We start from the raw sequence: 56592 nt of genomic DNA, 5'->3' as shown, positions 1-56592 counted from the left end.
GAAAACAACAGCCTTTGGTAAATGCTTATGAATCGTAAATCCGTCACAATCATAGGCTACTAAGTCCTCTTTCTTGTAAAGAATAGAGTTAGGTTTACTTACAAGTTTTGCTAGATTAATAATATGTTTATCATTGGTTTTAAGCTTTACGGCCATTATTTCCCCTCCTTTTGCTCATCTTCTTTTTTATAAGCCCAATCTAGTAACTGAACCGTATGGACGATACGTTGATTCTTACCATACTTTTTAACACCCATTGCCATTTGAAGCATGCAACCTGGGTTCCCCATTGAAATCATCTCTACATCTTCTGGAACATTCTCCATTTTGCTTTCAAGGACTGCGTTTGCCATTTCTGGATTTGTAATATTGTAAATCCCTGCGCTACCACAGCAACGATCAGCATTTGGCATATGTACCATTTCGACTCCAGGAATGGAGATTAATAGATCACGAGGTTCTTGACGCACACCTTGCCCGTGTGCCAAGTGGCAAGCATCATGATACGTAATACGTGTATTTAACTCTGCTTTCGGCTTCTCATAACCTGTCTCATATAAGTGTTTGGAAATGTCTTCAACCTTTTTGGAAAATTCCTCTGCTTTTTCATGCATTTCCGGATCATCTGGGAAAAGTTCTGCGTATTCTTTCATCATACAACCGCAACCAGCTGCGTTAACAATCACCTTTTCATAATCCTCAAACGCTTCCATGTTTTGCTTAGCTAGCTTTCTTCCCATCTCTCGATCACCAGCATGAACATGAAGGGCTCCACAACATGTTTGTTTTTGTGGAATGACAACATCATTTCCATTTCGTGTTAACACGTTAATTGTCGCTTCATTAATTTCACTGAACATGACGTCCATGATACAGCCTGTTAACATCGCAACTTCCTGTTTTGTTTCCCCTTTAGCCTTAATGACTTTTTCATTTTTATATTTTTTACGAACTGGCTCTTTTACCTCAGGCATAATCGCTTCCATATCAACAAGGTGCTGAGGCATGATATTGATTAATCCAGTTTTTCTTACTACCTTCTGCATTCCGCTCTTTTGATAAAATTTTAGTAGGCTACCAAGTGAGTTCAATCGATTCTGGTGTGGGAATAGTCCCTCCAAAAACACTTTGCTTACAGCGCCCTTTACCCCTGTTAATGGCATTACTTGACGAATTTGTCCCCGTGCTTCTTCAATTAATCCACCTACATCCACATCCGCTGGACATGCAGTTGTACAAGCTCGGCAATCCAAGCACGCAAACACAGGATCCATAAAATGCTCATTTACAGTGAGTTTTCCTTCGGCTACTGACTTTATTAGGTGTACTCTTCCACGAGGGGAATGCTGCTCCTGCCCTGTTTGTTCATAGGTTGGACAAGACTCTAAACACATTCCACAGTGAACACAGTCGGCCCACTTATTTTCATCAGGATGATCTTTTAATAAATAATTACTTAGGCCGGTCGAACAAGCTGGGTCTGAATTTAAATCTACTTCTCTAATACTCAACTTTATATCCCTCCCACAAACCGTTTAGGATTAAGAATACCTTTTGGATCTATTTTTGATTTTATGCCCTCTAGCAAGATGAAATAAGAAGGGGTTTGCCCCCAAACATCTATCTTCTGACGTAAAACAAAAGGTAAGTGCTTAATAATCACATAACCTCCGAGTTGCGAAACAGACTCTCTAAGTTGATGGATAGCAGAGAGGATATCCTCACTTGCCCCTCTCAAATGCAGGGTACATAGGCCGTGACCTAAACCACCATGAGCATCAATATGAAGATTATATGAATCCTGAAGAAGTTCACTCTCTTTAATCACTTTTAAAACATCAAGGTTTTTAACCCCAATTTTTAAAGACGCTTCGGTTTCTTCCTTCAACTCATACACAGCACCATTCGGTCCAATCTTATAAAAGCTCTCCCAGAAGTTTCGGGCTTCACTTTGTGCATACACCATAAGTTCCGTCCCAGTAGGTTGCATCTTCTTAACAAATTCCTCCTGGTAATGAACAGAGCTCTCAACATCTTGGAAACTTATCGCAAGGCTGTATAATTCTTTATCAATCAACTTTGAGGATAATGGTGGACTAAGCAATTCGAGAGTTACTGGTTCCATCATGGAATCTAAAAGCTTTACAACAAATTCTCTTATTTGTTCATGACTACCGTCTGGAAAAGATAGAAGAATGAGACTTTCATATTTCGGAAGTGGTCGAAGCTTTACGGTTACTTCAGACACAACACCTAGAGTTCCCATAGATCCAATGAAAAGTTTGTTCATATCATAACCAGCAACATTTTTAACAACCTTTCCACCAGAGCGAATAACAGTACCATCTGGGTAGACAGTTCTTAGACCAATCACAACGTCTCTAGCTGATCCATATCCTAAACGCTTGGGACCGCTTTCATTCGCTGCAATAATTCCACCAATTGTAGCGTGCTCCGGCCATGAAGGATCTAATGAAATTGTTTGGTTATACTGAGCTAGGTAATCCTGGACCTCTTTAAAACTAGTACCAGCCTTAACGGTTAAAGTCATATCCCCGACTGTATGCTCTACAATACCTTTGTATTCAGATAATGAAAGCTCAATATCAGCAGATTCAGTTAGACCACCGAAGCCTCTTTTTGTTCCACCTCCTGTAATCGAAAGTCTTTTCTCATGATCATTTCCGTACTTTAGTACACGGGAAATTTCCTCTTCTGTTCTAGGAAATACGGTTACCTCCCCCGTGTTCCCTAAGGGTCTGCTCTCCCCTGGCTTAATCTGGTCCTCAGATACAAGCTCCTTTAATTCTGTAACTAAGTTCGTTACGATCATTCCTTGCACCTCCGCTGTTTCGTAATAACAAACACCATTCCGGTTATGTCTCAAAAAATTTTACACCTTCTGTAAGATGCTACTTTGCAAAAGCTGTTCCACTAAATCTAAATGTTCAATCATTGATTCTTTTGCTCTCTGTGAATCTCCCAAAGTAATCGAATCAAAGATTTTCCGATGTTGCTTCTCAATACTAGCTACCGTAATTTCATCCTCTTGAATAAATTGATGAAAGTCCATCATTGCTTTTTTCAATGTATTAGAGATGAACTGAACCATTTGAACCATGATTTCATTACCCGTTGACTTAGCGATGGTTAAATGAAAATTATAATCTGACTCCCACCCGTTAAAAGACTTATCTGAAAGAATATGACTTAAATTTTCTAAATCTAATTGAGACCTGTTTAAAGCGGCTAACTCCGCAATTCCTGGTTCTAACACTTTCCTTACTTGAAAAAGTTCCCTTATATCCCCTGAGCTAGGAAGTAATAAATGATTGTTAAATATCTTCTTTGAGTCAAACTCACATATGTAGGTGCCTTCCCCTTGTTTTACTTCAACAGCCCCTCTGCCTTTTAATGTCGTAATGGCATCACGTACCGCTGACCGTCCTACTCCAAATAAGTCACAAAGTTCTCTAACAGATGGAAGCTTTTCACCAGGTAAAAAGGATCCTGATTCAATCATTTTTTCAATTTGTTCCACTACTGAATCTGAAACTTTTTTTGTTGAGATTTTTTCTACGTTCACAAATTCACCACCTTATCAAAGAATAATCTTTAGAAATCAATTCCGTTCAGACATCACATATCTGATATGTTATATGTTTACAATTATTAAACCACTCTCATGCATGATTTTCAATAATTTTTTGAATTTAACAAACAGTCAAAATGTTATAACTTAAATTGGTTTCTTCAAAATCACTGGGAGATTTTTTTGAAATAAAAAAATGTTTGACAATATGCTTGGAAACCACATATAATTTATCTTAAATTAAGTTATCTCGAATTAAAGATAATTTAGTTCAAGATAAAACAACTAAAAACATTTTTGGGAGGAATATATAATGACAAAAACAAATTGGGTAGTTGACGCAGCACATAGTAGTATTGATTTTTCTGTAAAACATATGATGATTTCAAATGTAAAAGGAACTTTTCATGATTTTAGTGCAACAGTTGAAGCAGATCCTTCAGATTTAACTACAGCATCCATCGAATTCAGTGTAGATATTGCAAGCATTGATACTCGTAACAAAGATCGTGATGGACACCTTGTTTCAGCTGATTTCTTTGATGCGGAAAATCATCCTAAAATGACATTTAAGTCTACTTCTATTACTGCAAAAGGTGATGGAGAATACGATGTGACTGGTGACCTTACAGTACGAGGAACAACTAAATCAGAAACATTCTCTGTTGTGTTCGAAGGTCAAGGCAAAGACCCTTGGGGCAATGAAAAAGTTGGTTTTAGCGCTGACGGTGTGATTAACCGTGGGGACTATGGTTTAACATGGAACTCTGCACTAGAAACAGGTGGCGTATTAGTTGGTGACAAAGTAAAAATTTCTCTTCAAATCCAAGCTCAAAAGGCTTAATTATATGAGGTTAAAAATACAGGTGAACGTATCACCTGTATTTTTTATGCTTACATATATTTTACTCCGGTTTAGAATAAATACTCACAAATCCAAAGGTAATTTTATCTTGGGATTTTTTGAGTGTCTTAATAACAATATAAGAATAAATAAAGTAAATTGGAAAAACACTTATTTCCTTTAATGTTACCTTCTAAATTGTTGATACTAATTAAGAAGGACTGATATAAAAAGCTTACAGGACATAAATTTAATTTTGTCTTTATGTGTAATAGAAAGGACTGGTTACTCATGCTAACCGATAAGCAAATTACTCAATTTCAACAACAGCTTCAAAGCCAAAAGAGTGATCTTGAAGAGCGCTTTGAATCCAATGAACATTTTGACTTAGTCTATGGTCATGCCCATGAATCAGTTGGTGAGTTATCTAGCTATGATAACCATCCTGCTGACGAGGCTACAGAGTTGTATGAAAGAGAAAAGGATATAGCATTAAATGAACACTATCGTAATGAGTTAGGAAATATAACTCACGCTCTTCAAGCGATTGAAAAAGGAACATACGGAAAATGTGAGGTCTGCGGGAAAGAGATACCTTTTGAACGATTAGAGGCTTTACCGACTACAACTTACTGTATTGATCACACACCTGATAAAGTCACTTCTCACGAACGGCCACTAGAAGAAGGGGTATTAATGCCGCCGTTTGGGAAGTTTGATAATGATGAAAAGGATGAATCGGTTTCCTTTGATGCTGAAGACAGTTGGCAAGAGGTTTCAAGCTGGGGTACATCGGAAACTCCATCGGACCTTGCTTATCCTAACATGGATCACTATAACGATGTTTATATCGAAAGTGGAGAAAATGTAGGATATGTCGAAGATTTCGAAAATTTTGTTGGAGTAGATATTGAAGGGAAAAACATTACTGTTTATCCGAATAAGCAACACGAAAAGTATGAAGATGCCTTAGATGAAGAAGGAATCATGACAACTTTCGGAGATTTACCTGCTTTTGAACATGATCCTTATGTTGAAGTCGAAGAAGAAGACCCAGGAAGAAGAAGTAGCCCACTTAGCGGCCGATCTCCTGACCAATAATAATCAAGCCATGAAAAAGGACAATGTTCAGTCATTGTCCTTTTTTATGGCTGTTTTCGCATAGATTGTTGTTATTTTGAGTTAGTTCTTCATCAATACTTAGATGAGAAGAAACATCAAAAAGCCCTACTGCCGGCTTTTTCAAAAGGCAGTTTCTTCTTACTTCATGGCATCTTTTCTTCCCAAAATAAAGAAAACAGTATCATAATCCGTTTAAAAGCATTTTAAAGTACTTAAATAGCAACAAAGTTTACTACAGAAGCCTTTTTGTTTATATAAGCAACTCATATACTTCGTTTAGCTCATGTGACCTCTTCTCATCCTGTTCTTCGTTTGCATGTTCAATTTCTTCTTTTAAGATGTCGTTTAAAAAACTAACCTCTTTTTCAGATAACGTTCGAACAAATGAAATTTCTGTATCGTAATCATATTTTTCAATTCTTTTATAGATTCCTTCTGCTGTGTCAGAGCGGTCTGTGTAATTTGATAAAATCTCTCTTAAGTATCCTAAAGGTTTATTCATTTTAAATCCCCTTTTAAAGAATTTTATTCCACATCCATAGAATGCTCTTAATCAGTAATAAATTATGTATGGTCTAAGACTTCTATCAACTCCACTCCGAAAATTACTGCATATCATTCCCATTATGATTTATTTATTTCAGCACACCATAATACATATACGAACATACTGAGGTGTAGAAAATGGGAAGATTTCTTTTAATCGTTGGAGCTGTTTTTATAGTAGCTTTCGGAGCATACATGCTTTTTCAAGGTTCTACTACTAAAGATGAAGCTAGACAATTTAATGTAACAAGCATTGAGCAATATCGCCCAAATGAGTTGGATACAACCTTATTGAATATTAACAGTGTGCGTGATACTTCCCTCTTAAATGAATTTCACTCAAATGAAGATATTCGCACCATCGTACACAATAAAGAGAAAAATGAAAGTCATTTCCATGAACATCAGGCAGTTGTAAAATTCAAGCAAAAACCTTCGAAACGTGAATTAGACAAGATGAAAAAGGATATAGATGGCGACTACAAAGCGAAGCTAAACTTAATGTATGAATTCAAAAGTAATCGTCTAAAGACCGTTGAACTAGTTCAGTATTTTCGAGAGAACCCAATTGTTGAATTTGCAGAGCCGAACTATATATTTTTACAAAACCAAATCACGGCACCCAATGATATTTTTTATACAGAAAGATATCAGTGGAATTTACCTGCAATTGAAATAGAAAAGGGTTGGAACATAACAAGAGGAAAGAAGGATGTTATTATCGCGGTGGTGGATACAGGCGTTGACCTTAATCATCCTGATTTAAAAAGAAGGCTCACAAAAGGGTATAACGCAATCGATGATAATCATAACCCTGATGATGATAATGGACATGGCACACATGTTGCAGGCATCATTGCTTCTGAAACAAATAATCGTGAGGGAATGGCTGGTGTTACGTGGTTTAATAAAATCATGCCAATAAAAGCATTAGGCAAGGACGGGTATGGAAGTTCCTACGATATTGCAAACGGGATTATTTGGGCCACTGACCACGGAGCCGATGTCATTAATTTAAGTTTAGGAAATTATCAACCAGCTACCATGATGCATGAGGCTATATCCTATGCATTTAAAAACGGAGTTGTCCTTGTGGCAGCATCAGGTAATGACAACACGGACCAACCTAGTTATCCAGCTGCTTTTGATGAAGTGATTAGTGTTGGCGCTATAAGTTACACAGGCCATAAAGCAAATTTTTCAAACTACGGCTATTATATCGATGTAACAGCACCGGGTGTTGAAATTCCAAGTACGTATTTCCAAAATCGATATGCTGCATTATCTGGTACTTCCATGGCTTCTCCCCACGTAGCTGGACTAGCTGGCTTGTTACTCTCTGTAAACCCTGAGTTAACCAATAAACAAATACATCGAGTCCTTCAAAAATCCGCTTATGATATGGGGCCACGGGGGCATGATGAGTATTTTGGCTATGGCTTAATAGATGTGAATGAAGCTTTAAGGATTGCTGAGGATTTATAATATAAGGCTCTTTTCGTAAACTTTGTTGCTATTTAAGTACTTTAAACTGCTTTTAAACGGGTTATGGTACTGTTTCTTTATTTGGGAAGAAAAGATGCCACAAAGCAAGAAGAAACCGCTTTTGAAAAAGCCGACAGTAGGGCTTTTTCATGTTTCTTCTCATCTAAGTAATGATGAAGAACTAATTCAAAATAGCAACAATCTATGCGAAAACACCCTAATATAAAAGTGTACGAGTCGGAAGTTTCGTACACTTTTTTTCGTTTATGAGTTTGATTATCAATCTCTTGCCTCACTAGAAGCATACTAAAAAATGGATACTCTTTTAAGAATGGGGATACAAAAGATTAGTTTATAGTTTTTTGTTTTAGTCAATAATGTTGACATTTAGAACCTTGAGGTGAAAGGTTTGTCAAACGATTTATACTCTAGCTTTTTAAGACTCCCACTTATCATTCGAACGTTAATTATTGCTTTGTTGATTATTTTCTCGTTTGGAACCATCGTCTATCTTATTGAACCAAGTACTTTTCCAACTTTATTCGAGGGAATATGGTGGGCAATTATCACCGCATCCACCGTTGGATATGGAGATTTTGTTCCACAAACAGTTCTAGGAAAGATTATTGGAATTACTCTCATTCTAGTAGGAGCTGGGTTTGTTTCAACCTACTTCATCACTCTTGCTACTTCAGCTGTAACTAAACAGAATGAGTACTTAGAGGGGAAACTAATGTTTAAAGGAAAGAATCATTTTATTGTAGTAGGTTGGAATGAGCGGTCACGGGAAGTTATTAGTTCTCTATTACATAGCGATCGGACCCATACAATTGTTTTAATTGATCAAACACTTGAAAGTAACCCGTTTTCAGACCACCATGTGCACTTTATTAAAGGAAGGTCTAATCAAGATGAAGTTCTGATAAAGGCTAATATTCCTCACGCTGAGAAAGTATTGATTACCGCAGATCAAAATAAAGATGAACTACATGCCGATATGCATTCAATATTAACGTTGCTAGCCATAAAAGGAATCAATAGCCAGGTATATTGTATAGTTGAAATTTTAACCGCTGAACAAGTGGCAAACGCAAAACGTGCCGGAGCGGATGAAATTCTCCAATCTAATATCATGTCGAGCTACATCATGGTGAACAGCTTTAAAACTGAAGGGATTGTGAATTCGTTTATTCATCTGCTAGATGAAATAAATGGTAGTAGATTGAAATTCACAGCAACTGGAGAATATGCAGGAAGGACGTTTCAAGAGATTTGTACCGATCTTTTAAATGAACACAAGCTTTTAATTGGCATTAAAAGAGGAGAAAACACAATTGTGAATCCTCCTCAACACACTGTTATTGAAGACAGTGATGAATTGTTTATTATCTCAGACTAAATGAATTAGGTACAAGGAACCCAAAACTCTAAAAGCCTTATTCGTTAAGCAAAGTTGCCTCTAATTCGGAAACAAGTGACTTCCCTAAATCTACATATTTCTCGGGGAAGCTCGCATCTTTATCCACTGGCTCTGAGAACTGATTAAAAGATGCTGAACGATTCCATGTAAATGCATGGTCATCTAAGCCTCTTTGGTATTTATGGGATAATAAAAAGGGTCTATCCATAGCTACAGTACACCCGTTAGAATCTAACTGCCCATCAATAGCATGGAACGGTACACGAAGAAATTGATACCCTACTTCATCATCTATTTTATAATCAAACGATCCGTGATCGTATTCCCAGTTTCCCCCTATGGTATATCCTAACGGTTTCAATAGCTGCTCTAGCTTATATAAATCAAAATGTTTTCCTTCAACTTTAGAAGGTATCTCAATCATATCAATACCCCTTTCAAGATTTACTAGTAAAACGGCTAGCTTCTATTACTTGTTAAAGCTTTTTCAAAATCTATTCCATAGCCGATTTCACTTGTCTTTGTTTTAGTTTCTCCGAAAAAAAAAGTGTTAGTCACAAGTTGACTAACACTCTTTTTTTGCTAATTTTATGAGTTTAAGCGTTTCTCCAGTTCTGCTTTTTTCTCTTCGAAGCCTGGTTTTCCTAGAAGGGCAAACATATTTACTTTATATGCCTCAACTCCAGGTTGATCAAATGGATTCACTCCTAGTAAATAGCCGCTCATTGCACATGCTTTCTCAAAGAAATAGACTAAATATCCAAATGTATATTCATCGAGTGCAGGAACCGTTACGATTAAATTTGGCACCCCACCATCCGTGTGAGCAAGCATGGTTCCTTCAAACGCTTTATTATTGACAAAATCTACAGATTTTCCAGCTAGATAATTTAATCCATCTAAATCATTATCTGCTTCTTCAATCGTTAATTCATGACGTGCTTTTTCAACCTTAATAATGGTTTCAAATAAGTCACGACGACCTTCTTGGACATATTGCCCTAATGAATGTAGGTCTGTAGAGAAGTTGGCAGATGAAGGAAAAATTCCTTTTTGATCTTTCCCTTCGCTTTCACCAAATAACTGCTTCCACCATTCAGAGAAGTATTGTAATCCTGGCTCATAATTGATAAGCATTTCAATTGTTTTCCCTTTGTTATAAAGGACATTACGTACTGCAGCATATTGGTAAGCTAGATTCTCTTCTAACTCTGAGCTTGAGAAATCTTCTCTCGCTTGTGCAGCGCCTTTCATCATTTCGTCAATATTTGCTCCACTCACAGCAATTGGTAAAAGCCCTACAGCTGTTAATACTGAGTATCGCCCTCCAACATCATCAGGGATAACAAAAGATTCATACCCTTCCTCAGTTGCTAGCGTTTTTAAAGCGCCTCTTTCCTTATCTGTTGTAGCAAAAATACGTTTGCGCGCTTCTTCCACTCCATATTTCTCTTCTAGAATTTTTCGGAAAATACGGAATGCGATCGCTGGTTCAGTTGTAGTTCCAGATTTGGAAATAACGTTAATGGAGAAATCTTTTCCTTCTAATAAATCCATAACGTCATTTATGTATGTAGAACTAATGTTGTTACCAACAAAAAGAATTTGTGGAGTTTTACGCTTATCTTTCGAAAGAGCGTTATAAAAGCTATGTTGTAACATTTCTAAAGCAGCACGTGCACCAAGGTAAGATCCACCGATCCCAATAACTAAGAGAACGTCTGAATCATTTTTAATTTTTTCAGCCGACTTTTGAATACGTGAAAACTCTTCTTTATCATAATCAACCGGTAGGTCAATCCATCCTAAAAAGTCGCTACCAGCTCCTGTTTGTTCATGTAATGAATGATGAGCAACCTTAACAAAATCACGTAAGTATGTAACTTCCTGCTCTCCGAAAAAACTTAGTGCTTTCGAGTAATCAAAGCGAACATGTGTCATGTATGGGCCTCCATTATATTTTTTGTTTAAAGTTGTATTTAAAAGGAGATGCATTCTACGTAAGTTTTTGACAAAAACCCTTAAGCTAAATACCTCCCCTATCACTTTACCCAATGCGCTTACAGTAATCAAGAAATGTCATGTAATGTAAGCGTGTCCAATTATGACATATTTTTTACTTATGTTTTTCAAAGCTCTTTAATACTTTCATACCCTATTTTATTCTAACCAACGCACGAAAAAAGAATCCTTTCCAAAGAGAAGTATTTGTTTTTGCAAACTCTTAATTATATTATATAGTGCCTTATTTTTATGCCATATAATTATAAGATTCGTGTTCTTCTGCACCTCCCTCCACAGAAGGATACCTACTTGATTACTAGCAATGAACAAAAAAAAGCGTGTAAACTCAGGATAAGTTTACACGCTTGCGTTTATTAAAGTGATGCTCTATAAATCGCTAAAACATCATCATGCTTTAACTTTTTAAAGTTACCGAACTCGCCATTAACCATTGCTTTATCCGCCATTAGTTCAAGCTGACTATCGTCGATTTCATAATCTGCTAGGCGAGATGGAGCACCAATGCTGTTCCAGAACTCACGTAACTTCTCAATGCCTTCAAGTCCAGCCTCTTCGTCTGTTTTCCCTTCAGGATCCACGCCAAATACTCTTACTGCTAACTGTTTAAAGCGCTGTGGATTCACACTTAAATTATGTTTCATCCAATTAGGGAAAAGGATTGCTAATCCTCCGCCATGAGGGATATCGTAGACCGCTGAAACGGCATGCTCAATATTATGTGTTGCCCAATCTCCTCTGTAGCCCATTGAAAGCATCCCATTCAAAGCCATTGTCCCATTATAAAGAATGGTCGCACGATGTTCGAAATTTTCAAGGTCTTCTAAAAGCTTAGGTGCCGTCTCCATCACTGTTGTAAGTAGTGATTCACACATGCGGTCTTGAAGTAATGTATTTTCTTCGAGATGGAAGTAATGCTCAAACACATGAGACATCATATCCACGATTCCATAAACCGTTTGATCTCTAGGTACTGTGAAAGTATTAACAGGATCGAGAATAGAGAATTTAGGGAATGTTACCGGGCTACCCCATCCATACTTCTCTTTTGTTTCCCAATTGGTAATAACAGAGCCAGCATTCATTTCAGAGCCAGTTGCAGCAAGCGTTAAAACGGTTCCAAATGGCAATGCTTCTTTTGCAAATGCTTTTTTGGTAACTAGATCCCAAGGATCACCATCGTACTTAGCACCTGCGGCGATTAGTTTTGTGCAGTCAATTACACTGCCTCCACCAACTGCTAGTATAAGTTCAACTCCATTCTCTTTACAAATTTCAACCCCTTTTCGAGCTGTAGAGAGACGTGGATTCGGTTCTACTCCAGGCAATTCAAATACTTCAGCACCAATTTCAGTTAATAGGCTAATGACATTGTCATAAAGGCCATTACGCTTGATGCTTCCGCCTCCATATACAAGTAGTACTTTCTTTCCGTATTGAGGCACTTCATTCTTCAGTTGCTCTAGCTGTCCTTTTCCAAAAATTAATTTTGTTGGGTTCCAGTATGTAAAGTTTTGCAATGAAATCATCCTCCTTTTCATCTTTATTATGTTCTAATCAAATCACTTTTGCAAAAAATTGGACTTAAAAAAAATTAACTATTAGTTGATTTTTTAGACGTATAATCTGTAAAGCTTTGGTCAACATAAAAACGAATCCATATAATAAGGAGGATACATCATGAGCACAATTCAACGTATAGCACTAGTTCTTACTATTATTGGTGCCATCAACTGGGGCTTAATTGGATTCTTCCAATTCGACCTAGTAGCAGCAATCTTTGGTGGACAAGATTCAGCACTATCACGCATCATTTATGGATTAGTAGGTATCGCAGGTTTAATCAATCTAGGACTTCTTTTCGCACCAAGTGAGGAAAGAGAAAGAGAACCAGAAGCAAGACCGACAAGATAATAGAGACGCAAAAAATCCTTGCACTAGCTAGTGCAAGGATTTTTATTGTTTATAACTGCAACTCTTTTCAAATTATGATTAAAAAGATTAGCTTAGTACCTTCTTAATACGGTCAATTGCCCAGTCTAAGTCTTCTTCACTTATCACAAGTGGAGGAGCAAAACGAATAACTGTATCATGAGTTTCTTTACATAGTAAGCCTTCTTCTTTTAGTTGTTCGCAATATTTACGAGCTGGTTCTGTTAATTCAACCCCAATAAATAGACCGCGACCACGGACTTCTTTAATGATTGGGTTGTTAATTTCTTTTAATTTACTTGCAAAGTATTCACCTAACTTAAGTGAACGTTCAGCAAGCTTTTCTTCTACAAGTACATTAAGTGATGCTACGGAAACAGCACAAGCCATCGGGTTTCCACCAAACGTAGAACCATGTGAACCAGGGTTAAAAACGCCAAGTACATCTTTGTCAGCAACAACACAAGAGATTGGGAATACGCCACCACCAAGTGCTTTACCTAGAATATACATGTCAGGATTTACATCTTCCCACTCACAAGCAAACATTTTTCCAGAACGAGCAAGACCCGCTTGAATTTCATCAGCAATGAATAATACATTGTTTTCTTTACAAACTTCGTATGCTTGCTTCATGAAACCTTGTGGAGGAATTACAATTCCAGCTTCCCCTTGGATCGGTTCAATTAAGAATGCTGCTGTATTAGGAGTAATAGCCGCTTTAAGTGCTTCTAAATCTCCATAAGGAATTAGCTTGATTCCTGGTAGCATTGGACCAAACCCACGCTTGTATTCATCTTCAGATGATAAAGACACAGCTGTCATCGTACGGCCATGGAAGTTACCTACACACGCGATAATTTCCGCTTGATTGTCAGCTACCCCTTTCACATCATAAGCCCAACGACGAGCAGTCTTAACTGCCGTTTCAACAGCTTCTGCACCCGTATTCATTGGAAGTGCCATATCTTTTCCTGTTAACTTACAGATTAGCTCATACCAAGGTCCAAGTTGGTCATTATGGAAAGCACGAGATGTTAATGTTACACGGTCCGCTTGGTCTTTTAGTGCTTGAATGATTTTCGGATGTCTGTGGCCTTGGTTAACAGCCGAATAAGCACTTAACATATCCATATACTTATTGCCTTCAGGATCTTCTACCCACACACCTTCTGCTTTTGAAATTACGATTGGTAGTGGATGATAGTTGTTTGCACCATATTTTTCAGTTTGCTCAATAATTGTATTTGTTTTTGTCACTTTCATTCCTCCATTCCATTAACTTTAAAACAGTTTTACGGAATTATTTGCGTTCGTTTGTTCTTTGTTAGCGGTTTTCTGATTTAATTTGCGATTCTTTGTGGTTTATTTGCGTTTCTTTGTGATTTATTTGCGTTTCTCTGTGATTTATTTGCGTTTCTTTAGAATATATTTGCACTAATTTTTTTTTATTGCTGAGAACTCCCTTAACACCTAACTAACTATATTAATACATTTCAGAAGTTGTCTTAGCTTGCATGTGAAGTAGTAAATAGTCTGGTCCACCTGCTTTAGAGTCTGTTCCTGACATGTTGAATCCACCAAATGGTTGGTAACCTACGATTGCACCTGTACAGCTACGGTTGAAGTATAAGTTTCCAACGTGGAAATCTTCACGAGCTTGCTCGATGTGCGCACGATTTCTTGTAATAACCGCACCAGTTAAACCGTACTCCGTGTTGTTTGCAATTTCAATCGCTTCAGTGAAGTTTTTAGCCTTAGTGAATCCAACAACTGGTCCGAAGATTTCTTCTTGCATTAAGCGGTCGTTAGGTTGAAGGTCTGCAAATACAGTCGGCTTAATGAAGAAGCCTTTAGAGCTGTCCCCTTCTCCACCTGTCATTAATTTACCTTCTTGTTTCCCGATTTCTACATAGCTCATAATTTTATCGAATGCGCTTTGATCAATAACAGGACCCATGAATGTGCTCTGCTCTTCAGGGTTTCCTAATGTTAATTCATTCGTTAATTCAACGACACGATTTAACACTTGATCGTATACGTCTTCTACGATTACCGCACGTGAACAAGCTGAACATTTTTGTCCAGAGAATCCGAACGCACCAGCCACAATCGATTGTGCTGCTAATTCAAGATCTGCATCGTTATCTACAACGATTGTATCTTTTCCGCCCATTTCAGCGATTACACGTTTTAGCCAGATTTGACCCTCGTTAAGTTTTGAAGCACGTTCAAAAATACGTAAACCAACATCACGAGAACCTGTGAATGAGATGAATCGTGTATCTTTGTGGTCTACTAAGTAGTCCCCAACTTCTGCACCGCTTCCTGGTACGAAGTTAAGTACGCCTGCAGGAAGACCTGCTTCTTCCATAACCTCAACAAACTTCGCTGCAACGATTGGAGTAGTAGAAGCAGGCTTTAATAGTACTGTGTTACCTGATACGATTGCTGCTACTGTTGTACCAGCCATGATGGCAAGTGGGAAATTCCAAGGAGAGATAATTACGCCTACTCCTAAAGGAATGTAATCATAACGATTGAACTCGTTAGGACGGCTGTTTACTGGAACGCCATCTTTAATTGCTAGCATTTGACGAGCATAAAATTCTAAAAAGTCGATTGCTTCTGCTGTATCCGCATCCGCTTCTTTCCAAGGCTTACCCGCTTCTTTAGTTAAAAGAGCAGAGAACTCATGTTTACGGCGACGGATGATTGCTGCTGCTTTGAAAAGGACATCTGCACGAGTTTCCGGCTTCACTTTCTTCCAAGTTTTGAATGCCTCAACTGCTGATTGCATTGCTTTCTCAGCAAGGTCACGGTTTGCTTTTGATACACGACCGATCACTTCTTCTTTATTAGATGGATTAACTGAAACAATTTTATCTTCAGTCGAAATGCGCTCTCCACCAATTAATAGGTCATAATCTTGACCTAAGTACCCTTCAACTGTTTTTAACCCTAGTAGATAACCTTCACGCTCTTTTTCGTTCGTGAAATCTGTAAATGGCTCATGTTTATATGGTTGTACCATCATTTAATCCCCCTAAAATCAAATTTAAATGTATTCCTCTTTATTTATAATGCAAAATCTATGCCAACATTAAAAGCATGATTATGTACATAATGCTTCATACAAATGCAAATATAGTTTGCACTTTATTTCAATTCCTAACTATCTAACGCAAAATTTTATTGCACCAACTAATCTTTCGCCTTTAAAATATAGTTAATCATGCAAAAAAGGAGCTTTACAACAATGAATAAAAAATTGTTGGAAGAAGTCCAACTAAAGAATCGTATTTATCAAAAGATATTGGATGAAATAGACGTTGGTGTTCACGTTATAAATTCAGATGGAAAAACTATGATCTACAATAAAAAGATGCGTACCATTGAAGGGATGAATATTGAGGATGTACTAGATAAAAATCTTCTAGATGTCTTTTCTTTTCATAAGAATGAGGATAGTACTCTACTCCAATCCCTTCATAAAGGAATCAGAATTAACAATGCAAAACAAACTTATTTCAATAATAAAAGACAAGAAATTACAACAATCAATAATACTTTCCCTATAGATGAGGATGGCACGCGTGTTGGTGCAGTTGAAATTGCTCGTGACGTTACGAAGCTAGAAAAAATTATTAGGGAAAATATCTTGAATAAGGGTGACACGAAATATACCTTTGATAGCATTATCGGACTAAGTGAAGAGATTAGAGAGGTTGTAGAAGCAAGCAAAAGAGCTACTCGCACAAGTTCTTCCGTACTGATTATTGGGGAGACGGGAACAGGAAAAGAGCTTTTTGCACAGAGTATACACAACGGAAGTAATCGATCTGCTATGCCGTTCATTTCCCAAAACTGTGCTGCATTACCTGATAGTTTAATTGAGGGGCTTCTTTTTGGAACTAAAAAGGGAGCTTTTACTGGATCTGTCGAAAGACCTGGTCTTTTTGAGCAAGCACATGGGGGCACTTTACTTCTTGATGAAATCAACTCTCTTAACCCAGCTTTACAAGCAAAACTGCTTAGAGCTATTCAGGAAAAGACCGTTAGACGAGTCGGAGACACAAAAGATCGTTCAATTGATGTCCGTATTATTGCAACCATCAATGAGGATCCAATTGATGCAATTTCAGAAGGGAGACTGCGAAAAGATTTATATTACCGTCTAGGAGTTGTTTCACTTTTCATCCCACCTCTAAGGGACAGAAGGATAGACATTCGCTCTTTAGTCCAATTTTTTATAGATAAATACAATCATTTATTCGGTATGAATGTCTCTGAGATAGACGAGGATATTTTAGAGATGTTCATGCAGTATGATTGGCCCGGGAACGTTCGTGAACTAGAGCATATTATCGAAGGGGCCATGAATTTAATGGACCAAGAAGATACGCTGCAATACTCTCACCTTCCTATCCAATATCGAAATAAGCGCCAATTTAAAAATGAGGCCACCAGTAAAGCTAACGACCTGCTTATCCAAAAAGGAAAAGATATCAAACCACTCGAACAGTATATGGAGGAAGCAGAAACGTATTATTTAAAAAAAGTTCTACAGCATCACGATTACAATATTACGAAATCAGCGAAAGCACTTGGAATGAGTCGCCAGAACCTACAATATCGATTAAAGAAATATGAGATTTCAAAAAGCTAAAGGTGTGCTGAACTTCCCCGTAATTCTTAGGTGATTCCTGTCAATTATGGGCTAGTTCAGCTCAAAAAGAAAAAACCGAGGATATTGTCCCCGGTTTAGATTGCCGCTCAAATTATCTTTGTGATTGCTCAATCCACTCTTGAAGTTTGTCCTTAAGGGTGTTGAAGCCTTGTGGTGTTTCATTTGTGTCTTGTTGAACTGCTGCAGCAGCTTGACGTCTACGAGGCTTTTTTGCTTTAGGTGCTTCTGTTTGAACAGGAGCTTCTTCTGTTGCACGAATAGAAAGACCGATTTTTCCAGCTCCCTCATCAACTGAAAGAACCTTAACCTTTACTTCGTCACCTACTTTAAGGTGCTCGTTGATATCTTTAACAAATCCGTGCGTAATTTCTGAAATGTGGACAAGTCCTTGTGTATTCTCATCTAAAGATACAAACGCTCCATAAGGTTGAATCCCCGTTACTTTACCATTAATTACACTGCCTACTTCGATCTTTTCTGTCATGTAAACACTCCTAAATGTAAATTTATTTATACTTTTTATATCTAACTCTGCTGACCCGTACTTTGTCCGAAGAGTTCGTTTCCTTGGTAAAATCTTAAAATAAAAGCCCTATCCGTAAGATTATATCTACCAAGAAAGATTCACTTTATACGCAATTAAAGATTATACCACAAACTGAACATTTTTACAAAAGCTCAAAATGAACATGATTTATTAATCATCCCTTTTTAATAAGGAGAGTGACATAAATCTACACTTTTATGCCAAATCATAGTAATATGAAATTTCAACTGCAAGCGAGTGTGAACAACTAATCTTAACAACCTTTCACCAAAGTGTAAAACTGATTTAATATATCGATATTTATTTTACTTTATTTAGCCTCAATTTATGAAAAAGGAGTGAGCAGGATGAACAGTCATGAACAATGGACCTCTAAACTCGGCTTTATATTAGCCGCTGCTGGTTCCGCAATTGGGTTGGGAGCCATATGGAAATTCCCTTATGTAGCTGGAACTAATGGGGGTGGAATCTTCTTTATCATTTTTTTACTAATGACATTATTTATTGGAGCCCCTATTTTAATTTCCGAATTCATTATTGGTCGTAAATCACAAAAAGATGCAGTAACTGCTTATAGAGTATTAGCGCCTAAAACAGGATGGTATATACTAGGTCATTTTGGGGTCATCGTTTCATTTATTATTTTATCGTTCTACAGTGTGGTAGGAGGTTGGATTCTCTCCTACTTATGGAGAAGTTTTACTGGTGTAATGTCAGGACTCTCACATGAAGAGTATGGTGCTCTTTTTGTAAATACGATTGGAAATCCTTATGAAGCGGTAATTGCTCAGTTCATATTCATGCTAATGACCATTTTGGTCGTACAGGGTGGAGTCCAAAAGGGGATAGAACGAGCAAGCAAGTACATGATGCCTGCCCTATTTATTCTCTTTATCGTGCTAGTCATGCGCTCCTTAACACTGGAAGGAGCTTGGGCAGGAGTTGAATTCTTATTAAAACCAGATTTAAGTATGGTAACTCCTAATACGTTCTTACTTGCACTTGGTCAGTCTTTCTTTGCACTTAGTGTTGGGATCTCTGTCATGGTTACATATTCTTCTTACTTATCAAAAAAGGAAAGCTTAGTAAAATCTGCTTTTTCCGTAGTAGGACTAAACATTCTAATCTCACTGTTAGCAGGGTTAGTGATTTTTCCAGCTGTATTCGCATTAGGTTTTGAGCCAGGAGCAGGCCCTGGATTAGTATTCGTTGTGCTTCCTGCCGTTTTTAATGAGCTCGCGTTTGGCGGCATCTTTTTAATTATTTTCTTAATCCTCCTTCTATTTGCAACACTAACATCAGCGTTCTCCATTTTAGAGATTATTGTAGCTGTTGTAGCAAAGGACCATAAATATAAAAGAAAGCCAGCTGCTTGGATTGCAGGGATCTTGATTTTCCTTTTAGGCATTCCGAGTGCTTTGTCTTTCGGGATCCTTTCTGACTTTTTAATTTTTGGTAAAACGTTTTTTGATGCAGCAGACTATTTGACAAGTAATATCAGCCTACCGTTAGGTGCTTTACTCATATCGTTATTTGTCGGGTTTAGGCTACCAAGAAGGCTAGTAAAACAGGAACTTGAGTTAGGTACAAATGGTATAGGGCGGCTATTCGATGTATGGTATTTTTCTATTCGCTTTATCGTCCCTATTGGCATCCTACTAGTCTTTTTAAACACAATTGGGATTCTGTAGTACGAAGAGCCTTCTAAGCCTTCAGAGTACAAGCCTATCTTTTTGATGTACACGAAAAGTTCACGAAACGAAACAATAAAAATAATGGCAACATGATAAAATAATAATAGAATATGTGTTCAGAAAGGATGATGAGCCATGTCAGCGATCGGTCAAAACCTAAAAGTTTGCCGTGAAAGAAGAAACATGTCACAACAAGAGCTTGCATTAAAGGTTCGCGTTGGAACAGGAACTATTGAAAAGTATGAAAACGGTGATCAAATACCCGATATGCAAACGATCTTAAAGCTTTCTACCGTCTTGGATATCCCAGCTTCAGAGTTACTTGAAGAAGAACATCAAACAAACCATGTAGGGATTGATTATGAAATTGAGCAACTTGTACAAGAAATCGGTACAAAAAAAGCTAAATTAATATTGCGCAAAGCAAAGGAATTTAGTGAAGATGACTTCTTAAGAGTTATGCAAATGTTATATGATATAAAATATAATAATTCCTCCCATTCTGAGTGATAAACATCGGATTGGAAGAGAATCGACGCTAACTGCGAGGGAATCCTCGCTTTTATTTTTGTCTTAAAGTTTAAGTATCTTAAACATAGGTTTAATGAAAAAATACAGCCAAAAGAAAATGGTTTACATCACTTTTCACAATGGTATATTAGAAATATTGAAGGACTTTTTTCATTAGGTACCAACTAAAGTGGGTTGTGGCTTTTAAGTCACACTAACACTTTAATTCGATGATTGAGGAAAGTGCACAGAATCACCTACATAGATGGAGGCAACAGAAACATGACAAAAAGAATTGCTTGGGTAACGGATTCAACTGCTAGTTTTTTAGAGCAAGATGAACAATGGCTGAAAGAAAATCATATACATGTTATTCCTCTTTACGTCAACTTCGGTAATGAGACTTTTAAAGAGGGGATTGATATTACACAGGAACAGTTTTATGAAAGAATGAGCCAAACAAATGAACCTATTACAAGTTCACAGCCTGCATTAGGAGATTTCATTAATCTGTATCAATCACTTAAGGAAAATTATGATGAAGCGATCATCATTCATGTTTCAGGAGAGCTCTCAGGTACATACTCAACATCCATTCAAGCAGCAGAAATGGTTGATTTTCCTGTACATTCAGTGGACTCCTGGATAGGTTCGTTTCCACTTAAATTTATGGTTAAAGAAGGAATTCGATTATATAAAGAAGGGTTTTCTCCTACAGAAATTGTAGACAAGCTACACGCTCTTCGTGAAAAATGCCGACTAATTTTGATACCAGCTAATTTAGAACAGCTACGAAAAAGTGGAAGAGTATCTAACTTTGGTTCTATACTAGGAAATCTTCTTCAAATTAAACCACTTCTTGCTTTTAAAGAAGGAAAAGTCCAAATCGTTGAGAAAATCAGAACGATGAAAAAAGCAGAGGCAGCGTTATTATCAAGACTGGCCGATGCTTATAGGAATGGAATCTACGACAATATTGGTTTAATGTACGCCGGGGAAAGGAATTCAATAGAAAATCTTCTTCAAAAAATTAAAGACGAATATAACGATCTTAAAATCGATGTTTTACCTTTGATTCCTGTTGCAGGCGTGCATACCGGGGTTGGAACCATCACGCTTGCTTGGGTTGAAAAAGAATAGATCGTTTTTTTTAAAAAAAGATTCATTTAATGTATATAAAATATAAAAAATGGGGAATATTTTAGTATAAGCTTTCTAGTATTCCCCCCTTTTTAAAGTGGACATCCTAATAGGTTGTCCCTTTTTTTGTTTTCTAATTTATTCTTCTTTTATTTACACGGGTTGAAATTACTATAAAAGCAAGCGAAAATACAGCTTCGCTTGCTTTTACAATTTTTCTACAAATCTTTTAATTCTTTTTACGGATTCTTGGAGTTGCTCCATGGAAGATGCGTATGAACATCTGATATGTCCCTCTCCACTCTCCCCAAAAACATTCCCAGGAACGACTGCTACCTTTTCTTCAAGCAGTAATTTTTCTGCAAATTGTTCTGATGTTAACCCCGTGCTTTTAATGGAGGGAAATGCATAGAAGGCTCCTCCTGGAATATGGCACTCTAACCCGATTTCATTTAAAGATTGGACAAAGTAATTTCTACGTCGGCGATAGCTTTTCTTCATTTCCAAAACATCTTCTTTTCCACTTTTCAATGCTTCAAGCGCAGCAAACTGTGCCATGGTTGGAGCGCACATCATCGAGTATTGATGAATTTTTAACATGGCCTGCGCAATTTCTTCAGGAGCACATACGAATCCTAGTCTCCATCCGGTCATCGCAAATCCTTTAGAAAAGCCTGAAATTAAAATAGTTCGTTCTCTCATCCCTTCAATGGATGAAAGGCTAACATAACCCTCATCATAGGAAAGCTCCGCATAGATTTCATCAGACAAGATCAGTAAGTCATATTTTATCGCTATTTTAGCGATTTCTCTTAGCTCACTTTCCGAAAGCATGGAGCCAGTCGGATTATTGGGTGAGCAGAGCATAATTGCTTTAGTACGAGGAGTCAGAGCATTCTCTAATTGATGAGGTAGTACTTTAAAATCACTATCCTTAGTTGTTTGAACAGGAACAGCTTTCCCACCTGCCAACGTGACTAATGGTGAGTAAGATACAAAGCTAGGTTCAATGACAATAACCTCTTCACCTGGATTTATAATGGCCCGCAATGCTATGTCTAAAGCTTGACTCGCACCTACCGTTACGATTACTTCATTTTTTGGAGAATAGGAAACATCAAAACTCTTATTTAAGTAATAAGTGATTTCTTCTCGTAGTTCCATTAAACCTGCATTTGCCGTGTAGGAAGTATAGCCTTGTTCCAATGAAGAAATCGCAGCTTCTCTTATCGTCCATGAGGTTACAAAATCGGGCTCTCCAACCCCTAGTGAAATAACTCCTTCCATCCCTGCTGCCAAATCAAAAAAACGACGAATTCCAGACGGTTTTAATTCTTCAACCGTATTAGACAAGTATGTTTTTGTCTGTTTCATTACGGTGACACCACAATTCTTTTATCATCATCGGTTTGTTCAAAAATATTTCCGTCATGCTTATATTTTTTTAATATAAAGTGAGTGGTCGTAGATAGTACTGAATCAAGAGTTGAAAGTTTGTTAGAGACAAATCTTGCTACCTCATTCATTGATTTACCTTCAATAATTACAGATAGGTCATAGGCTCCCGACATTAAGTAAACCGATTTCACCTCTGGGAAGCGATAGATTCTTTCCGCAACTTCATCAAAACCAACTCCTCTTTTTGGGGTAACCTTAACGTCAATCATAGCTGTAACACCTTCATGCCCATCTATCTTGGACCAGTTTACAGCAGAAGTATAACGAACGATGACTTTCATCGTTTCTAATTTCTTTATTAGTTCGCCTGTTTCTTGTAAACTTAATCCTACCATCTTCGCTAAATCTTCCGTCTGAATCCGAGCATTTTTTTCAAGAATTTCAACTAGCTCCAGTTCTTTTTCTGTTAATTTCATATAGCCCGCACCTCTTTTTTTAAAATAAAAATGTGAACCGTTTAGTGAATTTTTCAGTTTGAATTAAGAAATTTTAATTCAAATTATAGCAAAGTTCATCCCTTTAAAGTATAAAAATTTTCCTTATTTTCAGAACTCTTTTTTGTAGGTGTGAAGTTCTAAAATTTGGGAAAGTTAATTTTACTAGGACTTGATTTGTACAAATTTTTGGGAGTGAAAAGTTTAGAATGGAACAAACCATTTTTACTGGAAGTAAATTGATTAATGGAAATGACATTTACTATGAGTTCTACCCTCATGATCAACCTAAGGACACCGTTCTACTGATTCATGGGTTTCTTTCGTCTTCCTTTAGCTTTAGGCGATTAATTCCTCTGTTAAGAAGGGAATATAATGTAATTTCTATTGACCTTCCACCATTCGGTAAAAGTGGAAAATCCCTTAATTTTACTTATTCATACGAAAATCTTGCGAAATCCGTGATTGAGTTTCTCAGAATTATGGGCTTTGAAAAGGTACATTTAATCGGTCATTCTATGGGGGGCCAAATTTCGTTAAATATTCTTCACCTTTATCCAAGCATGGTTAATAAAGCGATTTTACTTTGTAGTTCTGGCTATCTACAGCGCTCAAAACGACACCTGTTATTATCAAGCCGGATTCCGTTTTTTCATATTTATGTAAAGTATCATTTGGCTCGCTCAGGGGTGTTAAACAACTTAAAGAAGGTTGTCCATGATCAGAAGATGATTGACGATGAAATGATCCTTGGTTATACAAGTCCATTTTTGGAGGACGATATTTTCAAGGCATTAACGAGAATGATTCGTGACCGCGAAGGAGACTTAACGGCGGAAAAACTAAACAGTATTGAAACCCCTTGCTTACTGATTTGGGGTGAACACGATAGAGTAGTCCCACTTAACGTTGGAAAGCGGTTAAATAAAGATTTAAAGAACTCCGATCTGATTGTCTTCAAGGATACCGGGCATCTTGTTCCTGAGGAACGACCTGAAGATACCACAAAGTATATTAGAGAGTTTATCGCGGAGTAAACAAAACTCGCTAGAACCATTGATAGGTCTAGCGAGTTTTGTTATATTTCTAGATCGAACAAGAGCCTTCATTTTTAATGGCAAGAAGTTCGTTCGCCATCAGTAAGCATTCTTGTAGTGGGATAATTTCTTCAAAGGAGAACTCATATATACTTTGGATTTTTCGAGCAAGCTTATCCTCTGACTCGAGTAGATGAACTGCTTGAATCGTATCAGCTATCTCCGTTTCATAGCTATCTTCCCCATATCCTAGAGGATCCCACTCATATAGAACATTTAATAACTTTATATTCATCTCTAAAAATTCCATATAAATCACCTTTTATTTTACTTTTGGTGTTCATATCTTATCATATAAATAGAAACGTTCAAACACATTCGAATGGAGGGTAAATGGATGGCAAGCTATGATTTTTATACAGGCATCGATCGAACACAAACAGCCTCAGTGAAATGGGGTCTTACGAAGGACATATTTGGTTCAGATGATTTACTACCAATGTGGGTTGCTGACATGGATTTTCAACCCCCTGTTGAGGTTAAGCAGGCAATGGAAGAGCGACTGAATCACGGGATTTACGGATATACGTTTGCACCACCTTCTGTTGGAAAATCTATTCAAGCTTGGTTGGAAAATCTACATACCTGGACCGTGAATTTATCTTGGATTTTGTATAGTCCTGGAGTAGTCCCATCTATTAGTACTGCTATCCAGGCATACACAAACCCAGGTGACAAGATTATTCTTCAATCCCCCATCTATACCCCGTTTTTTGAGATGATTGAAAAAAATGATCGAATCGTATTGAATAATCAATTGATAAACAAAGAAAATCGGTTTGAAATTGATTTCATTTCTTTTGAACAGCAGCTAAAGGATGGCGCTAAACTATTCTTATTATGCAACCCACACAATCCTGGTGGAAGAGTTTGGACAGAAGATGAGCTTAGAAAGCTCGGCAACCTCTGTTTAAAATACAATTGTTTAATTCTATCGGATGAAATTCATTCAGACTTAGTTTATCGTTCGTATAAACATGTTCCACTTTGTTCAATTGATGAAAAATTTAAAGACATTGTCATCACATGTATTGCACCTAGTAAAACCTTTAATCTAGCTGGTCTTCAAGCATCCGCAGTCATTATTCCTAGCGATGAGTTACGAGATCAATTTAAAGCTCAACAGGGCAAACAAGGCTTCTTCACGTTAAACACTTTTGGAATAATCGGCATGGAGGCTGCCTACCGCTTTGGACACCAATGGTTAGATGAGTTGCTATCCTATCTAGATGAAAATGTTAATATTGCAACGACCTATATAACCGAGAATATTCCTGCCTTGTCCGTCATGAAACCAGAAGGAACTTACCTACTTTGGATTGACTGCAGGAGCCTTTCTTTGACTGATGACAAAATTAAGGAGAGCTTGATACAAAAGGGAAAATTAGCACTAGAACCTGGGAATAAGTACGGTCCTGGAGGAGAAGGGTATGTAAGGATGAACATTGCTTGTTCCAGGGAGAATTTAATGGATGGATTGCTGCGACTTCGGAGGGCTTTTACTTGATGGTGTTTTTTCGGTTATTGGGGCTAGGTCAGTTTAAGATTTATCAGCTAAAAGTAGGGTTTGATTTCTGATTGGAGGACATCTGATTCCTTTAAGAGGTAATTGGGGTTTTGGGGTTTAGACTGAAGATCCTTGGAACACTGAATTACTGTCCGAAGTTAATGCTACTTCAGACACTAAAACCCTAGAACCCTGGATTCCTATTCAAAGTTTAGAATTCTTCAGACTGGAGAACCTTTGAAAACTGGATTCCTGTTCGAAGGTGAGTCCTCTTCATACTGGAAAACCCTGGAACACTGGATTGCTGTCAGAAGATGAGGCTACTTCAGACTGGAGAACCTGGGAATACTGGATTTCTGTCCGAAGGTGTGGCATCTTCAGACTATAGAACCTGGGATTACTGGATTTCTGTCCGAAGGTGTGGCATCTTTAGACTGGAGATCCTTGGAAAACCGGATTATTGTCCGAAGGTGTGGCTACTTCAGACTGGAGAACCTTGGATCACTGGATTGCTGTCAGAAGTTGAGCCATCTTCTGACTCTACAACCTACGAAAACCTGATTCCTGTCAGAAGTTCAAGCAGCTTCTGACTCTACAACCTACGAAAACGGATTTCCTGTCAGAAGTTCAAGCAGCTTCTGACTCTACAACCTGCGAAAACCGATTTTCTGTCAGAAGTTCAAGCATCTTCTGACTCTACAACCTGCGAAAACCGATTTCCTGTCAGAAGTTCATGCATCTTCTGACTCAAACGACCTGCGAAAGTCGCTTTCCTGTCAGAAGCTCAGGCATCTTCTGACTCTACAACCCGGGAAAATCGATTTCCTGTCAGAAGTTGAGCCATCTTCTGACTCTACAATCTACGAAAACCTGATTCCTGTCAGAAGCTCAGGCATCTTCTGACTCTACAACCCGCGAAAGTCGCTTTCCTGTCAGAAGCTCAGGCATCTTCTGACTCTACAACCCGGGAATGCCGCTTTCCTGTCAGAAGTTCAAGCATCTTCTGACTCTACAACCTACGAAAACCGATTTCCTGTCAGAAGTTCAAGCATCTTCTGACTCTACAACCTTCGAACACCGGATCCCTGTCAGAAGTTCAAGCATCTTCTGACTCAACTACCTTCGAACACCGAATTCCTGTCAGAAGTTCAAGCATCTTCTGACTCTACAACCATCGAACACCGGGTTCCTGTCAGAAGGGAAGACCACTTCAAACAAGTAATCCCTAGAAAAAATAACGTGCACAAATAGCACGTCATTTTTTCTCTTTATCTTCTAAATCTCTCATTATTTTATCTTCTAGTTCCTTTGCTTTAGCAGCTTCTTTTCGTGAGGCGCGGATAATCACCCTCATCGTTATGATGGCAAAAACTAGAAATACAGCAAATGATATGGCAGCTGGAATATACTCAGATTTATCTTCTGGAAAATATAAGAACATAGCTAATATATATGACTGAAGCATTTTCTTCTTCCTTTCTGTAAGGCTCTTAGCACGATTACAAGCCTTGTCGAACCTAGCCTTGTCATATTATATCAACATTCATTATTTACTCCAAGCCTTAAGGAAGATATACCAATTATTTTAAAACGTTGATCTTCTTTATAACCACATCTTCTACTGGTTTATCCTGTTCTCCTGTTTCCACATTCGCAATTTGATCTACTATGTCCATGCCTTCAATGACTTGCCCGAACACCGTGTGGTATCGATCTGGACTCGCCTCATCATCTAACCAAGGAGCACCACCGTTTTTATATTCTTCAACAGCTTCTTTTGGGTAGTTTAATTGCTCTAACTGGGTAATTAAACTTGGATCCATACTACTACTTTGTACAATAAAGAATTGACTTCCATTTGTATTAGGCCCTGAATTCGCCATAGACAAAGCACCACGGAAATTAAATGTTTTGTCGGAAGGCTCGTCCTCAAAAGGTTCGCCGAATGCACTTTCTCCGCTCATTCCCGTTCCAGTCGGGTCTCCACCTTGAATCATAAAGTCCTTAATAACACGGTGAAAAATAATTCCTTCATAATAGCCACTCTCACTATGTTTAATAAAATTTTCTACTGCTTTCGGTGCATGATCAGGAAATAGTTTAATTTTAATAGTCCCCATAGAAGTTTCCATTTCCACTAATCGCTCATTTTCTGCCACTTCCGTTGATAATTGTGGATAAGTGACTCCTTCAGTGTCAGCTTGTTCTTCAGTTGAACCGTTTGTTCCGTCCTGCTCGTTAGCTTTTTCCTCTGGGCTTGTCCCACATCCAGCCAACACAAGAATCATAGCCAACAAGAAAGCATACATTTTCTTTGTCATTTTCTAAATCCCTCCATAAAATAAACACAATGTTACTGTTATTGTGCTTTGTTTTTAAGAATTTTTGCGTCATAATTATATTAATAACTCTTTAGTCATTTGGAAAGGAGAAAATTTATGAGCGAAATCAATATCGGAGATAAAGTAACAGCCATATATAAAACCGGGAAGTATGCAGGAGAAGTTACAGATATTCGACCGCAAGCCTACTTAGTAAGAGTGTTGGCAGTATTAAAGCATCCCATGCAAGGTGATTTACATAACCCTAAAGATGCAGAGGTGCCTTTCTTTCATGAGCGTCGTGCATTGGCTTATAGGGAGCAGACCAATGTGCCCAAACAAATGGTTAAAATCTATGATGAAGAGATTCCTGATTATACCGAATCATTAAAGAATTCAATAGAGAAAATGAAAGCTGAACTAAAAGAAAATTCGTCACTTTGGTCAGAAAAAAGCCTTAAAAACCTAGAAACACTTGAGAAAGACTATTTTAAATAATTAGCATGAAAGAAAAACCATTTAAATAAGCCAAATCACTAATTTGGATTTGGCTTATTATGCGAACTCATTTAGAAATTTAGAAAAATCTACTCGATCACCAATGGTTGTAGGCTCATGCTTTTGAAGATACCTCTTATCCTTTTCAACCAATCGAAAAATATTGAAGGTGGTCATTGCATCGTCTAAAGCTCGGTGGTGTTTTCCAGTCCCTTCTTTTCCATACTCTTGTACAGCTTTCCAAAGACCTGTTTGATTTTGATCTCCAAAAAAGCGTTTATACTCCATTGATAGATCAATTTCTTTCCCGTTAATTGGAAATGGTACACCTGCTTGATCACAATTTTTCCTAAGAACCTTCATGTCCATGTTTCCCCATGTAACCACCGTATTCTTTGGATAATTAGATGAAAACTCCTGTAGCTTATTAAGAAGTTGTAGAAAAGATATCCCTGAGTCAACTTGCTCTTGAGAAATGTTTAAAAAAGACTTACAGCGATCAGACAATACTGGAAAACGAACAGGACTAACATAAGATGAAAATTTTTCACATATTTGGTTGTTTACGACTGATACAATTCCGGCTTCAATGATTTCAGGGTAGAACCCCTTAAACCTTTCACTCCTTTCTGGCATTGTAAATTCAAAATCAATAAATAAGTGTTGATGATCCTCTCCCACTTCATATTCACCTGCTTTCTTTAACAGTTATATCTATTAATATACTAAAAAACCATTACCGAAGTAGAACATTAAAAAAGTTCACATATTTCTTATATTATATCACGATTTTCGAATAAATTTTTTAATTTTTCTGTCTTATTACTGTATTTTTTTGGCACTTGTGTTTCAAACCATGATTCCTTCTTATTAAGTACTTTATTAGTTGATCTTTTTCAATTATGATGAGGATGAAGTGTCGCGCAAGGCAGATTAATGCCTTCATATCTCAGGGCTGTTTTCGCGTAGATTGTTGCTATTCGTAATAAGGTCTAAAACACGGATTCTATGCTGTTTCGTGGCATCTGTTCTCCCAAAATAAAGAAAAAGCAGTTTAAAGTTTCTAAATGGAAACAAAGTTTACGCCTTTTTCAAAGAAGGATCAAAAAGGATGGAACCAAATAGTGAGGACATTTACTGGTTACTTGATTATTTTTATTTTTGCACCGCTTTTTGTTTCATTAGTTATTCTTCTATCCTCGGAAGCTTCCAAAGTACAAAGCTTTCATCATGTTTTAGACAGTCGAATTAAGCTAGATGATTCAAAGCTATCACAAACGAGCTATGTAAAGGATCAAAATGGCTCCATTATTTCTGAAATACATAAACCGATGAATCGGATTTATTTATCTGCGGACAAAATTCCCGCTTTCTTAAAGGAGCTTTTCGTCACATCTGAAGACCAGCACTTTTATGAACACTTAGGTTTCGATGTGACAGCTATGGGCAGAGCACTGGCTGTTAACCTGAAGGCAAGCGAAATTGAACAGGGTGCTAGTACGATTACACAGCAACTTGCACGAAATTTGTATTTAAACCATGAGAAGTCCTATAACCGTAAGCTAAGTGAACTTCTCTATGCCTACGAACTGGAAAGAAAGTATTCTAAAGATGAAATCTTAGAGCTTTATATAAATACGATTTATTTCCAAAACGGGGCCTATGGGATTGAAGCTGCTTCAAAGCTTTATTTTCAAAAAAACACAACTGACTTGACCAAAGCTCAATTAGCCTTTTTAGCATCAATTCCGAATAACCCTTCCTTATACGATCCCGTGAATCACTTTAATCGAACAAAGGAAAGACAAGAAAGACTCATTGATCAATTGCTAGTTAAAGGACAAGTTAACCACGAGGAAGCAGAACGTCTTAAGAACGAGAAGATTAACATTACACTAAAAAAACGAATTGATTTGTACCCAGATTATCTAACATATGTGGAATATGAGTTTAGACAGCTTGTCTCTCAAAATGAGGGGTTCGCTTTAAAAATTGCACAATTAGACGAGCCAACTCGTTCACAGCTAGAAAAAGAATTGGATGAGCGTGTCCAGGAAATGATCGGCTCAGGAATTATCATTCACACTGCCCTTAATCCTACTGTTCAATCTACAGCCAAAAAGGCCATTGAAACGTACTTACCTTATCAAGATATCCAAGGCTCTGCTGCTGTTATAGATCATAAACAACATCAAATTATCGCACTAATTGGTGGGAAACATTATAAAAAGTATGATTTTAACAGAGCTTTCCAAGGGTATCGACAACCTGGCTCATCTATTAAACCTTTGTTAGTATATGCACCTTATATTGAGCGCACAAACGCCTCACTATCTGAGAGAATAAGTGCTAATTCGGTATGTATAGGTGGATATTGTCCTAAAAATTATGGGGGCGGAAATTATGGAAACGTTTCGCTCGAGAAAGCATTTATCAATTCCTACAACACTCCTGCAGTTAGGTTATTAAACAGCATTGGAATTGAGCAAGGCTTCACCGATTTATCTCATTTTCGTTTTTCGAAAGTATCTAATCGTGACTGGGTTCTTCCTTCCGCAGTTGGTGGTTTTACCTATGGAATGACACCATTAGAGCTTTCAAGTGCTTATACCGTTTTTGCTAATAATGGGGTATACAAAACTCCTCGTTCGATTACAAAAGTAACGAACTTAAATGGAGACATATTATACTCATGGAATGAACAACCTGTAACCATTTGGAGTAAAGAAACGGTTGATAAAATGAGGATACTCTTGAATAAAACGGTTCGTTCGGGAACAGCTAGAAATGCTTATTATAATACTTCTTATATAGGTGGGAAAACTGGGACGACCAACGATTATCATGACTATTGGTTTATTGGTTTAAATGGAGACGTTACAGCCGGGGTATGGGTCGGCAAAGATAAGCCTAGCAACATAAAGTCAATTGAATCCGCAACTCCACAACTTCACATTTGGAGAAGTATCGTTTCTAGCATGGATTAGTAATAAGGATGACAAACAAGTCATCCTTTTTTCATTTCGTTATGGTGTATCTACGGATCAAAAACTGAGTTTAATAACTATCATTCAGAACTAAATAGGTAAGCTAGCCATAATACTGTTATACACTTTAATGCTTATATAAATCACACCTATAAGCAGAGTCGACCATATGACTACTTGAAAGAAGATTAACCCAATAATTCCAACCATGGTCAGATCTGAACTTACCTTATAGACAAAGTAAATAAAATAAATGACCGTTGCCGTTATAAAAATGGCCCCAATACCAATGAAATGATTCATGCTCAATAAGGATAATGCTCCCCCTACAAAGTAAATGACAGAACCTGACCTAATTTTCTTCAAGCTATCACCTTCTGAATCCTTTGAAAAAAACAGAAGAGCTAGTTCATTAATCGTATTTGCTATTAGTTTTAACGCAGCAAAAACCATAAAAAACATAATGAGAAGCAGAAGCAAAAGCGAAAGTTTGATTCCGCCGTCTGAAAAGAACTCCTTCATCCCCTCATAAATTCCAGTTTTCTTTAAAAACTCTAACAATAGCATTTCTACTTTAATAGATAGGGATAAGCTAAACAAAATAATCGCTAGAAGCGGAAAATAGCTTGTTAAGTATGTATTTTTCATACCAATCTCCAATGTATAACTTAATGAATTTCACAAAATTCGTGCTAATAATCATAATCATTTTATGAACTTAGCAATCAAGCAAGCTTAATTATGAGAGAATTATGCATTTAATACAAGTTAAATCAATGGTTCTCTCCCCACTTTTTTCTATTTATGATACCTTTAAAACAGGAAAACTTTAACAACATATAACAGCTATTAGTAGATATTAAATTATAAAGTTTTTATTAAATTCCATAAAAGGTAATTATTACATAATAAACTGTTACTTGAGGAGAGGTTAGCATGAAACATTCTATCCTATTAGTTGAAGATGATCGTGAAATTGCAAAAAACATCCGTGACTATCTTATGAAAAAGAATTATGAAGTGACCTGGTCTTCAACCGGAAAAGAAGGATGGGATGATTTTTGCAGTGGTGATTATCAATTAGCGATTATTGATTTAATGCTCCCGGAAATGGATGGCTTCACACTATGTCAAAATATACGTTGGAAGAGCCAAATCCCTCTACTCATTCTAAGTGCTAGACACGAGGAGGATGATAAGGTTCGAGGGTTAAAACTAGGTGCCGATGACTACTTAACAAAGCCTTTTAGTTTAAGAGAATTAGAAGCACGGATTGAGTCACACCTTAGAAGGTTTGATCGATATAGAGGGGATGATCAAGACGAGAGTGTCCTTGTCTACAAAGATGGTTTATCAATTTATCCTGAGAAGCGAATCGCTTACCTTCATGATCAAGAAGTGGCATTAACGGCTAAAGAGTTTTCTATACTTCTTTTAATAGCCAAAAATCCTCATAAAACTTTTTCAAAAAAAGAGCTATATGAACATATTTGGGACCAATATGATGTGGAAGGAAACAATACGATTACCGTTCATGTGAAAAGCCTTCGTACAAAACTCAATGATTCTATGAAGAATCCATCTTTTGTTCAAACCGTTTGGGGAGTGGGATATCGCTTTGTAGGAGTTCAAGCCGATGAAGATTAAGTATTGGTTAATAAGCTCTTACTTAATCGTTATGATTCTACCTGTTTTATTTCTATATATCTTATTTCAACTCGTGCAATCTTACGATCAAAAGCAGGAAGTATTGGATTACCTAGATGTTCAATCAAAGCTTGATCTTTATGAAGAGTTACTTTCAAACCCAGCACTTTATACAACCGGAGACCAAGACGAATATAACCGATTAAAAGACTATACTCAGAATAAGGTATTTTTCACTTTATACAATGAAGATGGACTTATTGTTTTTTCTACAGGGTCCAATTCAAAAATGGGATTTAAAGAAAATGAGGAGTCCATCTATCAAGACTTATACGAGCTAAGATCTACCTACGAAACCTTTGAATACAAACACCCTGTATTCCAGAATGAGGAATTAATCGGTTTTTATGAAATCTCCTTTCTCCGTTTGGATTGGTTATCAGGGGTTGAAGATCGAAAAACATGGGCAATGGTCCTTTACATTGTAACGTTTATCCTTATCTATGCAGTCGTTCTATATCTGCTACAAAGAAAGCTTTTTAGACCACTTAAACAATTAATATGGGAAATGAATCAATTTGCAAAAGGTGAAAAAGTAAACCAGCTTCCTAAAAAGAAAGATGAGATTGGTGAGTTAATTATTCATTTTGAACAGATGCAGAAGGAAATAAATCAAAAAGAACAAGATTTAATCCACGCACATCAGCAAAAGCAATACATGATTGCTTCTATTTCTCACGACCTTAAAACACCTTTAACAGCTATTCGAGTCAATGCAGAAGGATTGTTAGAGGAAAAAGGTTTAGAAGAAGCTTTGGAAAATCGATTAAATACAATAGTTGGAAAAGCGGACTATATTCATCAGTTAATTGATGACCTAACCATGTATAACATACTTCAATCAAGTCAGTACGAAATAGATACAGTTGAAGTTGAAGGGCAAGAATTTTTTGAAATGGTGCTATCTGATTATGATCAACTAGCAGATTCTTATGGGATCCATTTCGTGCAAGATGTCAATGTACGGGGCAACTATTTCGTAAACACAAAGCAAATGCTTAGGCTGTTCGACAATTTAATGATGAATGCCTTGCATCATACCGATAGGGATAAAATGATTTGGTCTACTGTTTTTTCAACAAACTCTACTCTTCCAGAATTCTTGTTTAACGAAGCTAAGGAACAAATCTTGAATTTTAATAGAAAGTTAGAAGGTGCATGGATCGTTGTTCAAAACGAAGGCGAAGCAATTCCAACGGATGAGCAAGATAAACTATTTGAACCTTTATATCAAAGAGATCCTTCTAGATCAAAGGTAACTAATCAGGGCAACAGAGGAAGCGGCTTAGGCCTTTCCATCGCTAAAATGATTATTGAAAAATTAGATGGGAATATTGTAGCAACATCTACAGCAGGCAAGGGGACTACTTTTATATGCTTTTTACCTTCTGCCAATAGCAAAGAGGAGATAAATTTTCATGAGTAAAACAAAGAGTTATCTTCTGCCCATAATTCTTGTTCTATCCATTCTTCTGAGTGGCTGTGGACCCGTAAACACCTTACCTAATTCAGTACTTGAAACAATGTTAGAAAATAGTGAGAAACCAACATACACAAAGTACTATCAACAAACCCAAATAAGAACTTATTACAAAGGGAAGTTACAAAGTATTCAACAATCGGATTTGTGGGAGGATCTTACAACTGATCGGTTAAGACTAGATTTAATTGATTCTGAGCTTGGCACCTTTCATACCGTGATTGAAAAAGAATTAATGACCCTTTATAGAAAAGGGAATTCCAGAGTATCCGTAAACAACATTAATCATCTTATGGTTGATAAGTCTTTAACCAACAAAGAACACTCCATCCAGACGATGGAATCAATAAGAAGAACCCATAAAATTCGCCTAGTTGGTGAGGACTCCATATCAAACCAACCATGCTATAAACTAGTTGCAACGCCAAAAAATCAAGAAAATGAGAATGACTTACAATATTTATGGATTAACCAAGAAAACTGGATGATTATGAAAAGAATCATAACAGAGGGCAACACAACAGTTGAAATGACCGTAAAAAAATTCGATACTTTTCGAAAAATGGATAATTTAATTTTCCAGATATCAATTCCTGAAAAGCTTGTCTATCAGTCTATACCTAGCTATCAAAAGAAGGTTATATCGTTAGCAGATATTTCGGAAAAAATCTTTTATTTACCACCGGACGAGGGGTTCAAACCATACAGTGTTAACAAAATTGTATCTCCTTTTTCTGGGTATGAGCTGTTTTATATGGATGAAGATAGTAAGACTATCCAACTTAAGATCATTCAGAGAAATAATAAAAACGCATCTTTATTTAATCCACGAACCTTTAAAGAAGATTTAATGTTTTTAGATAGTAGGCCCGTCTCCATTCACCCGATTTTAAATGAAGGCATGCAGTTATCTTGGACATATAACGATTTTTACTATGAATTGGTTTATTTTAGTCCGTATGTGACGAAAATTGAATTACAACAGGTGATTAATAGACTAAGTAAATATAATGGAAAGTAGGAATATATGATGAAGAAGTTTATGATTTTCATTAGTGCGTTAACCATTTTTGCTTTTTTACCTGGAATGGCAAGTGCTGAAAAAATGAGTTCTGAATCTCGGAGTAAATTTGCACCAGCAGTAGAGGAACATTTACGTAACACCATTAACTATTACAATCCAAACTCAGCAGTCACACTTGATTCACTAGAGATGGAAGTCGCAGATATCTACAAAATCGTCAAACCTGATGATCCTAAAACTCCAGAAAACGACGAAGTAATTGAAGAGTACACATCCCATCTTGTCACGGTATTAGTAGATTATGAAATAAAAAGAGACACTTTGTTTATCTTTAAAAAGAAGGAAGTCATTTATTATGATATAACGAATGATGAAATTTTAAATTCGGGGAATGTTTTCGTTAATGATGAAGTAAAAGAGTTTTTTCAACTTTATCTAGATGACCTAGATAAAAATATTACTCCTTTATCTTTAACTATATTTATGATTGCTTTGTCATTGCTAGTTGTAATTCCTATTTTCATTATGATTTTCCATAATAAAGGTAACAGTTCAAATACTATTTACCATAACAACCCAAGTATAAGAGGATGATATTACATCATCCTCTTTTTTCGTAGCTGTAATTGTGACGAATCATCAACGCTGGGTTTATCCACGACAAAACTAAGACGCTTCAATTCTAACGTATTCCCTCGAATCGAATATTTTATGGCGTCTTTTCATGTTTTTTTCCTGTTGAAAATTTGCGGGCACAATTTCGACTACTTCTTCTTCTGCCTCACCAGGAATGAAAAACTCCCGCTTTTCTTTTTGTTCTAGTAGCCATGCTACTGAAAACAAAAGGAGAAATATGGATATGGATGCTAACACTTTAAATTTCATTCCACATTCACCTCCACCTATATGTAGTTTGCTTAACTAAGTTCTTCTTTATACAAAAAAAATAATTTTTCATTAATTTTTCACGTGTTTCTTCTTATTTAATAGTTAAGAGAATTCCATTGACTTGCATAGGGTTGAGGCATGCAACGATAATTATTTTGGGTTATAATTTGTTCGAGGGTGGCTTGAGCGGAAAGTTTACAGTAGAAAATAAAGGATTTTACATAAGGAAATTGGAAATATTGTAAGAGAGCTTATCTATCTTTATCCGAGTTTAAATAGATAGACTTTCTGGGTATTACATATTATCCCAAAACCATAGAAGGGGTTACCCAATAGAACTAAAGTACACTATAACAGCCTTATGCTTACTCCTTAAATATTTATTTGAAAAGATTGTATAGCTAAATAGTTACATACAAAGGGGGTTTTTTGTTTTGTCATTACTTCATTTGGCAATTATTTCACCATTACTACTTGCCATTTTTATTCCTATCTTTTATAAGAATTTTCGTCAAATACATACAGGATGGTTTATTTTACCTCTTCCCATCCTTTTATTCAGTTATTTTATTTCCTTTATATCCATCACAACCAGTCAACGGACGATAACTGAAACCATCAACTGGATTCCTTCACTGGGGATCAATTTCACTGCAAGAATTGATGGACTTGGTTTATTGTTCGCACTACTTATTACCGGTATTGGGGCGTTAGTAGTCCTTTACTCTATTTATTATTTAAATAAGGATAAAGAGAAATTAAATACGTTCTATATCTACCTCCTGTTGTTTATGGGGGCAATGTTGGGTGTTGTACTTTCAGATAACCTAATCGTTATGTATGCTTTCTGGGAGTTAACAAGCTTCTCTTCTTTCCTACTGATTGGATATTGGTATCACCGTGAGAAATCACGTTATGGTGCACAAAAATCAATGATTATCACCGTATTCGGTGGTTTAGCAATGTTGGGTGGGATTATTCTTTTATATCTCATGACGGGAACATTCAATATTAGTGAGATGATTCCACAATCAAGCGAAATTTTAAACCATCCTTTCTTTATTCCTGCTTTACTTTGTGTATTATTAGGAGCATTCACAAAATCAGCTCAATTTCCATTTCATATTTGGTTGCCTGATGCGATGGAAGCTCCGACACCTGTAAGTGCATATCTGCACTCTGCAACGATGGTTAAGGCTGGGATTTATTTAGTGGCAAGATTAAGTCCTGTTTTTGCTGAATCACCTGTGTGGCTATGGCTTGTAGCTGGGTTTGGTATTGTAACTTTATTCTGGGGCTCCTTTTCTGCTGTAAAACAAACTGATTTGAAGAGCATTCTTGCGTTCTCAACTGTCAGTCAACTTGGACTAATTATGTCCCTTTTGGGTGTCGGTGCTGCTGCATTACATTTCACGACCATGGATGATAGCTTTTACACGGTAGCGACCACTGCCGCTGTGTTCCATTTAATTAACCATGCTACATTCAAAGGGAGCTTGTTCATGGTAGTGGGAATTGTTGACCACGAAACAGGAACTAGGGATATACGGAAATTAGGCGGATTAATGAATTTCATGCCTATTACCTTTACCCTTGCCATCATTGGTGCATTTTCAATGGCAGGGTTGCCACCGTTTAATGGATTCTTGAGTAAAGAAATGTTCTTTACTGGAATGATCCGAATTCTCGAGATGGATATTTTTAATTTGGACACTTGGGGGATTCTTTTCCCTATTTTAGCTTGGGTTGCAAGTATTTTTACCTTTATCTACAGCATGGTTCTAGTCTTTAAGACATTTACAGGTAAATATCAGCCAGAAAAACTTGAGAAAAAACCGCATGAAGCGCCGGTTGGGATGTTAATTTCACCCATCATCTTAGCTTCACTAGTTATCATTTTCGGTTTTTTCCCGGACCTTTTGTCTCATAGCCTGATTTCACCTGCTATGGCAGCTATTTTACCTAGCTTACTAGGGTCTGCTGATGAATTCATCGTCCATATTACGTTCTGGCATGGCTTTTCTATTGAATTGTTTATGACCTTAGGGGTTATTGCGATTGGGGCTCTGTTATACACAACACTTCCTAAATGGCGTTCTGTGTATGGACTTTTCCCTGAAAAGCTTGCTCTAAACCGTTTCTATGATAACGGGTTAGAATTTGCTCAAAGAGGATCAATGAAGGTAACAAAAGCCTACATGAATGGGTTTATACGAACATATCTTGTATACATTTTTTCATTCTTTATTGTTATTTTAGGTACAACACTTATTTCAAAAGATGCATTTAAACTGGACACAAGTAATGTGTCAACAATTGGGTTTTACGAAGTTTTACTAGCACTATTAATTGTAGTTGCTTCTGTAACCATTCTGTTTGCAAAATCTCGATTAACTTCGATTATTTTATTAGGCGCAGTCGGATACACGGTTGCCTTATTCTTTGTTGTATTTAGAGCACCTGATTTAGCCTTAACTCAACTAGTAATTGAGACGGTTTCTGTTGCACTATTTCTACTTTGTTTCTACCACCTACCAAAGCTCAAAAAAGAGGAGTCACGACTACACTTTAAGTTGGTAAACGCTCTTATCTCTGTTGGGGTCGGAGGGATTGTAACGGCTATAGCATTATCCGCACACAGCAATAAATTGCGCGAGTCTATTGCTCAATATTATATTGAGAATACCTATGATAAAGCCGCGGGTAAAAACATGGTAAACGTTATACTGGTTGACTTCCGTGGTTTTGATACATTGTTCGAGATTTGCGTGTTGGCTATTGCTGCTCTCGGAATTTTCGCAATGATAAAATTAAGATTAACAAGGAGGAAAGAGGAATGAGAACAAACGACATCATTTTACAAACTGTTACAAAAGTCGTTCTTTTTATCATTATCCTTTTCTCCATCCATCTTTTCTTTGCCGGTCATTACTATCCCGGTGGAGGATTTATTGGAGGGCTAATGACTTCGGCTGCAATTGTTCTCTTGTTACTTGCATTTGACATGAAGACTGTAGCACGTGCCTTGCCAGTAGATTTTAAGACTGTAACAGCTGTTGGGTTATTGTTTTCAGTCGGAACAGGTGTTGGTGCTTTAATCTTTAATGCACCATTTCTCACCCACGCTTACAAGTACGTTCAGCTACCATTATTAGGAGAGACTTCTTTACACACGGCAGTTTTGTTTGATATTGGAGTATATTTAGTTGTTATCGGTGTTACGATGACCATTATTCAAACAATAGGGGAGAGTGAATAATGGAGATATTAATGGCATTTGTTGTAGGAATTATATTTATGACAGCAACCTATTTGATGCTTTCAAAAAGCTTGCTGCGAATTATTATAGGGACTGGGCTGCTAAGTCACGGTACACATCTTCTATTATTAACCATGGGCGGATTAAAAAGAGGAGCTGCTCCTTTACTAGGGGAGAAAGCAACATCATATGTAGATCCTTTACCACAAGCCTTAATCTTAACGGCAATCGTTATTAGCTTTGGGGTTACGTCTTTCTTCTTAGTTCTTGCATATAGAGCCTATCAAGAACTTGGCACAGACAATATGGATCGCTTGAGAGGAACAGAAGGCAATGATTAATCTATTAATGTTACCACTACTAATTCCTTTACTAACAGGGATTATCCTTATATTTATGAAAGATAATATTTTGTTACAAAGATGGTTCTCCGCCCTTTCATCTGTAGCAACCATTATTGTCTCAATTTTACTAGTTCAAACAGTTCGAACAGAAGGAATTCAAAGTCTTGACCTTGGTAGTTGGGAAGCACCCTTTGGGATCACGCTAGTCTCAGATATGCTTTCAGCACTACTCGTATTAACTACTAGTATTGTCGCATTTGCATGCTTGCTTTACTCATTCCGTTCTATTGGTGAAGGCCGTGAGAAGTTCTACTACTATTCAGTTTTTAACTTCTTAATCGTAGGGATAAATGGGGCTTTCACAACAGGAGACATCTTCAATCTATTCGTGTTTTTCGAAGTTATGTTAATGTCTTCTTATGTACTACTTGTACTAGGTGGGACGAGAGGTCAGTTACGTGAGTCCATTAAGTACATTCTTGTTAATGTTATTTCATCTTCACTTTTTGTAATTGCAGTCGCTTATCTATATTCAGTAGTTGGGACGTTAAGTATGGCTCATGTTTCACAGCGTATCAGTGAAGTTGGTCAGCCTGGCATACTAACGGTAATAGCTGTGTTATTTCTAATTGTATTTGGCCTAAAAGGTGCTATTTTCCCGTTGTATTTCTGGTTGCCAGGATCCTATTATGCACCACCTACTCCAGTTCTAGCATTATTTGGAGCGTTGTTAACAAAAGTCGGGGTTTACTCGATCATGAGAACCTATACGCTATTCTTTTATCACGATACAGGATATACGCATCAACTACTAGGTATCCTAGCCTTCATCACCATTATTGTTGGTGTTATCGGGGCAATCGCTTATTGGGATGTTAAGAAAATCATTATTTATAATATCATTGTAGCAGTTGGGGTTATCTTATATGGAGTGTCTGTAATGACACCTGAGGCACTAACTGGTTCTGTCTTTTATATTATCCACGACATGATCATAAAAGCCGCCTTATTTCTACTAGTTGGAATTATGATAGCTATTACGGGTACTAGTGACCTAAAAAAAATCAGTGGACTTATAAAGAAATACCCTAGCGTTGGCTGGACTTTCTTTATAGCTGCTTTAGCATTAGCTGGGATCCCTCCACTAAGCGGATTTATTGGTAAGTTGTTAATTGTACAAGGTGGATTTATTGGTGAAAGTTACTGGGGAGCTGGTTTAGTTTTAATGTCCAGTTTACTTGTCCTATTCTCCGTAATGAAAATATTCATAAATGGATTCTGGGGAATTCATCGACCTTATGAAAACGAAGAGAAAGCTCCTGTAAAATGGTTGCTCATATCCCCTGTTCTATTAGTGATTTTATCAGCATTATACGGACTTGGGTCAGAAGCAATATATCCGTATATTTCACAAGCTGCTGAAACATTGTCTAATCCAAGTATTTATGTAGATGCAGTCTTAAAGGAGTGATGGATATGGCTTTTCAAATTTTACTAAATGTATTATTAGCATTTGTGTGGATGTTCTTAAAGGTATCATACGACCCAGTGTCCTTTTTGGTCGGTTACTTTTTTGGTTTGCTGATCATCTTTACTTTTAGACGTTTTTTCCATTCACGCTTTTATCTTTTGAGGGTCATTGCGGTACTTAATTTGATTCTTATTTTTATTAAAGAATTATTGTTATCCAATATCGCTGTTTTAAAAGTAATTTTAAAGCCGAAGCTGGACATCCGACCTGGAATATTTGCGCTACAAACCGACTTAAAAGAAGAATGGGAAATAACTGTCTTAGCAAACTTAATTACATTAACTCCTGGGACACTTGTTGTAGATGTTTCACATGATAATAAAACTTTATATATTCATGCCATGGACTTAGAGGATGCCCAGGAAGCAATTGATAGTATCAAAACTACTTTTGAAAAAGCGATCATGGAGGTGAGCAGGTAATGTTAGATTTAGTGATCCATATCTCTTTAATCTGCATCTCTCTTTCCATGCTCGGACTAATCTATCGAGTGATTAAAGGGCCGACCACACCTGACCGCGTTGTTGCTCTTGATGCAATCGGAATTAATCTGGTAGCTCTCGTAGCCCTTGTATCCATTGTTCTAAAGACACATGCCTTTCTTGAGATTATTTTATTGATTGGGATTCTTGCCTTTATAGGGACAGTCGCCTTCTCAAAATACCTAGAGAAAGGGGTTATCATCGAACGTGACCGAGATCGTTAGAATATTTATTGGTGCTTTTATTGGAATTGGTGCTTTTTTGAGCCTCGTCACCGCCTTTGGTCTTATTAGATTACCTGATGTATATACTAGGAACCATGCGGCTTCCAAGTCTGCAACGTTAGGTGTTATGTCCGTTCTACTTGGAACGTTTTTATACTTTTATTTAGAAGAGGGCCACTTTAATTCTCGTCTAATATTAGGGATAGTATTTATTTTTATGACTTCACCAGTTGCAGGTCATTTAATCAGTCGAGCAGCTTATCATTCTGGCGTTAAACTATGGGACAAAAGTGTGCGAGATGACTTGGCAAAAGTGAAAAAAGAAAAATCTTCCGTTTAGAGAAATTGCTTATATGAGAAAACGACCACTCGTCTAATTCGAGTGGTCGTTTCTGATTTAAGTATATGGTAATAAAAACTATAAGAGCATCTATCTTCTCTTGATTACAGCCATAGTACATCTAGAAATACAAACTAAGTTACCATCCTCGTCGGCAATTTTCACATCCCATACCATTGTTGTTTTTCCTTGATGTAGGACCGTTCCAGTAGCTGTGACTACCCCGTCCCTCTTACCTTTTACATGATTTGCATTGATTTCTAACCCTACTGCAGCTTCTGTTTCCTGATCAATTAACTCAAAGGCCCCTACTGATGCAACAGTTTCAGCCAGTGCAACAGATGCACCTCCATGTAACAGGCCAAAAGGCTGTCGAGTTCGATCATCTACTGGCATGGTAGCAACTACTAGTCCTTTTTCAAGCTTTGTGATCTCAATACCTAACGAATGAAGAAGAGTCTTAGAAATATCCAATAGCATGTCCTCCTTAATTAAGTCTGTAATATAAATTAACCTTATTAGGAAATACTATTACTGTCCTAAGGACAATCCTAATAAGTGGGGTGACCGTCGATTATGAATGGAATACGCGAAGGTCTTATACCGACAGTACTGGGTACTGCTGTAACAGCAACCGGGTATGCTTTGAAGCAAAATCGAAAAGTGGATAGCATGATTTCAAACACCATTTTTGGATTCGGCTTAGCCCACATTGTATTAGGGGCAATTGATTTATTTGAGCATCGATAAACAGCAAAAATTAACACAGTGTTTGCTATGTTAGTAACTGAGCGATAAAAGTAAGGGTAGAGTTGATCTACCCTTATTTTATTTTGAAGCTACTTTAATTTTGTTTTTTTCTTTTTGCTTCTTTCTTATTAGCGCAAATCCAATATATAGGGAGACTAGAATTCCTAGTCCAATTAACAGTTCTTTTTCATACTGCCAGATTTGTTCTTGGTGATCACCAAACCAGTAGCCTAAGCTAAAAGTAATCGTAAGCCATACAAAAGCTCCAGAATAAGCAAAAAGGGCAAATGTTCTATAAGGTAGTTTACTAAACCCGTAAAGGAAAGGAATGAAGTTTCGAACCCCAGGGATGAAATAACTAAAAGAAAGTGAATAGGAATGATATTTATCCATAAATTCAAAGGATTTCTCAATGGTTTTAGCAAATCGCTTTCTTTTTTGCAAAAATGGTAAAAGAGGCCTACCTAAAAACCTTCCAATCGTATATAAAGTGGTTAGGGCCGCTAGGATACCAAAGTAAGTAACAGCAAAAGTAACAAAAGGGTTTAAAACCTCCATCGATGCAGCTATCCCAACCGTCATGGCAATTACTTCATTCGGAATAGGAACTCCAAAAACACCAAACCAAAGCCACAAGAAAAGGCCCAGGTAGCCGTTATTTTCAATAATTTCTAATATAAAATCGAGCTCCATTAAGACCTTCCCCTTTTGTAATCCCCAACTTATTTATGTGTGATTCTATATTATATTCTCTATGTACGAACAATTACCTTTATTAATTGTAAGCATTTAACAATTGTAACCTTTGTTCATTACTTCCCGTCATAATTAGAAAAGGTTCAGTATCGATCTAATAATATTATGTTATTCCAGATTCTTTATGCCTAGGAGACGATAGCAACCTTGTACATCAACCTTTAACTGAAGGAGTGCTATACATGAAATTATACCATTTTATCATTACGTCTATATTGTTTTTTGCTTTGCCCAATTTAATTATGGCAGCTCCTGATCCCACGGAACTTAAAGAGTTAAAAGAAGAAACTCCCCTACATATTGTCGGTGAAGTATTGGAGGATGAGTTAGTCAAAGTACATAAAAAGGAAGATCATGATACACAAACTCGGATTATGACCATTAAGATTCATGAGATCATTCGTCAGAAGGAGCATTCCTATATAAATGGCGATGTTATTAAGGTTGCCTATCACTATTTACCTACTTGGGTAGATTATTCTGGTGGAGGAAGCATACAAGTAGTAAAAGGAGACAAATTGAAGCTTTGGCTTCAATTTGAAGATGGAACGTTTACTCCGCTACTAGGGATTTCTGGAGTAGAAATGATTACAGCAAATGGTGAAAGAATAGAGTATGTTAATCAACCACTATTACTGAAAGTAAAAGGGGCTTGGTTGGATTTAGCCCACAACCACCTCCCTTATGCAGTAGCTGTTCTCATTCTTTTGCTATTGACGGTTATCATTTGGCTCGGCTCCAAAAGTTGGAAGGACGAAAGTTATAAACATTAGAAGTGCTTATAAGGCATATATTGAGAAAGGATAAAAATCAATTTAGAAAGGAGATAAAAGAGTGTATCCTTATTATCCTAACCATCCTAATATGAACTATTATCCGCAAGCTCAACATATGCCCCCTAACTATACTTATAATCCCTACAATGCTCAAATGCCTCACTACAGATTCTACCCACAGCCATATTACCGACCATTCCCTCAAGTGAACCCGGACCTTTTTATGCAATCTGCACACCATATGCAGGTCTTAATGAAAGATGCAAGCCTTTTACTAGATAGAATGGCTAGTTCAAAAGAATATGCCATGAACCTAATGGGAGCAGCCCAAGAATCAAAAATGCAACAAGTAAATGACATGATTAAAGGTGCAGGGATTACTACTATGCCTGAGGTATCCTACACACCAGAGGGGTTGAAGCTATATTTTAAGTCTAAAGCTGAAGACATCGATTGTTGTCATCTTTCCCTAACCTTAAGGTGGATGTAATAAAGAAAAGCTCTCTTCGTATAGAGAGCTTTTCTACTTAAATCTCAATAAAAGAATCCTTTTAAAGCTACAAATACTTTTATTCTCTATAAATACGCGGATATAGCTTAGTAGAAAAATGGGCCATAGCCGGGGCCAAATGGTCCAGGACCAAACCCTCCATATCCATATGGTCCATATACAGGGAATGGTCTAGGTCTTGGGTAAAAAGCTGCAGCTCCTAATAGCCCACCTGCTACACCGCCTAATAGTCCTCCTATAAATGGCCCACCAAAGAAAAAGCGTTGATTGCCAGGATGTGGCGTTCTATAATAATGCATTTAGGTAACCTCCTTCTTTATAACACTGCCCTACAATACCTTATATGCAGCAAATACCTATTTGGAGTGGGCTCCTGTCCTTTTTGTTTGGTTCTGCATCCGAATAACTATGCTTCTGACCCCCTACTATTATTGACGTATTCTTGATCTTTCAAGATTTACTCAACATATCTTGTATACTAATCACAAAAGTAAATAAGAAATAGTTAAGAAAAACTAGGAAAGTTTTAAGAAGACCTCTCCAGGAAATTTAAGGAATTTAGATTATGATGTTATGTACTAACCTTTGGAGGTCGCTTATGATTGAATGGATATTTAACCTTATTGATAACTACGGAGAGTTCGGACTGTATCTTTCTTTCTTTATAGAAGGAACTGCCTTACCACTTATCGGAACATTCATTGTTATTTCATACGGCTTTTTAATTGATTTATCGCTAATTAGAATTTTATCAATATCAGTGTTTGGGGCTTTACTATATACAATCGGAAGCTGGATCCCTTATTATATCGGTTACTACTTAGACGAGAAAATGTCTTTACGTCTAAAAGCTGAGCACAAAGAAAAACTTATTAAAGTTAAAGATTTGTTTGCAAGGCACGGTGTATGGAGTATCGTCATTTCAAGTCCTCTCCCACTTGGAAATATGGTTCCATTTGCTGCCGGAATTAGCAATGTTCATATTTTTCGCTATAGTTTATTGACGTTTCTAGGTATTGCTCCCACTACCTTTCTTTATTTACTGTTAGGTCAGCTAGTGCCAATTACTACGAATGAATTAATCGTTTTGATTAATCGCTACCAACTCATCTTGATGACTACCATTTTCGTCAGCTTGTTTCTATACTCTTTAATTAAGCGGAAAAGGGCGTACAATGATCCAAGAAAAAGAAAACAAAAAGACAGTACCACATCCTTGTGATACTGCCTTTTCATTATACTTGCTCAAGTACATTTGCTGTTTGACCACATTCATTCAATGCTTGATTAACCGCTTGGAGCGACTTCTCAATTCTTTCACGATTGGATCCCTTTTCAACGCTGTCTAGAGCATTTTGTAAACAAGCTTTTGCTTCATTTAAGGCTGTATAAGATTCTTGAACATAGCCTCTTGCGTTTTTTTCCATAACTTCCTCCTGTGAGTGTATTTCAATTGTTATTATTTGTTATAACTTTACAAATATGTAAGATTGTTTTTTGACTATTCACCGAAAAAAAGCGCCAAAAAGTAGGACTCCTTGGCGCATGATCCTGCTATTTTTAATTCTTAATGCCCTTCCACTCTTTCTAACTCTGATGTAACCATTGTTTCATTCCCATCCTCATGTTCCATATAAAACTCTTTTTTTACTAGTCCAAATGTTGGAGCCCAGTACTGACGAGAAATACTTCCGTCACCATTTGAGTGTTCTAAGACCATAACATGGTCCATTTCCCCAAGTGGTACGGTTAGTTCTTCATTTGTTTTTATTACCTTCCAACTTCCAATAAAACTTCCTTCCTTTAATGAAGAAAGCAACAAAGGTTTTTCCTTAAAAGCAGACTGTAAAGTTTCCATTGAAGGGATTTCATCTCTATAAAACTCTGGCTCTTCATAAACAAGATACAAACCCTCGCTTGTGAGTTTATATACCTTCAGTATTCTAGTCCCCCCATTTTCTAAAACAGAAGGTAAGTAGTTCCCCTCTTGCTCATAAAACCATTCTGATTCCTCTGCGAATTCATTTCCAATCCCTTTAAAAAATTTCTTCTGCTTCTCTTTAGGGAAATATTGCTGGATGTTTTCAGTATGTTGGTCCTCATTATGATCAGATTGTTGGTCATCAATGCCCTCATCTTCTATGTCATTAGACTGTTGGTCTTCATTCCCCTGATTGTCTGGCTGGTTATTGTTATCGCTACTAGAGTCTTCGTTTTGGTTACCTTTTTCTGGCTGTTCGGTATCAGGGTTGGTCTTAGGGTCAGTCGTTTCTTCACTAATCGTACATCCGGTTAGAACCATAAACACAATAACAAAAATTTGGAATACTTTTTTCAAATTCCTCACCCCTTTATTTGTTCCTCAATAAAGTAGACGGTTTCTTCTTTTATTCGTTACTTCATTTCTAAAAAATGGGTACTTCTTCCACACATTTTAACAATGAATAATAATCTCACATACAAACAAAATAAAGCAAAAGGAGGTATTTTTAGTGAAGCACTTCAGAGCATTTGCAATAAAATTTGTTGCTACGTTTGTTCTGCTATATATAATCCTTGGACTGTTTTCAGGTATGACTTTTGGAAATATTTTTCTGATCTCTCTAGTTTTAGGGGTCATCGCTTATATTGTCGGTGATATGATCCTTTATCCAAAAACTAATAACACAGTCGCCACGATTTCTGATTTCGGACTAGCCTTTACGATCATTTGGATATTTGGTGCTAATTTAGCGGTTACCGATAATCTGTTTTTTGCAACTTTCCTATCAGCTATTGGGGTTGCAGCCTTTGAATATTTCTTTCATGGCTACCTATCAAATCAGATTCTCAACGTGAGAGATGAGAGACAATCTCCACGTTCATTACAATTTCAAACCGAGGCTTCAGAGGAACTGACTCCTGTTAGACCTGATGTAAGAAGTAAGGAAGATGAAGAATAGAAATATACCCAATCTCATCGATTGGGTATATCTTTGTTTTTTTTGATTAATCAAAACTATATCTTTGGGATTTCCAAGGGTCGCCGTACATATGGTATCCGTTCTTCTCCCAAAAACCTGGTTGATTCTCTAGAGAAAACTCAATCCCCCTTAGCCATTTGGCACTTTTCCAAAAATAGAGATGAGGAAAAACAGCTCTTAATGGATAACCATGCTCCGGAGTTAACAACTGTCCGTTATGAGAATGTGCAAGTAGACTAGTTTCTTTTAAAAAATCCTCAATTGGTAAATTAGTCGTCCAGCCCTCCTCTGCATGAAGGATGACATATTTTGCTTTAGAGTTTATGGTTACTAGGCGAATAATCTCTTGCGTTGAGACTCCCCTCCACACATTATCAAGCTTCGACCAACCTGTTACACAATGTATATCATTTTTATATTCATACTGAGGCAAATTCATCAGGTCTTCATATGTAAGAATCTTGGTATGATCCACAGCCCCAAATATCTTTAAAGTCCATGTCATAAGATCTTTATAATACGGGACGTTTCCATGATGGAGTACAGGAAAGCCAGTCGTAACATTTTGATCAGGAGGGATTCGTTCATCCTTAGTCTTATTTGTTTTTCCAAAATACATGTTGAATCACCTCTCCTCCACTGGACTATTTTCGATAAAATAAATATATCGCAACAAAGAATAAGCCAATAGCTATCATTCTTTTACTATCAAAGGGTATTTGTCTACCACCTAGTAATCCGAAATGATCTAGAATTGCTCCCATGATCAATTGTCCCGCAATTACTGCCATTAAGCTCGATGCAACCCCTAACTTTGGGACAACTAAGACCATAATAAAAACATATAATGCTCCTAACAATCCACCAGTAAGTTGCCATTTAGGAACATCACCCACAGCCATAATATTCCCTTTTCCAAAGAAAATCACCATGAATAACAAAGCAAGTGTTCCAATTGTAAAAGATATAAAAGATGTCTCAATGGTTCCTACTTTTTTTCCTAATCCACCATTTATGGTTGCCTGCAAACCAACCGCTAATCCACCAATTACCGCAAGGATCGGAAATAATAATTTCACTGTGAATGCCCCCTTTCTAGTATTTCTCGTCGTTAATACTCTATTTTTTCAACAAGTCATTTTTTTGATGTTAGTAATATCTTCGTGAAAGTTGGTAATATCCTCTCAAAAGTTGGTAATAAACTAAAAAATCGATCCTCAACTCTCACTCAGCCATCAAACGCATGATGATCTACCTAACATATCTTAACAAAAACTACACTTCCCCATTTTTCACCTAGAAAAAAAGCTCTAGGTGTATTCCCTAGAGCTTCAACCTGCTATTACTTACTGTTAACTTCAAATCTCTCAACGAGTAATGCAAGGGTACGCGTCATTGCACCTGTTGCACCAGCTGGTCCTAAATCAGATACTTTGTTTGTCGTTGCTGTACCTGCGATATCAAGATGAACCCAAGGAGTATCTTCTGCAAACTCTCCGACGAAAGCGCCGCCCATAATGGCATGACCTTCTCTACCAGGAGAGTTGTTTAAATCGGCAATTTTACTACTACGCACTCTCTCTTTATCTTTTTCAAATAAAGGTAAGCGCCAGATTGGTTCACCAGCTTCGTAGGAAGCTTCTAACACTTGCTCAAACAGTGCCTCGTTATTAGTTAATGCACCTGTTGTATCATTACCAAGAGCGATAATGACTCCCCCTGTTAATGTTGCAACATCCACAAGGTAGTTCGCACCGTGGTGCTTTGCATAGGTTACAGCATCCGCTAATGCTAGACGTCCTTCTGCATCCGTATTTAGAACTTCGATCGTTTTCCCACTCATTGCTGTAATGACATCGTCTGGTTTGAATGCTGTTCCGCTAACCATATTATCTGTTGAAGGAATGACAGCCACTACGTTCTGCTCAGGCTTTAATTCACCGATAATCTCCATTGCACCTAATACAGCAGCTGCTCCACCCATATCAGATTTCATGCCAACGATTCCATCCTTAGGCTTGATTGAATACCCTCCTGTGTCAAAGGTAATCCCTTTCCCTACAAGACCAATTACATCGTTCCACTCTTCTTTTCCTTGATACTTTAAGACAATCATTTTAGGAGGCTCAGAAGACCCTTGGTTAACTGCTAAAAGAGCACCCATCCCAAGCTTCTCCATATCCTCTTTCTCTAAAATTTCTACTTCAAAGCTGTATTTTCCGCCTAGCTCTTTCGCATAGTTTGCCATGTCAGTAGCAGTAAGCATGTTTCCAGGTAAGTTTACAAGTGTACGCGCAGAGTTTGTTGCTTTACCATACACATAACCTACTGTTAAAGAAGCACTAACCTCTTCCTCTTCAGCAAGAGTGCTATATACAAGAACACTCTCGATTTCCTTTTTAGGTTCATTTGACTTTTGCTTATACCCTTCAAACTCATATGTAGATAATGAAAGAGCTTCACTTAATGCATGTGCTGCATCTGATACTTCTACTTGTTCAGAAGTAAACGTATCTACTAGAACGGCTACCTCTGTTAGTTTCGCGTCTTTAATAGATTTAAACGCTTTTCCAAACGCTTCACGAACCGTTTCAAATGAAGCTTCTTTTTCTTTACCTAAACCAACAAAAACAAGTCTTTTTGCACCAATTTTATTAAACGTATGTATTTTAGAAATAGCTTTCTTTTTTCCTGAAATGTCACCGCTCTTTACTAATTCGGTTAACTGCCCTTCGAAAAGCTCATCAAGCTCTCCATGGACTCCTTCAAATTTAGTAGGTTTGTTAAATAGACCAATCACTAAACATTCGTGCTCTGTAGAAGCATTAAACTCTCTTTTTACATTAAACATTCCTTCACCCCCAATTAATATGCTTTCATTATATATAAAAAGATCGAATATTTCGAGTTTCTAATTTTTATTCTTGTATTTATTATTCTTCTAAATACAAGTACAAGTTCGGTAATGTAGGTAATTCCTTAACGTTTTCAAAAGGAACTCTATCAATGTGTTGTGGTATAATAGTAAGACATTTATCAATAAATATATATACAGTCTCTAAATCCAGGCCCCAGTGCTTGGGTCGATACGCTTGTAAGTACTCATGAGCTGCCTTCATCATTAGGCGTGCACCCTTCACATTCCCATATTCATAATGATAAATAGCAACGCTCATTTGTAATAATCCTTTGAAAAACAAATTTCCTTTGTCTGTCATCCACATTTCTTCTAATAGATCATGACAAGTATAATAATCTCCTTCATTAAAATGGACAAAGAATTCATAATACTCTTGTGGATAATCCTTCAATGAAATCAACTCCTTTATAGGACAATTGTGGATTATTTATTAGTAGGCAATACTTGCTTTTGCAAAACAATCATCAAGAAGTCTTTTTTATTGTATTCTTTTACCATCACAAAATAAAATTTTATGTTCTTAGTACTTTATCAACTTAAGGTGGTTTTTACAGATGGAATTATTCATGAATTTTTCTCTATGGGCTGCAATCGCAGCAATTTTCTTTGCGCAGTTTATAAAAGTACCTATCCAGTATATTGCAACAAGAAAGCTCGACTGGTCTCTCTTGACTAGTACGGGTGGAATGCCAAGTTCGCACTCGGCGGCAGTAACCGCACTTTCAACAGGAGTAGCCCTAGACGCTGGCATGAATTCTTCTATTTTTGCTGTGTCTGCAGTCTTTGCTATTATAACCATGTTTGACGCTACTGGAGTGCGTAGACAGGCAGGAGAACAAGCAATTGTTCTCAATCAACTTGTTGCAGACTTTAACCACTTTGTTGAAGAAGCAAAAGTATGGCAACAAAAACCGGAACAGGAAAAGCGTAAAGAATTAAAAGAATTATTAGGGCACAAACCGATTGAGGTCTTTTTTGGAGGGCTAACTGGAATTGTTTTAACATTGATTCTGCATCATTTTTTCCAATAAGCCTTTATTAAAATGTATTAGAGAGGTTTTATTATGAGAATTATATCTATTTGCCCGAGTAATACAGAAATAATTGAATACCTTGGACTTAGCCAATTATTAGTAGGGGTTGACGACTATTCCGATTGGCCGGAATCAATTAAAACCCTTCCAAGACTTGGTCCCGATTTATCAATTGACATGGATAAGGTCGAGTCATTACAACCAGACTTAGTGATTGCTTCATTAAGCGTTCCTGGTATGGAAAAAAATATCGAACAGCTGGAATCCAGAAAAATCCCATACATTGTTTTAAATCCACAGAGTTTTTCAGATATAGAAAGTGACCTTAAGGTTACAGCGGTTGCCTTAGGAAAACCCGAACTAGGCGTTACAGCTTCGCAACAATTTCGTTCAAAAATAGATGCTATAAAAACGATTGGTAACCGAATAAGTAATAAGCCCACTCTTTATTGGGAATGGTGGCCAAAGCCAGTATTCACACCAGGTAAGATTAATTGGCTAACGGAATTGAGTGAGTTAGTTGGTGCTTCTAATGCGTATAAGGATGTAGATTTAGCCAGTGTCCAGACTGATTGGGATGATGTATACAAACGAAATCCAGATTATATTTGCCTTGCTTGGGTAGGGGTTAGAAAGGATAAAGTAAATCCAGAAATCATAAAAAAAAGACCTGGCTGGGACCAATTAGAATGTGTGAAGAAAGAGCAAATCCTCGTCCTAGAAGAAGAACTTTTTTGCCGACCTTCCCCTCGCCTGATAGAAGGTGCTATTAGGTTAGGCAAATTACTTCATCCAAGTCAATTCTCTCACCTAGATTAAACTGATCCATAAATAATACAACTTAAATAATTCCATGAAAAATGACCAATAGACCATTCGGTTATGGAAATAATAAAAAGCAGAGACAAGTCACTGGTTTCACCAAACTTGCCTCTGCTTTATTTATATAGGCTGTTTTCGCATAGATTGTGCTATTCGTATATTGTCTCAAATACGAATTCCATACTACTTCGTGGCATCTTTTCTTCCTAATTTAAAGAAAGCAGCACCATACTCCGTTTAAATACAGGTTCAAAGTACTTAAATACAACATAATTTATGAAAAGAGCCTTTATATATGACTATTCCTGTTCTGATCCAATATATTGCTGACGGAACACTTGCATAGATTCATTTTCATTTAACGCTCTTAAATCTTCTTCAGTTAGAGAACCATCACCATGTTCAACAACATATACATCAACCGTTTTCTTACCCCATTGATTATACACATCTTCTACGGTTTCGTAGTATAAATCAACTTTGTTTCCTTTTATAGCGCCACCTTTATCAGCTACTACGCCGTACCCATAACCAGGTATAAATAGGATGGTTCCAATTGGAAAAACATTTAAATCTGCGGCTACAGTTGAGTATAAGTCTCTCGTAACCTTTACTCCAGAGTACGTAATTCCAAACGAAGGATGACCTGGGTTTTTCCCAGTTGATTCGAATCCTGCTGTATATCCTGTAGCCGTTACCGTTTGAATAGGGTACTGTGACCAATCAATGGCTTCCTCAAGTGTTGGTGGCTTTCCTGAAACTTCCTCACTTGACGATATTTGTGGTTGAAAGCTTGCAACTTTTTGCAAAAATTTAAAAGATAATCCTAATGACTTAAGTTTATGACCAAAATAAGAACCTTCTTCTCTTTCACCGGCATCCATGTCTTTATAAGTTGCTAATGTTGTGGCCTCAACTCCAGAAATTCCTTGAAATGTTGTAAGGATGGCTCCACAAAATAAAACTAACATCATTGAACGTCTTGTCCATTTTTTTAATATATTCATAAAAATTTTCACTCCTCCCAAGACTATTCATTTCCCATCTTGAAAGGAATTATTCATTTTGACTTAAAAAAATGGATTTTCCACAAAGAATAAACTAATAATTCCTATTATTACAAAAACTAGTTATGTAAAAAAACCCTCAATAACCTGAGGGTTTCTAGAACATACGATAACCTTTTTTGCGTAAAAGCTTAATGACAATTCCAGCTACAATTGCACCTGCTAGTCCGCTACTTAAGATAAAAATATCGGCACTACCTAAATTCATAAGTCGACTTCCTAAGTCTGAAAACGCAGCCTTGCTATTGGTAAAATATTCTACAAAGGACACTTTGTCCACAATCAATATTGTAACAACCGGATATATAATCGCCATAATCCAAGACATTCTTAAAAGCATATTTAAAATAAAGCCGATCCCAAAAAATAATACAAAGAATAATAACATCGAAATCGGTAAGACAACAATGGACATGTATATGTACCTCCCTATAGCATCAAGTTTTAGTGTACTCAATGATTATAGGGTAGTCAATAAGAAAACTCCGCTAAAAGCGGAGTTTCATGTTTACTCTTTCTTTTTACCAGTTCCACCACAGCAATTGCATGTTTCAGAACCACCTAATAATAACTGAAAATACCCTTTACCTGAGCAATATAAACATTCTTTTGTATCGAATTGATTTTTCATTTTATTAGCCCCTCTCTAAACGACTGAATTTTCTGATAATATATCAAGAAAATCAAAAATTGAAAAGGGCTAAAATTGACTAAAAGCCGGTATGAAAACGCATACATACACTTTTATCTTCGAAAATCTTGCACGCTCTTAATATTTCAGAAAATTAGAAAAATAACTTGTATGCAGTATAACCAAATTGATTTCCTGGGTTAATTCCATCAACCATTGGCTTAATATTTGATTCTGAAGGATGTATTAAATATTGCAACATGATAGAAGCTTCTTTATCTTGTACTAGTAAATCACGCTTGATATATTTAACATCCATAAGTTCACTTTCTTGTATAATAATTTGTTGTTCATGGTTAATTGGCTCAAGTAGAAACACAATCATGTTATCACTTATTTCTCCGTTGATAACACCTGTTCTAAGTCCAATCAAACCTTTAACAGTTGTAAGAATACCTGTCTCTTCTAGTACCTCTCTTACTACTGCCTCATCCGCAGTTTCTCCTTCATTTATAAACCCAGCAGGTAAAGACCACTTTCCCTTTAAACCACCATATTTCTTTTTAACTACCAACCATTCATCATTTTCAGAAACAACTAGACCCGAAACGGCTATCCAGACATTTCCTCTCCGTTTTTCCTTCAAGGTTTCCACCTCCATTTATAACTAGTTTAACAAAAGCACATGGGGATAGTTACGTTTCATCTAGATGTTTAACTTTTTTATGCAAAAAAAGGGGCTGACATGGTGAGTCAGCCCCTTCCTAGATGATATTAAAGAATGTTAAATTTCCCTTTTTTAAGGACTAATGATGGTCCACCAACCATGTAAAGAGCACGATTATCAATCATTTTCTTCATGAATGATGCTTTACTGCCATATAGTTTCTTTCCAAATGCAACTCCAATTGCATCATCTTCTCCTAAAGAACATACAGTACCTTTAATATCAGGTTTGAATGCTTCTAGCTCCCCACCTCTAACTAACGCCAAAAGGTTGCGTGCACAAACTTCCCCTTGTTGCATCGCAATCTGTGCAGTAGGAGGATATGGACGGTTAATCTCTTCATTGATCATTAATGAGCAGTCACCGATAATAAATACATCATCAAGCCCCGGTGCTCTTAAGTCCGGCTGAACCTTTACACGACCGCGCATTGCTTCAATTCCTGATTTCTCAATAATTGAGTTACCACGTACTCCAGCAGCCCAAACAACCGTTGCTGCCTTAATTTCT

64 protein-coding genes (2 of these 64 only partly in view) are annotated in these 56592 nt (G+C 37.0%); 31 read left to right on the top strand and 33 right to left on the bottom strand.

Features of this window, described 5'->3' with window-relative positions:
• The 4 genes in view from ACFYKX_RS17630 to ACFYKX_RS17615 are tightly spaced (at most 60 nt apart) and all read right to left on the bottom strand, a layout consistent with a single transcriptional unit that may run on beyond the window.
• Positions 1–156, bottom strand: the start of a protein-coding gene (locus ACFYKX_RS17630) for an FAD-linked oxidase C-terminal domain-containing protein (RefSeq protein WP_389362389.1). It extends 1299 nt beyond the left edge of the window; 156 of the gene's 1455 nt are visible here — the first part of the coding sequence; the start codon lies at positions 154–156; the stop codon falls past the left edge of the window.
• Entirely contained in the window at positions 156–1511 is a 1356-nt protein-coding gene (locus tag ACFYKX_RS17625; protein WP_389362388.1) for a (Fe-S)-binding protein, read from the bottom strand. The genes ACFYKX_RS17630 and ACFYKX_RS17625 overlap by 1 nt, the downstream gene beginning before the upstream one ends.
• A gap of 2 nt (positions 1512–1513) precedes the next feature.
• A complete protein-coding gene (locus ACFYKX_RS17620) occupies positions 1514–2833 on the bottom strand; it encodes an FAD-binding oxidoreductase (RefSeq protein WP_389362387.1) in 1320 nt (439 codons plus the stop codon).
• Positions 2834–2893: 60 nt separating this feature from the next.
• Entirely contained in the window at positions 2894–3586 is a 693-nt protein-coding gene (locus ACFYKX_RS17615) for a FadR/GntR family transcriptional regulator (protein ID WP_389362386.1), read from the bottom strand.
• A gap of 319 nt (positions 3587–3905) precedes the next feature.
• Here ACFYKX_RS17615 and ACFYKX_RS17610 point away from each other — a divergent pair, with 319 nt between their 5' ends.
• Together ACFYKX_RS17610 and ACFYKX_RS17605 are read left to right on the top strand one after the other, a co-directional pair.
• The gene (locus tag ACFYKX_RS17610) at positions 3906–4436 is read left to right on the top strand and encodes a YceI family protein (protein ID WP_389362385.1); all 531 of its coding nucleotides are present in this window, start codon (positions 3906–3908) and stop codon (positions 4434–4436) included.
• A gap of 291 nt (positions 4437–4727) precedes the next feature.
• Complete coding sequence (locus ACFYKX_RS17605; protein ID WP_389362384.1) at positions 4728–5537, top strand: TraR/DksA C4-type zinc finger protein; 810 nt, start codon at positions 4728–4730, stop codon at positions 5535–5537.
• 271 nt (positions 5538–5808) lie between these two features.
• Here ACFYKX_RS17605 and ACFYKX_RS17600 read toward each other — a convergent pair whose 3' ends face one another.
• The gene (locus ACFYKX_RS17600; protein ID WP_389362383.1) at positions 5809–6060 is read right to left on the bottom strand and encodes a sigma-G-dependent sporulation-specific acid-soluble spore protein CsgA; all 252 of its coding nucleotides are present in this window, start codon (positions 6058–6060) and stop codon (positions 5809–5811) included.
• A gap of 182 nt (positions 6061–6242) precedes the next feature.
• Here ACFYKX_RS17600 and ACFYKX_RS17595 point away from each other — a divergent pair, with 182 nt between their 5' ends.
• Complete coding sequence (locus tag ACFYKX_RS17595; RefSeq protein ID WP_389362382.1) at positions 6243–7589, top strand: S8 family peptidase; 1347 nt, start codon at positions 6243–6245, stop codon at positions 7587–7589.
• 409 nt (positions 7590–7998) lie between these two features.
• Positions 7999–8988, top strand: a complete 990-nt coding sequence (locus ACFYKX_RS17590; RefSeq protein WP_389362381.1) for a potassium channel family protein — start codon at positions 7999–8001, stop codon at positions 8986–8988.
• A 37-nt stretch (positions 8989–9025) separates the two neighbouring features.
• Here the strand turns inward: ACFYKX_RS17590 and ACFYKX_RS17585 are convergent, their stop codons facing one another.
• The 3 genes from ACFYKX_RS17585 to ACFYKX_RS17575 form a co-directional block, all read right to left on the bottom strand.
• Positions 9026–9433: a YugN-like family protein gene (locus tag ACFYKX_RS17585; RefSeq protein ID WP_389362380.1), complete on the bottom strand. Its 408-nt coding sequence runs from the start codon at positions 9431–9433 to the stop codon at positions 9026–9028.
• A gap of 164 nt (positions 9434–9597) precedes the next feature.
• Positions 9598–10950 carry a glucose-6-phosphate isomerase gene (locus ACFYKX_RS17580; RefSeq protein ID WP_389362379.1) on the bottom strand — a complete coding sequence of 451 codons (1353 nt, stop codon included), beginning with the start codon at positions 10948–10950 and terminating at the stop codon, positions 9598–9600.
• 437 nt (positions 10951–11387) lie between these two features.
• On the bottom strand, positions 11388–12551 hold the full coding sequence (locus ACFYKX_RS17575; RefSeq protein WP_389362378.1) for an iron-containing alcohol dehydrogenase: 1164 nt from the start codon (positions 12549–12551) through the stop codon (positions 11388–11390).
• A 160-nt stretch (positions 12552–12711) separates the two neighbouring features.
• On the opposite strand from ACFYKX_RS17575, the gene ACFYKX_RS17570 reads away from it, so the two are divergent.
• Complete coding sequence (locus tag ACFYKX_RS17570; RefSeq protein ID WP_389362377.1) at positions 12712–12945, top strand: DUF378 domain-containing protein; 234 nt, start codon at positions 12712–12714, stop codon at positions 12943–12945.
• Positions 12946–13032: 87 nt separating this feature from the next.
• Here the strand turns inward: ACFYKX_RS17570 and ACFYKX_RS17565 are convergent, their stop codons facing one another.
• A complete protein-coding gene (locus ACFYKX_RS17565; protein WP_389362376.1) occupies positions 13033–14229 on the bottom strand; it encodes an ornithine--oxo-acid transaminase in 1197 nt (398 codons plus the stop codon).
• Positions 14230–14449: 220 nt separating this feature from the next.
• Complete coding sequence (pruA, locus tag ACFYKX_RS17560) at positions 14450–15997, bottom strand: L-glutamate gamma-semialdehyde dehydrogenase (RefSeq protein ID WP_389362423.1); 1548 nt, start codon at positions 15995–15997, stop codon at positions 14450–14452.
• A 225-nt stretch (positions 15998–16222) separates the two neighbouring features.
• Between pruA and ACFYKX_RS17555 the strand changes: the two genes are divergently transcribed.
• Positions 16223–17632 (top strand): sigma-54 interaction domain-containing protein, encoded by a 1410-nt coding sequence (locus tag ACFYKX_RS17555; RefSeq protein ID WP_389362375.1) that lies wholly within the window; start codon positions 16223–16225, stop codon positions 17630–17632.
• A gap of 112 nt (positions 17633–17744) precedes the next feature.
• Here the strand turns inward: ACFYKX_RS17555 and yugI are convergent, their stop codons facing one another.
• Positions 17745–18137, bottom strand: a complete 393-nt coding sequence (yugI, locus tag ACFYKX_RS17550; protein WP_389362374.1) for a S1 domain-containing post-transcriptional regulator GSP13 — start codon at positions 18135–18137, stop codon at positions 17745–17747.
• A 410-nt stretch (positions 18138–18547) separates the two neighbouring features.
• Between yugI and ACFYKX_RS17545 the strand changes: the two genes are divergently transcribed.
• The 3 genes from ACFYKX_RS17545 to ACFYKX_RS17535 all read left to right on the top strand — a co-directional run bounded on the left by ACFYKX_RS17545 (position 18548) and on the right by ACFYKX_RS17535 (position 21544).
• A complete protein-coding gene (locus ACFYKX_RS17545; RefSeq protein WP_389362373.1) occupies positions 18548–19891 on the top strand; it encodes a sodium-dependent transporter in 1344 nt (447 codons plus the stop codon).
• Between the two features lie 138 nt (positions 19892–20029).
• Complete coding sequence (locus ACFYKX_RS17540) at positions 20030–20404, top strand: helix-turn-helix domain-containing protein (protein ID WP_389362372.1); 375 nt, start codon at positions 20030–20032, stop codon at positions 20402–20404.
• Between the two features lie 282 nt (positions 20405–20686).
• Positions 20687–21544, top strand: coding sequence for a DegV family protein (locus ACFYKX_RS17535; RefSeq protein WP_389362371.1), 858 nt, complete (start codon positions 20687–20689; stop codon positions 21542–21544).
• Positions 21545–21751: 207 nt separating this feature from the next.
• Here ACFYKX_RS17535 and ACFYKX_RS17530 read toward each other — a convergent pair whose 3' ends face one another.
• Positions 21752–22918, bottom strand: coding sequence for an aminotransferase (locus ACFYKX_RS17530; protein WP_389362370.1), 1167 nt, complete (start codon positions 22916–22918; stop codon positions 21752–21754).
• Entirely contained in the window at positions 22918–23418 is a 501-nt protein-coding gene (locus tag ACFYKX_RS17525) for an Lrp/AsnC family transcriptional regulator (protein WP_389362369.1), read from the bottom strand. The genes ACFYKX_RS17530 and ACFYKX_RS17525 overlap by 1 nt, the downstream gene beginning before the upstream one ends.
• Positions 23419–23645: 227 nt before the next feature.
• Here ACFYKX_RS17525 and ACFYKX_RS17520 point away from each other — a divergent pair, with 227 nt between their 5' ends.
• A complete protein-coding gene (locus ACFYKX_RS17520; protein WP_389362368.1) occupies positions 23646–24473 on the top strand; it encodes an alpha/beta fold hydrolase in 828 nt (275 codons plus the stop codon).
• A 49-nt stretch (positions 24474–24522) separates the two neighbouring features.
• Here the strand turns inward: ACFYKX_RS17520 and ACFYKX_RS17515 are convergent, their stop codons facing one another.
• Positions 24523–24783 carry a DUF1871 family protein gene (locus ACFYKX_RS17515; RefSeq protein ID WP_389362367.1) on the bottom strand — a complete coding sequence of 87 codons (261 nt, stop codon included), beginning with the start codon at positions 24781–24783 and terminating at the stop codon, positions 24523–24525.
• An 87-nt stretch (positions 24784–24870) separates the two neighbouring features.
• Between ACFYKX_RS17515 and ACFYKX_RS17510 the strand changes: the two genes are divergently transcribed.
• Positions 24871–26040: a MalY/PatB family protein gene (locus ACFYKX_RS17510; protein WP_389362366.1), complete on the top strand. Its 1170-nt coding sequence runs from the start codon at positions 24871–24873 to the stop codon at positions 26038–26040.
• A gap of 1255 nt (positions 26041–27295) precedes the next feature.
• Here ACFYKX_RS17510 and ACFYKX_RS17505 read toward each other — a convergent pair.
• Entirely contained in the window at positions 27296–27505 is a 210-nt protein-coding gene (locus tag ACFYKX_RS17505) for a hypothetical protein (RefSeq protein WP_389362365.1), read from the bottom strand.
• Positions 27506–27620: 115 nt separating this feature from the next.
• A complete protein-coding gene (locus ACFYKX_RS17500) occupies positions 27621–28361 on the bottom strand; it encodes a peptidylprolyl isomerase (protein WP_389362364.1) in 741 nt (246 codons plus the stop codon).
• A 117-nt stretch (positions 28362–28478) separates the two neighbouring features.
• Here ACFYKX_RS17500 and ACFYKX_RS17495 point away from each other — a divergent pair, with 117 nt between their 5' ends.
• Positions 28479–28859 carry a kinase-associated lipoprotein B gene (locus ACFYKX_RS17495; RefSeq protein WP_389362363.1) on the top strand — a complete coding sequence of 127 codons (381 nt, stop codon included), beginning with the start codon at positions 28479–28481 and terminating at the stop codon, positions 28857–28859.
• A gap of 57 nt (positions 28860–28916) precedes the next feature.
• On the opposite strand, the gene kapD is transcribed toward ACFYKX_RS17495, so the two are convergent.
• Positions 28917–29540: a 3'-5' exonuclease KapD gene (gene kapD, locus ACFYKX_RS17490; RefSeq protein ID WP_389362362.1), complete on the bottom strand. Its 624-nt coding sequence runs from the start codon at positions 29538–29540 to the stop codon at positions 28917–28919.
• Positions 29541–29983: 443 nt separating this feature from the next.
• Here kapD and ACFYKX_RS17485 point away from each other — a divergent pair, with 443 nt between their 5' ends.
• Complete coding sequence (locus ACFYKX_RS17485; protein ID WP_389362361.1) at positions 29984–31846, top strand: transglycosylase domain-containing protein; 1863 nt, start codon at positions 29984–29986, stop codon at positions 31844–31846.
• A 90-nt stretch (positions 31847–31936) separates the two neighbouring features.
• Here ACFYKX_RS17485 and ACFYKX_RS17480 read toward each other — a convergent pair whose 3' ends face one another.
• Positions 31937–32494 carry a YufK family protein gene (locus ACFYKX_RS17480; protein WP_389362360.1) on the bottom strand — a complete coding sequence of 186 codons (558 nt, stop codon included), beginning with the start codon at positions 32492–32494 and terminating at the stop codon, positions 31937–31939.
• A gap of 288 nt (positions 32495–32782) precedes the next feature.
• Between ACFYKX_RS17480 and ACFYKX_RS17475 the strand changes: the two genes are divergently transcribed.
• From ACFYKX_RS17475 to ACFYKX_RS17460, 4 genes are read left to right on the top strand one after another with little or no spacing between them, the layout of a single operon-like run.
• Positions 32783–33493, top strand: coding sequence for a response regulator transcription factor (locus tag ACFYKX_RS17475; protein ID WP_389362359.1), 711 nt, complete (start codon positions 32783–32785; stop codon positions 33491–33493).
• Positions 33483–34979, top strand: a complete 1497-nt coding sequence (locus tag ACFYKX_RS17470; RefSeq protein ID WP_389362358.1) for a HAMP domain-containing sensor histidine kinase — start codon at positions 33483–33485, stop codon at positions 34977–34979. The genes ACFYKX_RS17475 and ACFYKX_RS17470 overlap by 11 nt, the downstream gene beginning before the upstream one ends.
• Positions 34972–36054 (top strand): hypothetical protein, encoded by a 1083-nt coding sequence (locus ACFYKX_RS17465; RefSeq protein WP_389362357.1) that lies wholly within the window; start codon positions 34972–34974, stop codon positions 36052–36054. Before ACFYKX_RS17470 ends, ACFYKX_RS17465 begins: the two co-directional genes overlap by 8 nt.
• 6 nt (positions 36055–36060) lie before the next feature.
• Complete coding sequence (locus ACFYKX_RS17460) at positions 36061–36651, top strand: hypothetical protein (RefSeq protein WP_389362356.1); 591 nt, start codon at positions 36061–36063, stop codon at positions 36649–36651.
• Positions 36652–36723: 72 nt separating this feature from the next.
• On the opposite strand, the gene ACFYKX_RS17455 is transcribed toward ACFYKX_RS17460, so the two are convergent.
• Positions 36724–36942, bottom strand: a complete 219-nt coding sequence (locus ACFYKX_RS17455; protein WP_389362355.1) for a hypothetical protein — start codon at positions 36940–36942, stop codon at positions 36724–36726.
• Between the two features lie 437 nt (positions 36943–37379).
• Between ACFYKX_RS17455 and ACFYKX_RS17450 the strand changes: the two genes are divergently transcribed.
• From ACFYKX_RS17450 to mnhG, 7 genes are read left to right on the top strand one after another with little or no spacing between them, the layout of a single operon-like run.
• The gene (locus tag ACFYKX_RS17450) at positions 37380–39785 is read left to right on the top strand and encodes a Na+/H+ antiporter subunit A (RefSeq protein WP_389362354.1); all 2406 of its coding nucleotides are present in this window, start codon (positions 37380–37382) and stop codon (positions 39783–39785) included.
• Positions 39782–40204: a Na(+)/H(+) antiporter subunit B gene (locus ACFYKX_RS17445; RefSeq protein ID WP_389362353.1), complete on the top strand. Its 423-nt coding sequence runs from the start codon at positions 39782–39784 to the stop codon at positions 40202–40204. The genes ACFYKX_RS17450 and ACFYKX_RS17445 overlap by 4 nt, the downstream gene beginning before the upstream one ends.
• Positions 40204–40545, top strand: coding sequence for a Na(+)/H(+) antiporter subunit C (locus ACFYKX_RS17440; RefSeq protein ID WP_389362352.1), 342 nt, complete (start codon positions 40204–40206; stop codon positions 40543–40545). The genes ACFYKX_RS17445 and ACFYKX_RS17440 overlap by 1 nt, the downstream gene beginning before the upstream one ends.
• On the top strand, positions 40538–42019 hold the full coding sequence (locus ACFYKX_RS17435) for a Na+/H+ antiporter subunit D (protein ID WP_389362351.1): 1482 nt from the start codon (positions 40538–40540) through the stop codon (positions 42017–42019). Before ACFYKX_RS17440 ends, ACFYKX_RS17435 begins: the two co-directional genes overlap by 8 nt.
• A 5-nt stretch (positions 42020–42024) precedes the next feature.
• Entirely contained in the window at positions 42025–42501 is a 477-nt protein-coding gene (locus tag ACFYKX_RS17430; RefSeq protein ID WP_389362350.1) for a Na+/H+ antiporter subunit E, read from the top strand.
• A complete protein-coding gene (locus tag ACFYKX_RS17425; protein WP_389362349.1) occupies positions 42501–42785 on the top strand; it encodes a Na(+)/H(+) antiporter subunit F1 in 285 nt (94 codons plus the stop codon). Before ACFYKX_RS17430 ends, ACFYKX_RS17425 begins: the two co-directional genes overlap by 1 nt.
• Positions 42769–43125: a monovalent cation/H(+) antiporter subunit G gene (gene mnhG, locus ACFYKX_RS17420; protein WP_389362348.1), complete on the top strand. Its 357-nt coding sequence runs from the start codon at positions 42769–42771 to the stop codon at positions 43123–43125. Before ACFYKX_RS17425 ends, mnhG begins: the two co-directional genes overlap by 17 nt.
• A 90-nt stretch (positions 43126–43215) precedes the next feature.
• Here mnhG and ACFYKX_RS17415 read toward each other — a convergent pair whose 3' ends face one another.
• On the bottom strand, positions 43216–43605 hold the full coding sequence (locus tag ACFYKX_RS17415) for a PaaI family thioesterase (protein ID WP_389362347.1): 390 nt from the start codon (positions 43603–43605) through the stop codon (positions 43216–43218).
• Between the two features lie 96 nt (positions 43606–43701).
• Between ACFYKX_RS17415 and ACFYKX_RS17410 the strand changes: the two genes are divergently transcribed.
• Positions 43702–43875, top strand: a complete 174-nt coding sequence (locus ACFYKX_RS17410) for an asparagine synthase (protein ID WP_389362346.1) — start codon at positions 43702–43704, stop codon at positions 43873–43875.
• Between the two features lie 78 nt (positions 43876–43953).
• On the opposite strand, the gene ACFYKX_RS17405 is transcribed toward ACFYKX_RS17410, so the two are convergent.
• On the bottom strand, positions 43954–44568 hold the full coding sequence (locus ACFYKX_RS17405; protein ID WP_389362345.1) for a DedA family protein: 615 nt from the start codon (positions 44566–44568) through the stop codon (positions 43954–43956).
• A 245-nt stretch (positions 44569–44813) separates the two neighbouring features.
• Between ACFYKX_RS17405 and ACFYKX_RS17400 the strand changes: the two genes are divergently transcribed.
• Both ACFYKX_RS17400 and ACFYKX_RS17395 read left to right on the top strand, forming a co-directional pair.
• Positions 44814–45404, top strand: a complete 591-nt coding sequence (locus tag ACFYKX_RS17400) for a hypothetical protein (protein ID WP_389362344.1) — start codon at positions 44814–44816, stop codon at positions 45402–45404.
• A 61-nt stretch (positions 45405–45465) separates the two neighbouring features.
• The gene (locus tag ACFYKX_RS17395) at positions 45466–45897 is read left to right on the top strand and encodes a hypothetical protein (RefSeq protein WP_389362343.1); all 432 of its coding nucleotides are present in this window, start codon (positions 45466–45468) and stop codon (positions 45895–45897) included.
• A 107-nt stretch (positions 45898–46004) separates the two neighbouring features.
• Here ACFYKX_RS17395 and ACFYKX_RS17390 read toward each other — a convergent pair whose 3' ends face one another.
• Positions 46005–46217, bottom strand: coding sequence for a hypothetical protein (locus ACFYKX_RS17390; RefSeq protein ID WP_389362342.1), 213 nt, complete (start codon positions 46215–46217; stop codon positions 46005–46007).
• Between the two features lie 299 nt (positions 46218–46516).
• On the opposite strand from ACFYKX_RS17390, the gene ACFYKX_RS17385 reads away from it, so the two are divergent.
• The gene (locus ACFYKX_RS17385; RefSeq protein WP_389362341.1) at positions 46517–47140 is read left to right on the top strand and encodes a DedA family protein; all 624 of its coding nucleotides are present in this window, start codon (positions 46517–46519) and stop codon (positions 47138–47140) included.
• Between the two features lie 13 nt (positions 47141–47153).
• On the opposite strand, the gene ACFYKX_RS17380 is transcribed toward ACFYKX_RS17385, so the two are convergent.
• Positions 47154–47345 carry a hypothetical protein gene (locus ACFYKX_RS17380; RefSeq protein ID WP_389362340.1) on the bottom strand — a complete coding sequence of 64 codons (192 nt, stop codon included), beginning with the start codon at positions 47343–47345 and terminating at the stop codon, positions 47154–47156.
• A 140-nt stretch (positions 47346–47485) separates the two neighbouring features.
• A complete protein-coding gene (locus ACFYKX_RS17375) occupies positions 47486–48256 on the bottom strand; it encodes a hypothetical protein (RefSeq protein WP_389362339.1) in 771 nt (256 codons plus the stop codon).
• A 154-nt stretch (positions 48257–48410) separates the two neighbouring features.
• Here ACFYKX_RS17375 and ACFYKX_RS17370 point away from each other — a divergent pair, with 154 nt between their 5' ends.
• Positions 48411–48860 (top strand): YndM family protein, encoded by a 450-nt coding sequence (locus tag ACFYKX_RS17370; RefSeq protein WP_389362338.1) that lies wholly within the window; start codon positions 48411–48413, stop codon positions 48858–48860.
• Positions 48861–48906: 46 nt separating this feature from the next.
• Here ACFYKX_RS17370 and ACFYKX_RS17365 read toward each other — a convergent pair whose 3' ends face one another.
• The 4 genes from ACFYKX_RS17365 to ACFYKX_RS17350 all read right to left on the bottom strand — a co-directional run bounded on the left by ACFYKX_RS17365 (position 48907) and on the right by ACFYKX_RS17350 (position 52192).
• Positions 48907–49500 carry a sulfite oxidase-like oxidoreductase gene (locus ACFYKX_RS17365; protein WP_389362337.1) on the bottom strand — a complete coding sequence of 198 codons (594 nt, stop codon included), beginning with the start codon at positions 49498–49500 and terminating at the stop codon, positions 48907–48909.
• A gap of 25 nt (positions 49501–49525) precedes the next feature.
• Positions 49526–49960 carry a DMT family transporter gene (locus ACFYKX_RS17360; RefSeq protein WP_389362336.1) on the bottom strand — a complete coding sequence of 145 codons (435 nt, stop codon included), beginning with the start codon at positions 49958–49960 and terminating at the stop codon, positions 49526–49528.
• 263 nt (positions 49961–50223) lie between these two features.
• Positions 50224–51732: a leucyl aminopeptidase gene (locus ACFYKX_RS17355; RefSeq protein ID WP_389362335.1), complete on the bottom strand. Its 1509-nt coding sequence runs from the start codon at positions 51730–51732 to the stop codon at positions 50224–50226.
• Between the two features lie 82 nt (positions 51733–51814).
• Positions 51815–52192 (bottom strand): DUF309 domain-containing protein, encoded by a 378-nt coding sequence (locus ACFYKX_RS17350; protein ID WP_389362334.1) that lies wholly within the window; start codon positions 52190–52192, stop codon positions 51815–51817.
• Between the two features lie 163 nt (positions 52193–52355).
• Between ACFYKX_RS17350 and ACFYKX_RS17345 the strand changes: the two genes are divergently transcribed.
• Positions 52356–52832 carry a divergent PAP2 family protein gene (locus ACFYKX_RS17345; RefSeq protein ID WP_389362333.1) on the top strand — a complete coding sequence of 159 codons (477 nt, stop codon included), beginning with the start codon at positions 52356–52358 and terminating at the stop codon, positions 52830–52832.
• 33 nt (positions 52833–52865) lie between these two features.
• Positions 52866–53654: a cobalamin-binding protein gene (locus ACFYKX_RS17340; protein ID WP_389362332.1), complete on the top strand. Its 789-nt coding sequence runs from the start codon at positions 52866–52868 to the stop codon at positions 53652–53654.
• 302 nt (positions 53655–53956) lie between these two features.
• Here the strand turns inward: ACFYKX_RS17340 and ACFYKX_RS17335 are convergent, their stop codons facing one another.
• The 5 genes from ACFYKX_RS17335 to ACFYKX_RS17315 all read right to left on the bottom strand — a co-directional run.
• Positions 53957–54664 carry a 3D domain-containing protein gene (locus ACFYKX_RS17335; RefSeq protein ID WP_389362331.1) on the bottom strand — a complete coding sequence of 236 codons (708 nt, stop codon included), beginning with the start codon at positions 54662–54664 and terminating at the stop codon, positions 53957–53959.
• Positions 54665–54821: 157 nt separating this feature from the next.
• A complete protein-coding gene (locus ACFYKX_RS17330; RefSeq protein WP_389362422.1) occupies positions 54822–55145 on the bottom strand; it encodes a YuiB family protein in 324 nt (107 codons plus the stop codon).
• Between the two features lie 87 nt (positions 55146–55232).
• Complete coding sequence (locus ACFYKX_RS17325) at positions 55233–55355, bottom strand: YuiA family protein (RefSeq protein WP_389362330.1); 123 nt, start codon at positions 55353–55355, stop codon at positions 55233–55235.
• A gap of 154 nt (positions 55356–55509) precedes the next feature.
• Complete coding sequence (locus ACFYKX_RS17320; RefSeq protein ID WP_389362329.1) at positions 55510–56016, bottom strand: NUDIX domain-containing protein; 507 nt, start codon at positions 56014–56016, stop codon at positions 55510–55512.
• A gap of 113 nt (positions 56017–56129) precedes the next feature.
• Positions 56130–56592, bottom strand: the end of a protein-coding gene (locus ACFYKX_RS17315) for an NAD(P)/FAD-dependent oxidoreductase (protein WP_389362328.1). The gene runs 752 nt beyond the window's last position; only the last 463 of its 1215 coding nucleotides appear in the window; its start codon lies beyond the right edge, outside the window; the stop codon is at positions 56130–56132.

The organism is Cytobacillus spartinae (assembly GCF_042865285.1).
GTDB classification, from domain to species: domain Bacteria; phylum Bacillota; class Bacilli; order Bacillales; family Cytobacillaceae; genus Robertmurraya_A; species Robertmurraya_A spartinae.
Note: the sequence above shows the minus strand (reverse complement) of the source record. Positions and strands in the feature narration are given on the sequence as shown.

What these genes read in the sequence shown, in the direction of transcription:
- yugI (WP_389362374.1), bottom strand. Translation starts at nt 18,137, where the DNA reads ATGACAGAAAAGATCGAAGTAGGCAGTGTAATTAATGGTAAAGTAACG.
- ACFYKX_RS17585 (WP_389362380.1), bottom strand. Translation starts at nt 9,433, where the DNA reads ATGATTGAGATACCTTCTAAAGTTGAAGGAAAACATTTTGATTTATAT.
- ACFYKX_RS17435 (WP_389362351.1), top strand. Translation starts at nt 40,538, where the DNA reads ATGATTAATCTATTAATGTTACCACTACTAATTCCTTTACTAACAGGG.
- ACFYKX_RS17325 (WP_389362330.1), bottom strand. Translation starts at nt 55,355, where the DNA reads ATGAAAAATCAATTCGATACAAAAGAATGTTTATATTGCTCAGGTAAA.
- pruA (WP_389362423.1), bottom strand. Translation starts at nt 15,997, where the DNA reads ATGGTACAACCATATAAACATGAGCCATTTACAGATTTCACGAACGAA.
- ACFYKX_RS17430 (WP_389362350.1), top strand. Translation starts at nt 42,025, where the DNA reads ATGGCTTTTCAAATTTTACTAAATGTATTATTAGCATTTGTGTGGATG.
- ACFYKX_RS17570 (WP_389362377.1), top strand. Translation starts at nt 12,712, where the DNA reads ATGAGCACAATTCAACGTATAGCACTAGTTCTTACTATTATTGGTGCC.
- ACFYKX_RS17410 (WP_389362346.1), top strand. Translation starts at nt 43,702, where the DNA reads ATGAATGGAATACGCGAAGGTCTTATACCGACAGTACTGGGTACTGCT.
- ACFYKX_RS17345 (WP_389362333.1), top strand. Translation starts at nt 52,356, where the DNA reads ATGGAATTATTCATGAATTTTTCTCTATGGGCTGCAATCGCAGCAATT.
- ACFYKX_RS17545 (WP_389362373.1), top strand. Translation starts at nt 18,548, where the DNA reads ATGAACAGTCATGAACAATGGACCTCTAAACTCGGCTTTATATTAGCC.
- ACFYKX_RS17510 (WP_389362366.1), top strand. Translation starts at nt 24,871, where the DNA reads ATGGCAAGCTATGATTTTTATACAGGCATCGATCGAACACAAACAGCC.
- ACFYKX_RS17460 (WP_389362356.1), top strand. Translation starts at nt 36,061, where the DNA reads ATGATGAAGAAGTTTATGATTTTCATTAGTGCGTTAACCATTTTTGCT.
- ACFYKX_RS17495 (WP_389362363.1), top strand. Translation starts at nt 28,479, where the DNA reads ATGAGCGAAATCAATATCGGAGATAAAGTAACAGCCATATATAAAACC.
- ACFYKX_RS17365 (WP_389362337.1), bottom strand. Translation starts at nt 49,500, where the DNA reads ATGTATTTTGGAAAAACAAATAAGACTAAGGATGAACGAATCCCTCCT.
- ACFYKX_RS17580 (WP_389362379.1), bottom strand. Translation starts at nt 10,950, where the DNA reads ATGACACATGTTCGCTTTGATTACTCGAAAGCACTAAGTTTTTTCGGA.
- ACFYKX_RS17475 (WP_389362359.1), top strand. Translation starts at nt 32,783, where the DNA reads ATGAAACATTCTATCCTATTAGTTGAAGATGATCGTGAAATTGCAAAA.
- ACFYKX_RS17530 (WP_389362370.1), bottom strand. Translation starts at nt 22,918, where the DNA reads ATGAAACAGACAAAAACATACTTGTCTAATACGGTTGAAGAATTAAAA.
- ACFYKX_RS17480 (WP_389362360.1), bottom strand. Translation starts at nt 32,494, where the DNA reads ATGAAAAATACATACTTAACAAGCTATTTTCCGCTTCTAGCGATTATT.
- ACFYKX_RS17405 (WP_389362345.1), bottom strand. Translation starts at nt 44,568, where the DNA reads ATGGAGCTCGATTTTATATTAGAAATTATTGAAAATAACGGCTACCTG.
- ACFYKX_RS17515 (WP_389362367.1), bottom strand. Translation starts at nt 24,783, where the DNA reads ATGGAATTTTTAGAGATGAATATAAAGTTATTAAATGTTCTATATGAG.
- ACFYKX_RS17320 (WP_389362329.1), bottom strand. Translation starts at nt 56,016, where the DNA reads ATGGAGGTGGAAACCTTGAAGGAAAAACGGAGAGGAAATGTCTGGATA.
- ACFYKX_RS17605 (WP_389362384.1), top strand. Translation starts at nt 4,728, where the DNA reads ATGCTAACCGATAAGCAAATTACTCAATTTCAACAACAGCTTCAAAGC.
- ACFYKX_RS17500 (WP_389362364.1), bottom strand. Translation starts at nt 28,361, where the DNA reads ATGACAAAGAAAATGTATGCTTTCTTGTTGGCTATGATTCTTGTGTTG.
- ACFYKX_RS17470 (WP_389362358.1), top strand. Translation starts at nt 33,483, where the DNA reads ATGAAGATTAAGTATTGGTTAATAAGCTCTTACTTAATCGTTATGATT.
- ACFYKX_RS17505 (WP_389362365.1), bottom strand. Translation starts at nt 27,505, where the DNA reads ATGCTTCAGTCATATATATTAGCTATGTTCTTATATTTTCCAGAAGAT.
- ACFYKX_RS17465 (WP_389362357.1), top strand. Translation starts at nt 34,972, where the DNA reads ATGAGTAAAACAAAGAGTTATCTTCTGCCCATAATTCTTGTTCTATCC.
- ACFYKX_RS17440 (WP_389362352.1), top strand. Translation starts at nt 40,204, where the DNA reads ATGGAGATATTAATGGCATTTGTTGTAGGAATTATATTTATGACAGCA.
- ACFYKX_RS17610 (WP_389362385.1), top strand. Translation starts at nt 3,906, where the DNA reads ATGACAAAAACAAATTGGGTAGTTGACGCAGCACATAGTAGTATTGAT.
- ACFYKX_RS17555 (WP_389362375.1), top strand. Translation starts at nt 16,223, where the DNA reads ATGAATAAAAAATTGTTGGAAGAAGTCCAACTAAAGAATCGTATTTAT.
- ACFYKX_RS17455 (WP_389362355.1), bottom strand. Translation starts at nt 36,942, where the DNA reads ATGAAATTTAAAGTGTTAGCATCCATATCCATATTTCTCCTTTTGTTT.
- ACFYKX_RS17355 (WP_389362335.1), bottom strand. Translation starts at nt 51,732, where the DNA reads ATGTTTAATGTAAAAAGAGAGTTTAATGCTTCTACAGAGCACGAATGT.
- ACFYKX_RS17400 (WP_389362344.1), top strand. Translation starts at nt 44,814, where the DNA reads ATGAAATTATACCATTTTATCATTACGTCTATATTGTTTTTTGCTTTG.
- ACFYKX_RS17565 (WP_389362376.1), bottom strand. Translation starts at nt 14,229, where the DNA reads ATGAAAGTGACAAAAACAAATACAATTATTGAGCAAACTGAAAAATAT.
- ACFYKX_RS17335 (WP_389362331.1), bottom strand. Translation starts at nt 54,664, where the DNA reads ATGAATATATTAAAAAAATGGACAAGACGTTCAATGATGTTAGTTTTA.
- ACFYKX_RS17425 (WP_389362349.1), top strand. Translation starts at nt 42,501, where the DNA reads ATGTTAGATTTAGTGATCCATATCTCTTTAATCTGCATCTCTCTTTCC.
- ACFYKX_RS17600 (WP_389362383.1), bottom strand. Translation starts at nt 6,060, where the DNA reads ATGAATAAACCTTTAGGATACTTAAGAGAGATTTTATCAAATTACACA.
- ACFYKX_RS17445 (WP_389362353.1), top strand. Translation starts at nt 39,782, where the DNA reads ATGAGAACAAACGACATCATTTTACAAACTGTTACAAAAGTCGTTCTT.
- ACFYKX_RS17595 (WP_389362382.1), top strand. Translation starts at nt 6,243, where the DNA reads ATGGGAAGATTTCTTTTAATCGTTGGAGCTGTTTTTATAGTAGCTTTC.
- ACFYKX_RS17415 (WP_389362347.1), bottom strand. Translation starts at nt 43,605, where the DNA reads ATGCTATTGGATATTTCTAAGACTCTTCTTCATTCGTTAGGTATTGAG.
- ACFYKX_RS17520 (WP_389362368.1), top strand. Translation starts at nt 23,646, where the DNA reads ATGGAACAAACCATTTTTACTGGAAGTAAATTGATTAATGGAAATGAC.
- ACFYKX_RS17340 (WP_389362332.1), top strand. Translation starts at nt 52,866, where the DNA reads ATGAGAATTATATCTATTTGCCCGAGTAATACAGAAATAATTGAATAC.
- ACFYKX_RS17385 (WP_389362341.1), top strand. Translation starts at nt 46,517, where the DNA reads ATGATTGAATGGATATTTAACCTTATTGATAACTACGGAGAGTTCGGA.
- ACFYKX_RS17380 (WP_389362340.1), bottom strand. Translation starts at nt 47,345, where the DNA reads ATGGAAAAAAACGCAAGAGGCTATGTTCAAGAATCTTATACAGCCTTA.
- ACFYKX_RS17620 (WP_389362387.1), bottom strand. Translation starts at nt 2,833, where the DNA reads ATGATCGTAACGAACTTAGTTACAGAATTAAAGGAGCTTGTATCTGAG.
- ACFYKX_RS17525 (WP_389362369.1), bottom strand. Translation starts at nt 23,418, where the DNA reads ATGAAATTAACAGAAAAAGAACTGGAGCTAGTTGAAATTCTTGAAAAA.
- ACFYKX_RS17390 (WP_389362342.1), bottom strand. Translation starts at nt 46,217, where the DNA reads ATGCATTATTATAGAACGCCACATCCTGGCAATCAACGCTTTTTCTTT.
- ACFYKX_RS17540 (WP_389362372.1), top strand. Translation starts at nt 20,030, where the DNA reads ATGTCAGCGATCGGTCAAAACCTAAAAGTTTGCCGTGAAAGAAGAAAC.
- ACFYKX_RS17535 (WP_389362371.1), top strand. Translation starts at nt 20,687, where the DNA reads ATGACAAAAAGAATTGCTTGGGTAACGGATTCAACTGCTAGTTTTTTA.